The following is a 55,179-nucleotide window of genomic DNA, read 5'->3' as shown; positions in this document are numbered from 1 at the left end:
TACGGCACGCGCATGCTGGGCACCGCGCGGCCGCTGCCCACCATCCGCGCCGAAGGCAATGCGCGCTTTGCCTGGGTCGACAAATACCTGGCCGAATGGCAGCCCGACGCCCTCGTGGTCGGCGTGCCCTACCACCCCGACGGCGCGCCGCACGAGAACACCGCGCGCGCACAGCGCTTCGCGCGCCAGCTGCGCGGGCGCTACGGCCTGCCGGTGTTCGAGGTGGACGAGCGCTACAGCACCACCGAGGCGCTGTCGCAGGGCGCGAGGGATGCCGATGCCGCGTCGGCCTGCATCATCCTCGAGCAGCACCTGCGCGCGCTCGCGCAGCCCGGGGCGGCGCCATCTTGAGCCGGGTGCTGCGTGCGGTGGTCGGGGTGGGGCGCCTGGCGCGCCTGGGCCTGCATATATTGCGCGGGTTGTGGACGATCTACACCCGCTTCGGCGGCTGGGGCCATGGCGAGCGCAACCGCGCGATCGAGCAATGGGCCGCCCAGCTGCTGCGCTGCTGCGGCGTCGAGCTCAAGCTGCTGGGCCGGCCGCCGCAGGCGGGGCCGGCGCTGCTGGTAGCCAACCACTTGTCGTGGCTCGATATTCCGCTGATGCATGCCTGCCGGCATGTGCGCTTCGTCTCCAAGTCCGACGTCAGGCAGTGGCCGCTGGTGGGCACGCTGGCCAGCGCGGGCGGCACCCTGTACATCGAGCGCAGCTCACGGCGCGACGCGATGCGCACGGTGGAGCGCATGGCGCAGGCGCTGCGCGCGGGCGATCTGGTGGCGATCTTTCCCGAGGGCACGACCGGCGACGGGCGCAAGCTGCTGCCCTTCCATGCCAATTTGCTGCAGGCGGCGATCGATGCCGGTGCGCCCATCCAGCCGGTGGGCCTGTGCTTCTACGACCGGGCCAGCGGCGAGCCCAGCTACGCGCCCAGCTATGTCGGCGACGAGACGCTGCTGGGCTCCATCTGGCGCACGCTGACCGCGCCGCCGCTGGTCGCCCAGCTGCACTATGGCGAGCCCGAGCATGCCGACGGCCGCGACCGGCGCGCCTGGGGCCACCACCTGCACCGCCGCGTCGACAAGCTGTGGCGCAGCCGCTGAGGCCAATTTAGTTCAAAAGAACAACAGCTGCCTGGGCTGGGCGCGCACGCCCAGCTGCTCGCCCAGCGCATGCGCCTGCCCGCTCGCCACCTGCGCGTAGACGGTATGGCCCGAGGGCAGCTCCAGCGTGTACAAGGTATTGGCGCCGCGAAAAGCCTTGCGCAGCAGCCGCGCCTGCGTGGGCGCGGCGGCATCGCAGACCACGTCGCTGGCGCGCAGCAGCAGCTCGCAGCTGCCGGCGCGCGGCGCTGCCTCGCCGCCAGCGGCGGCCGGCGCATGCAGCGGGCCCAGCGGCGTCTGCACGGTATAGCCGCCCGGTCCGGGCACCACGGTGGCGGGCACGAAGGCGCCGTGGCCGATGAAGTCGGCCACGAAGCGCGAGGCCGGCCGCTGGTAGAGCGTGGCGGCATCGGCCCACTGGTGCAGCTGGCCGTCCTGCATCACGCCGATCGCATCGCCGATGGCAAAGGCCTCCAGCTGGTCGTGGGTGACGAAGAGCGCGGTGGCGCCGGCGGTCTTGAGAATGTCGCGCACCTCGAAGGCCAGGCGCTCGCGCAGCTCCACATCCAGGTTTGAGAACGGCTCGTCCAGCAGCATCAGCTGCGGGCGCGGCGCCAGCGCCCGGGCCAGCGCCACGCGCTGCTGCTGGCCGCCCGAGAGCTCGTGCGGGTAGCGCTCGCCGCTGTGGTCCAGGCCCACCAGCTCCAGCACCTCCTGCACCCGCCGGGCCTGCTCGGGCCGCGGCCAGTGGTGGATGCCGAAGGCCACGTTGCGCCCCACGCTGAGGTGGGGAAACAGCGCATAGTCCTGGAACACCATGCCGATGCGGCGCTTTTCCGCTGGCACCTGGCTGCGCTCGCTGCTCACCAGCTCGGACTGCAGCCGGATCTCGCCCCGCGTCACCGGCTCCAGCCCGGCGATGGCGCGCAGCAGCGTGGTCTTGCCGCAGCCCGAGGGGCCGATCAGCACGCCGATATCGCCCGCGGGCAGCTGCAGCGAGACGTCCTGGACGGCCGGACGGGGCCGGGCGGGGTAGCGGACTTCGAGCCGCGAAACTTCAAGAAACATGGAGCAGGGGGAAATGGATGGGCCGGGCGGCGGCGCCGCGCATGGTCGAAAAAACCTAAATGATATTCGTTATCAGTAAGCAAATACAATTCCAAGTCCTTTGCCTGGCTCCAGGCTGCTGTTCAACCGGTTTTCCACCCGCTGCCCGCCTGACCGTTTTGCGTACCTCCTCATCCCTTCGCCTTCGCGTGCTGCTCGGCGTGCTGGCCGCCTTCCTGGTGCTGCCGGTGCTGACCGTGTTCAGCGCCTGGCTGCCCTGGCAGCTGAACGACCATGACGCGCTGGCCATCGTGCGCGAAATGGCGGCCACCGTGCTGCCCGGCTACATGCGCACCACGCTGCTGCTTGGCGTGCTGGTGGCGGCGGGCGCGGCGCTGGTGGGCGCGCTGACCGCGGCGGCGGTCACGCTGTTCAGCTTTCGCGGGCGGGCGCTGCTGGAGTGGCTGCTGCTGCTGCCGCTGGCCATGCCGGCCTATGTGATCGCCTATGCCTATACCGACTTCCTGCAGTTCAGCGGCCCGCTGCAGACCTGGCTGCGCAGCAGCTTCGGCCTGCAAGGGCGGCTGCTGCCCGAGATCCGCTCGCTGGGCGGCGCGGTCATCGTCTTCGTGTTCGCGCTCTATCCCTATGTCTACCTGCTGGCGCGCACCGCCCTGAGCGAGCGCGCGGCGCACCTGATGGAGGCGGCCCGGCTCATGGGCGCGCCGCTGCACCGCCGCATCTGGGCGGTGGCCCTGCCCATGGCGCGGCCGGCGGTGGTGGCCGGCGTTGCCCTGGTGGCGATGGAGACGCTGGCGGACTTTGGCGTGTCCAGCTATTTCGGCATCACCACCTTCACCACCGGCATCTACAAGGCCTGGCTGTCGATGGAGAACCATGTGGCCGCGGCCCAGCTGGCCAGCATGCTGCTGGTGCTGGTGCTGCTGGTGCTGCAGCTGGAGCTGCGCGCCCAGCGCCGCATGCGCTTCGTCACCAACCATGTGCGCCGCGCGGGCGTGGCGGATGCGGCGCCGGTGCAGCTGCGCGGCCGCTGGTGCCTGCTGGCCTGGCTGGTGTGCCTGCTGCCGGTGCTGCTGGGCTTCGTGGCGCCGGTGCTGTTCATGCTGCGCCCGCTCGGCGCCGACTGGTCGGTGCTGCCCTGGGATCGCTTCCTGCAATGGGCCGCCAACAGTGTGCGCCTGGGCCTGATCTCGGCGCTGCTGGCCGTGCTGGTGTCGCTGCTGGTGGCCTATGCCCACCGCCGCAGCGCGGACCGCTTCACCCACTGGGTGGTGCAGCTGCTGGGCCTGGGCTATGCGATCCCGGGCGCGGTGATCGTCGTCGGCCTGCTGCTGCCGGTGGGCTGGGTGCAGCAGGCGCTGCCGCAGTGGGGCGTGCCGGCGCTGCTCACCACCACCATCGTCGGCCTGGTCTGGGCCTATATGGTGCGCTTTGGCGCGGTGGCCCTGCAGTCGGTGCAAAGCGGCTACACCCGCATACCCGCCAGCCTTGACGAATCCGCCCGCATGCTGGGCGCCGGCGGCCCGCGGCTGCTGCTGCGGGTGCACGGCCCGCTGCTGCGCCGCTCGGCGATCACCGCGGTGCTGCTGGTGCTGGTCGATGTGATGAAGGAGCTGCCCGCCACCATGGTGCTGCGGCCCTTCAACTCGGACACGCTGGCGGTGGTGGCCTACCAGCTGGCGCGCGACGAGCGGCTGAGCGAAGCGGCGCTGCCCTCGCTGGCCCTGGTGCTGGTGGGCCTGATCCCGGTGATCTTGCTCAGCCGCGAGCTCAATGATTCGCGCCAGCGCTAGGCGCTCGCGCTACCATCGCGGTTTTGAATTGCGAAAGCGAGCCGTCCATGTCCACGCCTGCCACCATCTACCACAATGCCCGCTGCAGCAATTCGCGCGGCGCGCTGGCGCTGCTGCGCGAGCACGGCATCGAGCCCGAGGTGGTGGACTACCTGGCCCATCCCCTGAATGTGGCGCAGCTGCAGGCGCTGGTGGCGCGGCTGGGCGTGCCGGTGCGCGACCTCATGCGCAGCAAGGAAGCGCTGTACGAGGAACTGGGGTTGGGCGCGCCGCACTGGACGGAGGCCCAGCTGCTGGAGCAGCTGGCCGCGCACCCGCAGCTGCTGAACCGCCCCATCGTGGTCACGCCCAAGGGCGCCCGGCTGTGCCGGCCGCCGCAGCTGGTGCTGGATTTGCTCTGAACCCGGCCCGCAAACGCCTACAATGGCGATTTCGGCTCCCTGTAGTTCAATGGATAGAACGAGTGCCTCCTAAGCGCTAGATACAGGTTCGATTCCTGTCGGGGGGACCACATTCAAGGTCGTGAAGGTTCGTAGCCTCGCGGCCTTTTTCTTTGCCTTGGCGGCAAATCCTTAGAATGGCTCCAGTGCTCACCTCATAGGATGCATGCATGGATGTCTTTTTGTGGATAGCCGGCGCGCTGCTGCGGGCCATTGCATTCGAGGCCATCTTCTTCTGGCCGGGATGGCTGGCGCTGCGTATCGTGACGCTGGGCTACTTTCCCCGTTACAGCAAAGGCGACATTCAGGACTACACCGACATTCAGATGATTGCGTTGGTGGGCTTCCTGGTGGTGATCTTGATCGTAGCTTTGATCGCCAAGTTCTCGCCGTGCTAGGCGCGTCCAGCCCGGGATGCTGCAAAACAGCACCGCCAGCGCTTGCTGCGCAGGCGCTGGCGGTTCTCTAGGGCCAGGCTCAGCTGAAGAGATTTTTCAGCCGCTCGGACCAAGACTGGTTGTTGGGCGTGTGCTTGGCGCCGCCTTTCTTCAGCGATTCGTCCAGCTCCTTGAGCAGCTTGCGCTGGTGCTCGGTGAGCTTGACCGGCGTCTCTACCGTGATGTGGCAGTACAGGTCGCCAGGGTAGCTGCTGCGCACGCCCTTGATGCCCTTGCCGCGCAGGCGGAACTGCTTGCCGGTCTGGGTGCCTTCGGGCAGGTCGATCGCGGCCTTGCCGCTGAGCGTGGGCACCTCGATCTCGCCGCCCAGCGCCGCGGTGATCATGCTCACCGGCACCTTGCAGTGCAGGTCGTCGCCGTCGCGCTCGAACACTTCGTGGTCGCGCACCCGGATCTCGATGTACAGGTCGCCCGGCGGGCCGCCGTTGACCCCGGGCTCGCCGTTGCCCGAGCTGCGGATGCGCATGCCGTCGTCGATGCCGGCGGGGATGTTCACCTCCAGCGTCTTCTGCGTCTTGATGCGGCCCTGGCCGTGGCACGAGGTGCAGGGCTCGGGGATGATCTTGCCGGTGCCCCGGCAGTGCGGGCAGGTCTGCTGCACCGCGAAGAAGCCCTGGCGCATCTGCACCGTGCCGCTGCCGTTGCAGGTGCCGCAGGTCTTGGGGCTGGTGCCGGGCTTGGCGCCGCTGCCGTGGCAAGTGTCGCATTCGTCCCACGAGGGGATCTTGATCTGCGCATGCTTGCCGTTGGCGGCTTCCTCCAGCGTGATGTCCATCGCGTAGCTCAGGTCGCTGCCGCGGTAGACCTGCGGCCCGCCGCCCCGGCGCCCGGCGTTGCCGAACATGTCGCCGAAGATGTCGCCAAAGGCTTCCGCGAAGCCGCCGAAGCCCTCGGCCCCAGCGCGCATGCTGGGGTCGACGCCGGCGTGGCCGTACTGGTCGTAGGCGGCGCGCTTCTGGCCGTCGGACAGCATCTCGTAGGCCTCCTTGACCTCCTTGAACTGTTCTTCGGCCTGCTTGGCCTTGTCCCCCTGGTTGCGGTCGGGGTGGAACTTCATCGCCAGCTTGCGATAGGCCTTCTTGATGTCGTCGTCCGAGGCGTTCTTGGCAACGCCGAGGACTTCGTAGTAATCACGTTTGGACATGGTGTAAGTGGTGGAGTGCCGTGGACAATGCGTGGCGGATAAAAGCCATGCCGGAGCACTGCGTCTGCAGGCTCCGGCATGGGGCGCTCAGGTCATTGCGCGTACCTGTGGCGGTGGGGAAGGACTTAGTCCTTCTTCACTTCCTTGACTTCGGCGTCCACCACATTGTCGTCGGCGGCCGCAGCGCCTGCGCCGGGGGCGGCTCCGCTGGCGGCGCCCGCCGCCTGCGCGGCCTGTGCGGCCTGTGCGTCGGCATAGACCTTCTCGCCGAGCTTCTGGCCAGCGGCCATCAGCGCGGTGGTCTTGGCTTCGATCGCGTCCTTGTCATCGCCCTTGAGGGCTTCTTCCAGTTCCTTGATCGCGGTCTCGATGGCGGTCTTCTCGCCGGCATCGAGCTTGTCGCCATGCTCGCCGAGGCTCTTTTGCACGCTGTGCGCCGCAGCTTCGCCCTGGTTGCGCGCCTGCACCAGTTCGAGCTTCTTCTTGTCGTCCGCCGCGTTCAGCTCGGCGTCCTTCACCATCTTCTGGATTTCGTCTTCCGACAGGCCCGAGCTGGCCTTGATGGTGATCTTGTTCTCCTTGCCGGTGCCCTTGTCCTTGGCGGAGACGTTCAGGATGCCGTTGGCGTCGATGTCGAAGGTCACCTCGATCTGCGGCACGCCGCGCGGGGCGGAGGGGATGCCTTCGAGGTTGAACTCGCCCAGCAGCTTGTTGGCGCTGGCGATGTCGCGCTCGCCCTGGAAGACCTTGATGGTCACCGCGGGCTGGTTGTCCTCGGCGGTGGAGTAGGTCTGGGCGAACTTGGTCGGGATGGTCGTGTTCTTGGCGATCATCTTGGTCATCACGCCGCCCAGGGTTTCGATGCCCAGCGACAGCGGGGTCACGTCCAGCAGCAGCACGTCGGAGCGCTCGCCGCCCAGCACCTGGCCCTGGATGGCCGCGCCCACGGCCACGGCTTCGTCAGGGTTCACGTCCTTGCGCGGGTCCTTGCCGAAGAATTCCTTGACCTTTTCCTGCACCTTGGGCATGCGGGACATGCCGCCCACCAGGATCACGTCGTCGATGTCGCTCACGCTGATGCCGGCATCCTTGATGGCGGTGCGGCAGGGGGCGATGGTGCGCTCGATCAGCTCTTCCACCAGGGCTTCCAGCTTGGCACGGGTGAGCTTGATGTTCAGGTGCTTGGGGCCGGTGGCGTCGGCAGTGATGTAGGGCAGGTTGATGTCGGTCTGGGCCGAGTTCGACAGCTCGATCTTGGCCTTTTCGGCGGCTTCCTTCAGGCGCTGCAGGGCCAGCACGTCCTTGGTCAGGTCGACGCCTTGCTCCTTCTTGAATTCGCCGATGATGTAGTCGATGATGCGCTGGTCGAAGTCCTCGCCGCCCAGGAAGGTGTCGCCGTTGGTGGCCAGCACCTCGAACTGCTTCTCGCCATCGACGTCGGCGATCTCGATGATGGACACGTCGAAGGTGCCGCCGCCCAGGTCATACACCGCGATCTTGTGGTCGCCCTTGCCGCCCTTGTCCAGGCCGAAGGCCAGCGCCGCGGCGGTGGGCTCGTTGATGATGCGCTTGACGTCCAGGCCGGCGATGCGGCCGGCGTCCTTGGTGGCCTGGCGCTGGCTGTCGTTGAAGTAGGCGGGCACGGTGATCACCGCCTCGGTCACGGGCTCGCCCAGGTAGTCCTCGGCGGTCTTCTTCATCTTGCGCAGCACTTCGGCGCTGATCTGGGGCGGGGCCAGCTTCTGGTCGCGCACCTTGACCCAGGCGTCGCCGTTGTCGGCCTTGATGATCTCGAAGGGCATCAGGTCGATGTCCTTTTGCACTTCCTTCTCGTCGAACTTGCGGCCGATCAGGCGCTTGGCGGCGTAGATGGTGTTCTTGGGGTTGGTGACGGCCTGGCGCTTGGCCGAGGCGCCGACGAGGATCTCGCCGTCGTCCTGGTAGGCGACGATCGACGGCGTGGTGCGCGCACCTTCGCTGTTCTCGATCACGCGGGTGGTGTTGCCTTCCATCACGGCCACGCAGCTGTTGGTCGTGCCCAGGTCAATGCCGATGATTTTTCCCATATTCTCTGCTCCGTATTCTGAAAAATTGGTGAATTAGCTTGGATGGTGGTTATCTGTGGCTGTTTTCGTGCGCTTCAAGACGGGAATTCGCAAAAAACGGCGGTATCCGGTGTCACTTGGGGGCCGCGACGGTCACCAGGGCCGGGCGCATCACGCGGTCGGCGATCAGGTAGCCCTTTTGCAGCGTGCCGACCACGGTGTTGGCCTCCTGGTCGGCGGGCACCATGCTGATGGCCTGGTGCTGGTGGGGGTCGAACTTGGCGCCGGCCGCGGGCGCGATGGCCACCACCTTGTTGCGCTCCAGCGCCGACAGCAGCTGGCGCAGCGTGGCCTCGGAGCCCTCGCGCAGCACCTGGTTGGAGGCGTCGGCCACGGCCAGGCCCGCCTCCAGGCTGTCCACCACCGGCAGCATGCTCTCGGCAAAGCTCTCCACGCCGAACTTGCGGGCCTTGCTCACTTCCTCGTCGGCGCGGCGGCGGGCATTCTCCACCTCGGCCTTGGCGCGCAGGTACTGGTCGGCCAGCTCGGCGTTCTTGCCCTGCAGCTCGGCCACCTGGGCCTGCAGCTGCGCCAGCTCGTACGCCTGGTTGGCGGCGGCAGCGGCTTCCAGCTCTTCGGGCGACATGGGGTTTTCGTTGGGGGAATGTGGTGGCAGGGTCATTGTTGTGCACTCGCTCCAAAAAACAGACTCCCTGATAGGTAGGAGCGGCCGGCGGCATTTCAAGACCCGCTTGCGTGTAATGGTTTTTGCCGTACTGGCGGTGTCTGGGCGTCGTTTGACGGCCCTGGGCGTTTGAAATATAATCGTGGGCTTTCCCTTGCCGCACCGGGCTTGCCTTGCATTCACTGCAGCAGACGGGCGGCTATTATCCACAAGGAGTTTGTGCATGCGTCACTACGAGATCGTGCTGCTGATCCACCCCGATCAGAGCGAACAGGTTCCAGCCATGCTGGAGCGCTACAAGGGCATGATTACCGCCGGCGGTGGCCAGATCCACCGTGTTGAAGACTGGGGCCGCCGTCAGTTGGCCTACATGATCAACAAGCTGGCCAAGGCCCACTACCTGTGCCTGAATATCGAAGCCGACCAGGCTGTGATGGCTGAACTGGAGCATGCCTTCAAGTTCAACGACGCCGTGCTGCGCCAGCTGACGGTGCAGCGCAAGAAGGCCGACACCGGTCCTTCCGCGATGATGAAGACCGTCGAGCGCGAAGAAGCCCGCAAGGCCAGCCAGGCCGAGCACGCTGCCGCCGACCGCTGATCACAACCGGTTGGAGGTGAAGAACCAGCTTGTCGTGACCGCCGGCCTCGCAGAGATACAAGCTTTGCGATACACGCCCGCCGGCCTTGCCGCCGTCGATGTGAAGCTGGAGCACCAGTCTTCGCAAGCCGAAATGGGGCAGCCACGACAGGTGAATCTGCTGATCAAGGCGGTGGCCTTCGGCCCGCTGGCCGAGCGCATCGCCCGCCAGGCCGTCGGAAGCATCTGGACGATCCAGGGCTTTCTGGCAACGCCGCGCAACAGCAAATCGGTGGTTCTGCACATCCAGGATATTCAACAAGATTCTTATTGAGAGGTCCGAAATGGCCACGTTCAAGAAATTCAACAAAGACAAGCGCCCCAAGCGCAACACCCAGTCGCTGCTGTTCAAGCGCAAGCGTTTCTGCCGCTTCACCGTGGCTGGCGTGGAAGAGATCGACTACAAGGATGTCGACACGCTGCGCGACTTCATCGCTGAAAACGGCAAGATCATCCCCGCACGCCTGACCGGCACGCGCGCCATCTACCAGCGCCAGCTGAACACCGCCATCAAGCGCGCACGCTTCCTGGCTCTGGTGCCGTACACCGACCAGCACAAGATCTAAGGAGCACGAACCATGCAAATCATTCTGCTCGACAAGGTTGTCAACCTGGGCAACCTGGGTGAGATCGTCAAGGTCAAGGACGGTTACGCTCGCAACTTCCTGATCCCCACGGGCCGTGCACGCCGCGCCACCGCCGCCGCCAAGGCCGAGTTCGAAGCCAAGCGCGCCGAACTGGAAAAGGCTGCCGCCGAGAAGCTGGCCGCTGCCCAGGCGCAAGGCGAGAAGCTGGCGGGCGCTACCGTCAAGCTGACGCAAAAGGCGGGCGTGGACGGCCGCCTGTTCGGCTCCGTGACCAACCACGACATCGCCGACGAACTCAACAAGATGGGCTTCGAAGTGGTCAAGTCGCAAGTGCGCCTGCCCAATGGCCCGATCAAGACCGTCAGCGACAACACCGTGGAAGTGGCTCTGCACACCGACGTGGTGGTGGAAGTCGGCGTGTCCGTCTACGGCGAGCACGTCTAAAGCCTCGAATGCCGGGCCATCTGTCCGGCTAGGGTATGAAAAGCCGCTGCAAAGCGGCTTTTTTATTGCGCTATTCTGCTTAGCTTTTTCACCACCGGTTTTTCAGGAACGTTATGTCCGATGCACTCGAAGGGTTCGTGAGCCCCGACCAGCAGGTTGCGCAGCTGCGCATTCCGCCGCATTCGATCGAGTCCGAATCCAGCGTGCTCGGTGGCCTGCTGCTCGACAACCAGGCCTGGGACCGCATGGGCGACGTGCTGGCCGAGGCGGACTTCTACCGCCACGAGCACCGGCTGATCTTCAGCGCCATCTCGGCGCTGGTCAATGCCAGCAAGCCGGCGGACGTGATCACCGTCTTCGAGCAGCTGCAGGCGGTGGGCAAGGCCGAGGAGGTGGGCGGCCTGGCCTACCTGAACCAGCTGGCCCAGTACGTGCCCAGCGCGAGCAACATCCGGCGCTATGCCGAGATCGTGCGCGAGCGCTCCATCCTGCGCAAGCTGGTGACGGCCAGCGACGAGATCGCGACCAACGCCTTCAACCCCCAGGGCAAGCCGGTGGAGCGGGTGCTGGACGAGGCCGAGCAGAAGATCTTCGCGATCGGCGAGGAAGGCTCGCGCATGAAGCAGGGCTTCCAGTCGCTGGAGTCGCTGGTGGTGGACCTGCTCGACCGCGTGCAGGAGATGGCCGACAACCCGGCCGACGTGACCGGCGTGCCCACCGGCTTCAGCGACCTGGACCGCATGACCAGTGGCCTGCAGGCGGGCGACCTGGTGGTGCTGGCGGCGCGCCCGTCGATGGGCAAGGCCCAGCCGTTGGACGCCCGGGTGCGCACGCGCTGCGGCTGGAAGGCCATGGGCGAGATCGAGGTGGGCGATGCGCTGGCATCGGTGGATGGGCGGCCTTCGATCGTGACCGGGGTGTTTCCCCAGGGCGTGAAGACGGTCTACCGGATCGCGTTTTCGGACGGCCGCTGGGCTGAATGCTGTGCGGAGCACCTGTGGCAGGTTCATTGTCGGCATTGGGCCGAGCCGCGGGTGCTCGAGACCCGGCAGTTGCAGGATTTGCTGGCCCGCAAGCGCTACCAGGGCCGGGTCTGGGTCGAGCCCGCCAGTGGAGATTTCGGCCACCAGGACCCTTTGCCCCTGGACCCCTGGATGCTCGGCGCGCTGCTGGGCGATGGCGGCCTGACCGGTAGCGGCAGCGTGCTCTTCTCCAGCATCTCCGAGCAGATGCTGGGCCTGATGCGCGCACGCTTGGGTCAGGGCATGGAGCTGGTGCATGCGAGCGGCTGCGATTGGCGCATCGTGCGCAGCGACCGCGCCCGCGTGAAGGGGCTGCAGGGCGCGCAGCCCAACCCAGTGCGCGTGGCGCTGGACAGCCTGGGCCTGTCGGGGCTGACCAGCGACAGGAAGTTCATCCCCCGGCTGTACCTGGAGGCCGCAAAGGCTGCCCGCCTGGACCTGCTGCGCGGCCTGCTGGACACCGACGGCTGGGTCGAGAGCTGGGGCAGCGTGCGCCTGTCCACCTCCAGCCGGCAGCTGGCGCAGGATGTGGCCGAGCTGGTGCGCTCGCTGGGCGGCTGGTGCTCCATCACGCAAAAGCAGCCCCATTTCACCAATGTGGCGGGCCTGCGCGTGCCTGGCCTGCCGGCCTATGTCTGCCATATCCACCATCCGCAGCCCAGGAGCTTGTTCCTGCTGTCGGACAAGCAGATGCGCGCCCCCGAGGCCTGGCGGCGCAAGAAGCGCCTGAATGTGATGGCCATCGAACCCGTGCGGGAGGCGGCCTGCCAATGCGTCGCGGTGAGCCATCCCTCCAGGCTCTACATTACCGACCACGACGTGGTTACCCACAATACCTCCTTCGCCGTGAACATCGCCGAGCATGTGGCGCTGAACGAAGGCTTGCCGGTGGCCATCTTCTCGATGGAAATGGGCGCGGCGCAGCTGGCGGTGCGTATCGTGGGCTCGATCGGCCGCGTCAACCAGGGCAATTTGCGCACCGGCAAGCTCAACGACGACGAATGGCCGCGCCTGACCGAGGCCATCGAGCGCCTGCGCACCGTGTCGCTGCACATCGACGAGACGCCGGGCCTCACGCCGTCGGAGCTGCGCGCCAACGCGCGGCGCCTGGCGCGCCAGTGCGGCAAGCTCGGCCTGATCGTGGTCGACTACCTGCAGCTGATGAGCGGCTCGGGATCGGCCAGCTCCGACAACCGCGCCACCGAGCTGGGCGAGATCTCGCGCGGCCTGAAGATGCTGGCCAAGGAGCTGCAATGCCCGGTGATCGCGCTGTCACAGCTCAACCGCTCGGTGGAGCAGCGCACCGACAAGCGGCCGATGATGTCCGACCTGCGCGAATCGGGCGCCATCGAGCAGGATGCGGACATCATCATGTTCATCTACCGCGACGACTACTACAACAAGGAGAGCAAGGAGCCGAACATTGCCGAGGTCATCATCGGCAAGCAGCGTAACGGCCCGACCGGCACGGTGAAGCTCTTCTTCCAGAAGAACCAGACCCGCTTCGAGAACCTCGCCATGGGCTATGGCGGTGACGAATACTAAAAATTCATAGCTGCTAGCGATTTTATATAAACGTTTTCAGATGGTTTTATATCTGAAAACGTTGACTGCAGGGCGCTAGCAGCTCTTATTTTTAAGGCCTTGCTGAAGCCATGGCGGCCGGGCCCTGCTCGCCTATCCAGGCCTCGAAGGCGCGCAGCGCCTGCGAAGGCTCGCCGTGCTGCGGGTAGGCGAACCAGTAGCTTTGCGTGCCGGGCAGGGTCTGGCGGTGGGCGCGCACCACCTGGCCCGCGTCGAGCGCGTTCTGTACCAGCGCCTGCGGCACCAGCCCCAGGCCCAGCCCGGCGGCCGCGGCGGCGATCACCATCGAGAACAGCTCGTACCTCGGGCCGCGCGAGGCCGGCACCGAATAGCTCCAGCCCGCCAGCGCGTACCAGTCGCGCCAGGCGTCGGGGCGGCTTTGCAGGCCGATGTGGGTCAGCTGGGCCCAGCTGGCTTCGTCGCCGAGATCGTGCCGCCTGGCAAAGGCGGCGCTGCACACGGGGATGCACTCGCCGTCCTGCGCAATGCGCCGGCCCCGGGTGTGGGGCCACAGGCGGTCGCCGGCGAAGATCGCGGCATCGAACTGGCTCTGCTCCAGCGCGAACGGGTCGGAGCGCACCGACAGGTGCAGCTGGATATCGGGGTGCCGCTCGGCAAAGCCCGGCAGGCGCGGGATCAGCCACTGCGTGGCAAAGCTGGAGACCACCGCCAGGTGCAGCGCGTAGCCCTGGCAGCGGCTGTTGGCGATCTCCTGCGTGTCGCGCTCCAGGCCGTTCAGGTGCAGGCGCACGCGCTGTGCATAGCGCTTGCCCGCATCGGTGAGCTGCACGCGGCGCTTGTGGCGTATGAACAGCGGCACGCCCAGGCGCTCTTCCAGCGCCGCCACATGGCGGCTGACCGCGCTGGCGGTGAGCGCCAGTTCGTCGGCCGCGCGCGAGAAGCTGCCGTGCCGCGCCGAGGCCTCGAAGGCCTGCAGCAGGCCGATACCGGGGATGGCGTTACGCATGGGTCGCCGTGGGGATGTTCGTAAAAGTCACCATATTGCGCAATCTTGGTATTTTGCGGTTCGGATTCCATCGCATAGCATAGCCGCAGCCATTCTGGGGAAAGCTGAGGAAAGAGCAATGTCGGACTCCCGTGCACGTTTGCAGCAGGTATTGGATGCCTTGGCCCTGAAGCTGGGCGGCTACGAAGGGCAGGACTGGCCCAGCCGCGCGCCGCGCGACGGCACGGTGCTCGCCACCGTGCGCGCGCACACGGTGGACGAGGCCCAGGCCGCCATCCAGCGCGCGCAGCAGGCCTTTCTGGCCTGGCGCGGCGTGCCGGCGCCGGTGCGCGGCGAGCTGGTGCGCCGCCTGGGCGAGCAGCTGCGCCGCCACAAGGCCGCGCTGGGCGCGCTGGTGTCGCTGGAGGCCGGCAAGATTGCCTCCGAGGGCCTGGGCGAGGTGCAGGAGATGATCGACATCTGCGACTTCGCGCTCGGCCTGTCGCGCCAGCTGCATGGGCTGACGATCGCCAGCGAGCGCCCCGGCCACCGCATGATGGAGACCTGGCACCCGATGGGCGTGGTGGGCATCATCTCGGCCTTCAATTTCCCGGTGGCGGTGTGGTCGTGGAATGCGGCGCTGGCGCTGGTGTGCGGCAATGCCATCGCCTGGAAGCCGTCCGAGAAAACGCCGCTCACCGCGATCGCCTGCCAGCACCTGCTGCAGCAGGCGATCGCGGCCTTCAATGCCGAGCGGCCCGGCACCGTGCCCGAGGGACTGAGCCAGCTCTTGATCGGCGGGCGCGGCGTGGGCGAGGCGCTGGCCGCCAGCCCGCAGGTCGCGGTGCTCAGCGCCACCGGCTCAAGCCGCATGGGGCGGCAGGTGGCGGTCAAGGTGGCCGAGCGCTTCGGCCGCTCTATCCTGGAGCTGGGCGGCAACAATGCGATGATCGTCACTCCCACGGCCGACCTGGAGCTGGCCGCGCGCGCCATCACCTTCGCGGCGGTGGGCACGGCCGGCCAGCGCTGCACCACGCTGCGCCGGCTGATCGTGCATGCCTCGGTGGCCGATGCGCTGCTGGCACGGCTGGAAAAGATTTACCAGAGCATCGCCATCGGCGATCCGCTGGCCGAAGGCACGCTGGTGGGCCCGCTGATCGACCGCGCCGCCTTCGAGGCCATGCAGCAGGCGCTGGCCCAGGCGCGCGCCGAGGGCGGCACGGTGCTGGGCGGCGAGCGCGTGCGCGAGGCGCTGGGCGCCGATGCCTGGTATGTGCGCCCGGCGCTGGTGCAGATGCCGGGCCAGACGCCGGTGGTGGCGCACGAGACCTTCGCGCCCATCCTCTACGTGTTGCGCTATGGCGGCCACAACGGTGGTGTCGACGAGGCCATCGCGCTGCAGAACGCGGTGCCGCAGGGGCTGTCGTCGGCCATCTTCACCGCCAGCCTGTCGGATGCGGAGCGCTTCATGTCGCCTGCGGGCAGCGATTGCGGCATCGCCAATGTCAATATCGGCACCTCGGGCGCGGAGATCGGCGGCGCCTTCGGCGGCGAGAAGGAAACCGGGGGCGGGCGCGAGTCCGGCTCCGACGCGTGGAAGGGCTATATGCGCCGCGCGACCAACACCATCAATTACAGCGGCGCGCTGCCGCTGGCGCAAGGCGTGCGCTTCGACGTTTGACAGGGAGACAAGGCGATGACGGAATCCGCTAACAACCAGGCCCGCAGCGGCGGCCAGCTGGTGGTGGACCAGCTGCGCTTGCACGGCGTGCAGCAGCTCTTCACCGTGCCGGGCGAGAGCTTTCTGGCGGTGCTCGATGCGCTGCACGACGCGCCCATCGAGGTGACCGTCTGCCGCCAGGAGGGCGGCGCCTGCATGATGGCCGAGGCCCAGGGCAAGCTCACGGGGCGGCCCGGCATCTGCTTCGTCACCCGCGGTCCGGGGGCGACCAATGCGTCGGCGGGCCTGCACATTGCCATGCAGGATTCGACGCCGATGATTCTGTTCGTGGGCCAGATCGAGCGCGCCGCGCGCGACCGCGAGGCCTTCCAGGAGCTGAACTACCGCGCGGTGTTCGGCCCCATGGTCAAGTGGGCGACCGAGATCGACGACGTGCGCCGCGTGCCCGAGATCATCGCCCGCGCCTTTGCGGTGGCCACCAGCGGCCGCCCCGGCCCGGTGGTGATCGCGCTGCCCGAAGACATGCTGCGCGAAACCTCAGGCGTGGCCGATGCGCGCCCCTACCAGCCCGCCAGCGCCGCCCCGGCGCCGGCCGATGTGCGGCAGGTGGTGCAGCGGCTGGCCGCGGCCGAGCGGCCCATCATCATCGCCGGCGGCTCGCGCTGGAGCGCGCAGGCCCAGGCCGACCTGGCGGCCGCGGCCGAGCGGCTGGGCGTGCCGGTGGCTTGTTCGTTCCGCCGGCAGATGCTGTTCCCGGCCAACCACCCCTGCTATGCGGGCGACGTGGGCCTGGGCATCAACCCCAGGCTGGCCGAGCGCATCCGCAATGCCGACCTGGTGCTGCTGCTGGGCGGGCGCCTGTCCGAGGTGCCGTCGCAGGGCTATACCCTGCTGGACATTCCCACGCCGAAGCAGCCACTGATCCATGTGCACCCCGACCCGGACGAGCTGGGCCGCGTCTACCAGGCCGAGCAGGCCGTGGTGGCCGCGCCCGATGCGTTCTGCGCCGCGCTGGCGCAGGCGGTGACACAGGCCGATGTGCCGGCGCCTTCCGCGACCCGCCAGGCCGGGCCGAAGGCGGCGCATGATGACTACCTGGCCTGGAGCGATCCGGCGCCGATCCGGGTGCCGGGCGCGCTGCAAATGGGCGCGGTGATGCAGCACCTGCGCGAGGTGCTGCCGGCGGATGCGGTGTTTTGCAACGGCGCGGGCAACTTCGCCACCTGGGTGCACCGCTTCTGGCCGTTCACGCACTATGGCACGCAGCTCGCGCCCACCAGCGGCAGCATGGGCTATGGCTTTCCGGCGGCGGTGGGCGGGCAGCGCCTGCGGCCGCAGCAGACCTTTGTCTGCTTTGCCGGCGACGGCGACTTCCTGATGCACGGCCAGGAGTTCGCCACCGCGGTGCAATACCGGCTGCCGGTGATCGTGGTGCTGATCGACAACGGCATGTACGGCACCATCCGCATGCACCAGGAGCGCGACTACCCCAACCGCGTGAGCGGCACCGAGCTGCACAACCCAGACTTCGTGGCCTATGCCAACGCCTTCGGCGGCAAGGGCGCGCTGGTGGCGCGGACCGAGGACTTTGCCCCCGCGCTGGCAGCGCTGCGCGCCTGGGCCGCCGAGCACCGGCTGCCGGTGCTGCTGCACTGCAAGCTCGACCCGCAGGCGATCACGCCCGCGCGCAGCCTGGACCAGATCCGCGGCACGGGTGCTTGACGAATTTCAAATAAAAAAAGCTGCCAGCGCTTATGTAGTAAGCGCTGGTAGCTATTGTTTTAGGAGTTTCTGGTTTACAGCACTTCGCTGGCAAAGTCGGCCAGGCGCGAGCGTTCGCCGCGCGCCAGCGTGACGTGGCCGCTGTGCGGCCAGCCCTTGAAGCGGTCCACCACATAGGTCAGGCCCGAGGAGCCTTCGGTCAGGTAGGGTGTGTCGATCTGCGCCAGGTTGCCCATGCAGATGATCTTGGAGCCGGGGCCGGCGCGGGTGATCAAGGTCTTCATCTGCTTGGGCGTCAGGTTCTGCGCCTCGTCGATGATGACGTACTTGTTCAAGAAGGTGCGGCCGCGCATGAAGTTCATGCTCTTGATCTTGATGCGGCTGCGGATCAGCTCGTTGGTCGCGGCGCGGCCCCACTCGCCGGCATTGCCGCCGTCGCCCTTGGCCAGGAATTCGAGGTTGTCGTCGAGCGCGCCCATCCACGGGCCCATCTTCTCTTCCTCGGTGCCGGGCAGAAAGCCGATGTCCTCGCCCACGCTCACGGTGGCGCGGGTCATGATGATCTCGGTGTAGCGGCGCTCGTCCAGCACCTGGGTCAGGCCGGCGGCCAGCGCCATCAGCGTCTTGCCGGTGCCGGCGGTGCCGGCCAGCGTGACGAAGTCCACGTCCGGGTCCATCAGCAGGTTGAGCGCGAAGTTCTGCTCGCGGTTGCGTGCCGTGACGCCCCAGACATTGTTCTTCTGGTGGCCGTAGTCCTTGAGCGTCTCCAGCACCGCGGTCTTGTCGCGGATCTCGATCACGCGCGCATGCAGGCTGTTCTCGCCTGGCGCCTCGTAGTAGACGAACTGGTTGATGTGCAGGTCTTGCGTGAACGGGCCGCTCAGCCGGTAGCGCGTGGCGGGGCCGGACTGCCAGCTCTCCACCTTCTTGCCCACCTTGCTCCAGAAGTCGGGCGGCAGCGCCAGCATGCCGCCGTACAGCATGTCGCCGTCTTCCAGGGTCTTGTCGTTCTGGTAGTCCTCGGCCTCCAGGCCCAGCGCGCGCGCCTTGACGCGCATGTTGATGTCCTTGGACACCAGCACCACCTGGCGCGTCGGATAGCGCGTGCGCAGCGCATCGACCACGCCGAGGATCTGGTTGTCGGCCTTGCCCTGCGGCAGGCTGCCCGGCAGCTCGTAGCTCAGCGGCTCGGTCTGGAAGAACAGGTGTCCGGTGGCGCCGCGCTGGCCGGTGGCATCAAGGCGTATGCCCTGGTCCAGCGCCGCCGAGGCCTGCGTGGCGACCAGCGCGTCCAGCGTGCGGCTGGCCTGGCGGCCATTGCGGGCCACCTCGGTCATGCCCTTCTTGTGGGCGTCCAGCTCCTCAAGCACGATCATCGGCAGGAAGATGTCGTGCTCCTCGAAGCGGAACAGGCTGGTCGGGTCATGCAGCAGCACATTGGTGTCGAGCACAAACAGCTTGGGCACGGTGGCATGGCCCCCGGCCTTGGGAGCCTTGGCGGGTGCGCTGGCCGAAGTGGCCTGCAGGGTGGACGGCGGCTGCGGTTGCGGCGCCGCGGCCTTGGCGCGCGGGCGGGTGCTGTTCCTGGGGGCGGCGGCCTTGGCCACCGGGGCCTTGGCGGCAGGGGTGGGCGCGGCGGCCACGCTGGCCGCCGCGGGCGGTACCTCGGCCACGCCTTCGTCGCTGGAGTCCAGCACTTTGGCCAGGTTGGCGGCCTTGGCCTTGGCAGCGGCCTTGTCGTAGCCGGCCGGAGACAGGCGGGCGGCGCGCTTGGTGGGGGCGGGAGGCAAGGGCATGAATTCGGGCCTTTACTTCGGTAGGGAAGACATCGGATGGAGCTGCGGCGGCACGGGAGCCCAGCAACACAAAAGGCTATCCTGCCCGCAAGATAGCCTTGGTTTTTGCTGGAAACACATGCTCGCCACGCTCAATCGCATGGTTTCATTATGCACACTCCAGGTCGCCGGAATGTCATCGGATTGCCATATGCCGGTCACCAAAACAAAAGCGCGCCGAAGCGCGCCTTGGGGTGGGCCGGCGAGGGCGCGGCCAGGCTTATGCGGCCTTCTTCTGCGCGGCCTTCATGGCCTTGACGGCCTTGAGCACGTCCTCGACGTGGCCCGGCACCTTGAGGCCGCGCCACTCCTGCTCCAGGATGCCTTCGGGGCTGACCAGGAAGGTGCTGCGCTCGATGCCCTTGACCTTCTTGCCGTACATGATCTTGTTCTTGACCACGCCGAACATGTGGCACATCTTTTCCTCGGTGTCGGCGATCAGCTCGAAGGGCAGCTCAAGCTTGGCCTTGAAGTCGTCGTGCGACTTCATGTTGTCGCGCGAGACGCCGAACACGGCGGCGCCCGCCTTGACGAAGTCGGCATACTTGTCACGAAACTGCATGGCCTCGGTCGTGCAGCCCGGGGTGTTGTCCTTCGGGTAGAAGTAGAGCACCACGATTTGTCCCTGGTGGGACAGGTTGGAGACTTTCACACCTCCGGTCGCCTGAGCCTCGAATTCGGGGAGGGTTTTGTTGACAACAACTGCCATAGCGCTTCATTTGCTCCAGAATGGTCGTGAACAGGCCGAAGGAGATGGGGAATATGTTATTGTTATGAGGGCCTTCGACCGCAGACCGCTATTTTAGCGCGAAACGCGATATTTATCTAACCCCCCTGATATGTCAAAACTATGGCGTAGGGGTTATAGGGCGGTCTCGAGTAATGCAGCCAGCAGCACCTTGCGGCCCTCGCCGGCCAGGATGTTGTAGGTGCGGCAGGCCGCCTGCGTGTCCATGGTCTCCAGGCCCAGGCGCCGGCCCATCAGCGGCGCCAGCCAGGCCGGCGGCGGAAAGCGCAGCCGCTGGCCGCTGCCGAAGATCACGGTCTCCACGCCGAATTCGGTCAGCAGCGCGAAATGCTCCGGCCCCAACGCTTCGAAACGGCTGCAATTCCAGTCGCGCAGCTCGCCGAGCGAGCTGAGCACGATGCTGTGCGTGAACTTCTCCTGGTCGACCGCGATCCAGCCTGGGCCGTAGGCGGTGATGGTCTTGGTGTCGGATTTGTCGGGTTGGAACTTCATGTCTTTGAGGGCGCTTGGCGGTGAATGCGGGCGCTTTCATGGGGCCGCGCGGGAACTGTGGTCAAATTATAGGTTTCACCCATTTTGAAACACTGGTTCCCGCCATGAAGTCGATCCACAAGTCTGCCAAGCTGAGCAACGTTCTCTACGATGTCCGGGGCCCCATCGTGGACGCGGCCAAGCAGATGGAGGACGAGGGGCAGAAGATCATCAAGCTGAACATCGGCAACATGGCGCCCTTCGGCTTCGATCCGCCGGAAGAGGTGGTGCAGGACATGGCCCGCAACCTGCCCGATTCCGCCGGCTATTCGGACAGCAAGGGCATCTTCGCCGCGCGCAAGGCGGTGATGCACTACACCCAGCAGCAGGGCATTGCCGGCGTGACGCTGGAGGACATCTACCTGGGCAACGGCGCCAGCGAGCTGATCGTGATGGCCACCAACGCGCTGCTCAACGATGGCGACGAGCTGCTGCTGCCCTCGCCGGACTATCCGCTGTGGACCGCGGCCACCAGCCTCTCGGGCGGCGTGCCGGTGCACTACGTGTGCGACGAGGCCAATGGCTGGATGCCCGATCTGGCCGACATGCGCGCCAAGATCACGCCGCGCACCCGCGGCATCGTGGTGATCAACCCCAACAACCCCACCGGCGCGCTGTACAGCGACGAGCTGCTGCGCGGCATCGTGCAGCTGGCGCGCGAGCACGAGCTGGTGCTGCTGGTGGACGAGGTGTACGACAAGGTGCTGTACGAAGGCGTGAAGCACACCGCGATGGCCTCGCTGTCCACCGATGTGCTGACGCTCACCTTCAACTCGCTGTCCAAGGCCTACCGCTCCTGTGGCTTTCGCGCCGGCTGGATGGTGGTGTCGGGCGACAAGGCGCGGGCGCGCGACTACATCGAGGGCCTGAACATGCTGGCCAACCTCAAGCTCGGCTCCAACGTGCCGGGCCAATGGGCCATCCAGACCGCGCTGGGCGGCTACCAGAGCATCAACGACCTGGTCAAGGAAGGCGGGCGCCTGCGCCGCCAGCGCGACCTGGCCTACGAGCTGATCACCAAGATCCCGGGCGTCAGCTGTGTCAAGCCGCAGGCGGCGCTGTACATGTTCCCGCGGCTCGACCCGGACATGTACCCGATCGCCGACGACCGCCAGTTTTTCATGGAAGTGCTGCGCGCCACGCGGGTGATGCTGGTGCAGGGCTCGGGCTTCAACTTCCCGGACAACCAGCATTTCCGCATCGTGTTCCTGCCGCACGAGGACGATCTGCGCGAGGCCATCAACCGCCTGGCCGGCTTCCTGGCCAACTACCGGCAGCGCCACGCCAGCAAGGCCGTGGCCTGATACTTGTTTTTTAATAGCTGATGGCGCCCATGGGTAGGGCGCTAAAGCCTTGTTTGACTGGTAATCTGATATGAAATCCCTCCAAGTCGGCCTGTTGGGCATCGGTACGGTAGGCAGCGGCGTTTTCAACGTGCTGCGTCGCAACCACGACGAGATCCGTCGCCGCGCGGGCCGCGACATTGCCGTCACCATGGTGGCTGACCTGGACGAGGCCCGCGCCCGCGCCGTGGTCGGCGACACGGTGCAGGTGGTGAACGATGCGCGCGCGCTGATCGCCAACCCCGACATCGATGTGGTGATCGAGCTGATCGGCGGCTACGGCATCGCCAAGCAGCTGGTGCTGGAGGCGATCGCCGCCGGCAAGCACGTGGTGACCGCCAACAAGGCGCTGCTGGCGGTGCACGGCACCGAGATCTTCAAGGCCGCCGCCGCCAAGGGCGTGATCGTGGCCTACGAGGCGGCCGTGGCCGGTGGCATCCCGATCATCAAGGCGCTGCGCGAGGGCCTGACCGCCAACCGCATCCAGTGGGTGGCCGGCATCATCAACGGCACGACCAACTTCATCCTGTCCGAGATGCGCGACAAGGGCCTGGACTTCGAGGTGGTGCTCAAGGAGGCGCAGCGCCTGGGCTATGCCGAGGCCGACCCCACCTTCGACATCGAGGGCGTGGATGCCGCGCACAAGGCCACGCTGATCAGCGCCATCGCCTTCGGCATTCCGGTGCAGTTCGACAAGGCCTATGTGGAAGGCATCACCCGCCTGGCGGCGGCCGACATCCGCTATGCCGAGCAGCTGGGCTACCGCATCAAGCTGCTGGGCATCGCCAAGCGCGGCGACAAGGGCATCGAGTTGCGCGTGCACCCCTCGCTGGTGCCGGCCAAGCGCCTGATCGCCAACGTGGAAGGCGCGATGAACGCGGTGGTGGTGCATGGCGATGCCGTGGGCACCACGCTGTACTACGGCAAGGGCGCGGGCTCCGAGCCCACCGCCAGCGCGGTGATCGCCGACCTGGTGGACATCGCCCGCCTGCAGGGCGCCGACGAGGCGCACCATGTGCCGCCGCTGGCCTTCCAGTCCAGCACGCTGGCCGAGGCAGCGGGCGAGCTGCCGATTCTGCCGATGTCCGAGATCGTCACCAGCTACTACCTGCGCCTGCGCGTGGCCGACGAGGCCGGCGTGCTGGCCAAGGTCACCGGCATCCTGGCGGGTGCCGGCATCAGCATCGATGCCCTGCTGCAGCGCGAGGCCGGCGATGTCGGCGGCGAAGGCTCGGCGCAGACCGACCTGATCATCCTCACCCACGATACCCGCGAAGGCGAGATGGACGCCGCGCTGGCGCAGATCCAGGGCCTGCCCTCGGTGCTGGCGCCGATCACCCGCATCCGCAAGGAAGGGCTGAGCTGACTCTGGCTAAAATTATGGTCAGAATTTCCTGAAAACGGAGGCCGCCATGTCCGCAGTCTGGCAAGTCCAGGAAGCGAAGAGCCGCTTCGGCGAAGTCATCGACAAGGCCCTTCACGAAGGGCCGCAAACCGTCACGCGCCACGGCAAGCCGGTGGTGCGCGTGGTGGCGGTGGTGCCTGAAAAGGCTGACGCGGCGCCGCGCGCCGATGATGGCTTTGTCGAGTTCCTGCTCAGCGCACCCAAGGTCGATGGCTTTGCCGAGCTAATTGAGCGCGGCAGCATCAAGCCACTCGGCCCCTTGGGCGAGTGAGCGCCATGGCTTGGCTGCTGGACACCTGCGTCGTTTCAGAGCTGACCAAGCCGGCGCCCAGCGCGGCGGTGCAGCAGTGGCTGCGCTCTCACAGCGGTGAATGCCTTCTGTGTGCGGTGACGATAGGGGAAATTCAGTTCGGCTTGGAGCGGCTGGCGCAGGGCAGCAGACGCAACCGCCTGCAACTGTGGTTCGATCAGCTTTGCAGCGACTTTGAAGGCAGGATCTTGCCAACCGACGAGGCAGTCTGGCGCACTTGGAGCCGTTTGCGCGCATTCTGCCAGGCCGTGGGTCGCCCGCAAGCCGATCTGGATCTGCTGATCGCTGCGACTGCCGTGACACACGGGCTTCCCTTGCTTACCCGCAACATCCGCCATTTTGAAGACACGGGCCTCACGCTCGCCAACCCCTGGGCCGATGTGCCCAAGGCATGAGAAAACCATGAACTACCTCTCCACCCGCGGCCACCCCGACCGCAAGCGCTTCTGTGACATCCTGCTCGAAGGCCTGGCCCCCGATGGCGGCCTGTACCTGCCCGAGAGCTATCCGCGGATCGGCGCGGCCCGCCTGGGCGAGCTGCGCGGCATCTATGCCAGCCAGGGCTATGCGGCGCTGGCCTTCGAGATCCTGTCGCTGTACATCGACGATATCCCGGCTGCCGAGCTGCGCGCGATCTGCGCCAAGACCTATACCCGGGCAGTCTTCGGCACCGAGGCGATCACCCCGGTGCGCCAGCTCGAAGGCGGCCTGCTGGTCGAGGCGCTGTCCAACGGCCCCACGCTGGCCTTCAAGGACATGGCCATGCAGCTGCTGGGCAACCTGTTCGAGTACGAGCTGGGGCGCCGCGGCGAGCAGCTCAACATCCTGGGCGCCACCAGCGGCGACACCGGCAGCGCCGCCGAGTACGCCATGCGCGGCAAGCAGGGCGTGCGCGTGTTCATGACCAGCCCGCACGGCCGCATGAGCCCGTTCCAGCAGGCCCAGATGTTCAGCCTGCAAGACGAGAACATCCACAACCTGGCGATCGAAGGCGTGTTCGACGACTGCCAGGACATCGTCAAGGCCGTCTCCAACGACCATGCCTTCAAGGCCAAGTACAAGATCGGCACCGTCAACTCGATCAACTGGGCCCGCCTGCTGGCCCAGGTCGTCTACTACTTCGCGGGCTACCTGCAGGCCACGAAGACCGATGCCGAGAAGGTCAGCTTCACCGTGCCCAGCGGCAACTTCGGCAACATCTGCGCCGGCCATGTGGCGCGCCAGATGGGGCTGCCGATCGACCAGCTGATCGTGGCCACCAACGAGAACGACGTGCTCGATGAGTTCTTCCGCACCGGCGTGTACCGCGTGCGCGGCGCGGCCCATACCTACGAAACCTCCAGTCCGTCGATGGACATCTCCAAGGCTAGCAATTTCGAGCGCTTCGTGTTCGACCTGGTGGGCCGCGATGCCGCCCGCACCAACGATTTGTTCGCCAACGGCGTGGGCCGCCAAGGGCTGTTCGACCTGAGCCAGGACCCGGCATTCAAGGATGCCGCCGCGCGCTACGGCTTTGCCAGCGGCAAGAGCAGCCATGCCGACCGCCTGGCCACCATCAAGGACACCTACCAGCGTTTCGGCCAGATGATCGACACCCACACCGCCGACGGCGTGAAGGTGGCGCGCGAGCACCTCAAGCCCGGCGTGCCGATGATCGTGCTGGAGACCGCGCTGCCCATCAAGTTCGCCGAAACCATCGAAGAGGCGCTGGGCCGCGCGCCCGATCGCCCGGTCCAGTTCGAAGGCATAGAATCGCTGCCCAAGCGCGTGACCGTGCTGCCTGCCGATGTGCAGCAGGTCAAGCAGTACATTGCCGCGCACTGCGATTGATTTGAAGTAAAAACGGCTGTAGCGCTTGCCAGTCAAGTGCTGGCAGCTCTCAATAAGGGAGCGAGACATGCATGTGGTGTGCTTTGCGGGCTATTCGGGCAGCGGCAAAACCACCCTGATCGAGCGGCTGATTCCGCTGCTGCGCCAGCGGGGGCTGCGGGTGTCGGTCATCAAGCACACGCACCACCGCTTCGATATCGATACCCCCGGCAAGGACACCTGGCGCCACCGCGAGGCCGGAGCGCTGGAGGTGCTGGCCGCATCCGACATGCGTACCGTGCTGATGCGCGAGAACCAGGCCCCGCGCGAGCCCGAGGTGCACCAGCTGGTCGCGCAGCTCGATGCGTCGGTGAACTGGGTGCTGGTCGAGGGCTTCAAGCATAGCGACCTGCCCAAGCTGGAGATCCGGCGCGGTGCGGCACTGTCGCATGACCGCCCGGCGCTGTACCCGCAGGATGCGGGCGTGCAGGCCGTGGTGACGGATCTCGATCTGGCGGTTTCCCTGCCGCTGCTGCCCATTGACGACCCGCAGGCCGTGCTGCGCTGGCTGCTGGAGCGGGCCGACGCATTTGCCTACACCCCGCCCGATGTCGCCTGAAAGGAAGATATGTCGAACCCTACCCGCCCACCGCTGAAGCCGCTGCAGCAGGCCTGGGAAGAGCTGCTGGCCTATGCCGTGCCGCTGGCGCAGCCCGAGCAGCTGCCCACCCACGAGGCCGACGGCCGCGTGCTGGCCGAATCCATCCGCGCCGAGATGCAGGTGCCGCCGCAGGACAACAGCGCCATGGACGGCTATGCGGTGCGCAGCAGCGACATCGCGCATCTCGGCGTGGCGCTGCCGGTGAGCCAGCGCATTGCCGCCGGCGACAACGGCCAGCCGCTGGCCGCGGGCACGGCGGCGCGCATTTTCACCGGCGCGCCCATCCCGCCCGGTGCCGATGCGGTGGTGATGCAGGAAGACACCACGGCCCGGCCCGATGGTTCGGTGGCCTTCAATGCCGCCGTGGCCGCGGGCCAGAATGTGCGCCGCTCGGGCGAGGACATCAGCCGCGGCGCCGAGATCCTGGCCGCCGGCACCCGCCTCACGCCGGCCGAGCTGGGCCAGGCGGCCAGCGTGGGCCGCGCGCAGCTGCTGGTGGCGCGCCGACCCCGGGTGGCCCTGCTGTCCACCGGCGACGAGCTCATCATGCCCGGCGAGGTGGCGCCGCAGCACATGCGCCCCGGCAGCATCTACAACAGCAACCGCTTTTTCCTGCGCACGCTGCTGGTGCGCCTGGGCTGCGAAGTGCATGACATGGGCAATGTGCCCGATTCGCGCGAGGCCACCGTGGCGGCGCTGCGCGAGGCGGGGGCCGGCTTCGATCTGGTGCTGACCAGCGGCGGCGTATCGGTGGGCGAGGAAGACCATATCAAGCCCGCGGTGCAGGCGCTGGGCCAGCTGCACCTGTGGCAGCTGGCCATCAAGCCCGGCAAGCCGTTTGCCTACGGCAGCGTGGGCAAGGCGCACTTCATCGGGCTGCCGGGCAATCCGGTATCGAGCTTCGTCACCTTCTTGCTGCTGGTGCGCCCGTTCGTGCTGCGGCTGCAAGGCGCGGCGCGGCTGGAGGCGCCGCGCGTGGCGATGCGTGCCGATTTCGAATGGGCGCGGCCCGACAAGCGTCAGGAGTTCCTGCGCGTGCGCCGCAATGCCGGCGATGGGCTCGACCTTTATCCGAACCAGAGCTCCGGCGTGCTGACCTCGGTGGTCTGGGGCGACGGCCTGATCGACAACCCCGGCGGTACCGCGATACGCTGCGGCGATACGGTGCGCTTCATTCCATTTGCGGAGCTGCTGGCATGACGACGGCAAACATCACCGTGCGCTATTTCGCCTCGATCCGCGAGGCGCTGGGCACCGGCAGTGAGGCGCTGGCCACCCAGGCCGCCACGCTGGGCGCGCTGCGCGACGAGCTGATCGCCCGCGGCGGCGCCTATGCCGACGCGCTGGCGCGCGGCAAGGCGGTGCGCGTGGCGCTGGACCAGGCCCTGTGCAGCGAAGACACGGCCCTGGCCGACCGGGCCGAGGTCGCGTTCTTCCCGCCGGTCACCGGCGGCTGAGCCTCCATCAATCCCCCCCGCGCGCTGACCCCGCCATGCGGATGGATGCGCGAAGCGCGGCGCAGCGCATAGTCATCTATGGGCAAGCCCTCGCTCCTGCGCCGCCGCCAGTGCGGCGATGTGCACGGCGCAGGCCTGGCTTGCGGCCTGCATCGGTGCGCGCAGCTGCGGCTGCATCAGGCCCTGCGCGGCCAGCAGGGCCTTGATCGGCGCCGGGTTGGGTTCGGCAAAACAGGCTTCGGCCACTGGCCGCAGCGTCTGCCACAGGCGGCGGGCGCCGGGCAGGTCGCCGGCGGCCACGCGCTGCATCATGGCGACGAAGCCCTGCGGCTGCCAGTGCGCGCTGGCGGCGATGGCGCCGTGGCCGCCCAGCGCCAGCGTGGCGAGGATGTGCGCGTCTTCGCCGGCCAGCACCTGCAGTCGGCCGTCGGCGATCAGGGCCTGGGTCTTGGCGGCATCGCCGCCGCAGTCCTTGATGGCGCGGATGTTCGGGTGCCCGGCCAGCGCCAGCAGCGTGGCCAGCTCTAGCGTGGTGGCGCTGCGGTAGGGAATGTCGTAGACGATCAGCGGATGGGCGCTGGCCTCGGCAATCGCCTCGAACCACTGCCGCAGCCCCTGCTGGCAGGGGCGGATGTAGTGCGGCGGCGCCACCAGCACGCCGGCCAGCGCGCGCGTCTTCCAGCTGCGCACGCGCTCCAGCACATGGCCCAGGTGGTAGCCCGACAGTCCCATCGCCACCTGCAGCCCGGGCGCGGCCGACCGCGCCGTTTGCAGCACGGCATCGAGCACCTCGTCCTGCTCGGCGTCGGACAGCGCCGCGGCCTCGCCGGTGGTGCCGCAGGCCACGATGCCGGCGATGCCGCTGCCGGCCAGCCGGGCCACCAGCGATTGCAGTGCCGCATGGTCGATGGCACCGTCGGCGCCGAAGGGCGTGACCAGCGGTATCCACAGGCCGGAGAAATCAGAAAGAGTCGCAACAGACATGGTTTTCCTTCAAACACAGTGATGACCGACCGATCCAGCCAGGACGGGCGCGGAGACAGGGCTGCGAGAAAGAAAAGGGGGAAGGTCTGTGCTTGCCGGCTGCCGGATTCCGTCGCTCATCTGGACGGAACCGCAGCTCCGGTCAGACGAGCTGGGATTTTTTGGCTTTGGCTGCCGCCGCGCACGCTGCTGCTGCGCGGGTGGCGCAGGGCTGCTGGCGGTGGAGAGCGGGCGAAAGCATGCGCGGCAGTATAGCGCAAGGCGCCGCTGGACGCATGCCATCAGGCCGGCCTGCTATGCCGGTCCATAGCAGCCGCTGCGTCCATCGGTGCGTGCGCGCCACATGGGCGGGCCGATGCGCCACAGCAGCAGCGCAAAGGCCAGGCACCAGCACAGGCTGGCCGCCACCAGCCAGGCCGTGCCGCCGGCCCAGGCCGCGGCGGCGCGCAGCGCAGCGGCGGCCAGCAGGAGCATGGCGGCCGCGGGCAGCCATGGCCCCTGATCGGGCGGCAGGCCGCAATGCGCGCGTGCGGCAATGGCGATCACTGCGAAGATGGCCAGGCCCATGGCGCCCATGGCCAGCAGGTGCCGCCCGGCACCCGGGCCGGCAGGGCCCCCGAGCTGCGACCAGCCGAGCAGGCCGTAGCCCAGCGCCATGCAGGCATATGCCGCATAGAGCATCAGCGGCCAGCGCTGCAGCAGCGCGCGGCCCACATGCCAATCGCCCATCAGGTGCAAGACCGCGGCGCAGGCGGCCAGCGCCAGCCAGCCGGCGAGGTGGCTGCCCGGCTGGGCGAACTCGGCCAGGGTGTACAGCGCGATGCACAGCGCCGCCAGGTGGCGTCGCGGCGGGCGCGCGACATAGGGCTCGACATGGGGCGCGGCGCCGGGCGGCAGCTGATCGATGGCGCGGTTGACGATGCGCATCGAGATGCGGCTCATGGCCGCCACGATGAGCAGCATCAGCACCCCCAGTGCCACATGCAGCCAGCGCAGGGGCGGTAGGCCGCGCAGCGCGTCGGCATAGAAGCCCGCGACACTGGTGGCCAGTGCGAGCAGCCCCCACCAGAACGCCATGTGGCGCCGGCCGGCCGGGGCCCACAGCGGCCGCGCCAGCAGCGCGGCCAGGCCCAGCAGCAGGCCGGTGTGCGCGGCCGCGGCGAGCCACAGGCCCGCGCTGCCGCTGACGGCCGAGCCCCAAAAGCCCAGCCGCCCCAGCAGCCACAGGCCTGTGAGCGCTCGCAGCTGCGCGGGCGTGGCGCCTGCGCAGCCGGTGAACTCCGGCACCGCGGTGAGCGCGAAACCCGCCACCGCCGCCAGGGCGAAGCCGAAGATCAGCTCGTGCGCATGCCACACCACCGGCCCGCCCGCTACCGGCGGCGGCGCGAGGCCCGCGCCCAGCATGGCGCCCCACAGCGCCGGCAGCACGATGGCCGAGGCCAGCGCGAGCAGGAAAAAGGGCCGCATGCCACAGGTCCATACGGGGTGCGGCTCGCGCGGGCGCGCAGGGCTCAGCATGGGGCTGCCTCGGGCAGGCCGAAGGCCGCGCGCACCGGCGGTTGCTGTAGCAGCTCGGCCGCGCAGCGCAACACCAGCGCTTCGCTGCGCGCCAGCGCAGCGCCCGGCGGCTCATAGCGCGCCACGATGCGCCCGGGCGCGGCGGCCATCACCAGCACGGTGTCGGCCAGGCGCATGGCTTCCATCGGGTCGTGGGTGATGAGCAGCACGGCCATGGGCCGCTCGGCCTGGCGCACGAGCAGCAGATGCTGCAGCTGGCTGCGCAGGCCTACGTCGAGGGCGGCGAAAGGCTCGTCCATCAGCAGCAGCGCGGGCTCGAGCGCCAGGGCCCGGGCCAGCGCGGCGCGGCTTTGCATGCCGCCCGAAAGCTCGGCCGGGAACTGCGCGAGCGCCGCCTGGGGCAGGCCCAGCGCCAGCGCCGTCCCGGTGGCGCGGCGATGGCGTTCGGCGCGGCCCAGGCTCTGCGCCTTCAGGCCCAGCGCAATATTGTCCAGCGTGCTCATCCAGGGCAGCAGGCGCGGCTGCTGGAACATCACCGCGGCCGGCGAGAGCGGCTGCTCGATGCTGCCCTGCCTGGGTGCGAGCAAGCCGGCGCACAGGTGCAGCAGCGTGGTCTTGCCGCAGCCGGATGGCCCGAGCAGTGCCACCATGCGGCCGGTGGGCAGCTCAAGGTCGATGCCCGCGAGCACCGGCGTGGGGCCGTAGGCGTGGTGCAGGCCGCGCACCCGCAGCGATACAGGCGGCGCATTCATGCGCCAGCCCCGCGCCAGCGCTCCAGCTCGCGCTTGATGGGCTCCAGCAGCGCGTATTCGAGCACCAGCAGGCTGCCCACCACCGCGCAGATCCAGGCCAGCGATGCGCTCGTGTCCAGCTGCGAGCGCGTCACCGCCAGCGCCGCGCCCACGCCGTCGCTGGTGGCCAGCAGCTCGGCCATCACCGCCACCTTCCATGACGAGCCGAGCGCGGTGATCCAGGCCGGGAACAGGTAGGCCGCCACATGCGGCAGGTACAGGTCTGCAAGGCGCATGCGCCAGGGCAGGCGGTAGGCGCGCGCCACGTCCCTGAGGTGGTGGTCCAGCGTGCGCGTGCCCTGCAGCGCGCCGATGAAGACCACCGGCAGGCAGGCCACGAACACGGTGAACACGGGGGTGCCGTCGCCCGCGCCGAACCACAGCATGGCCAGCACCAGCCAGGCGATGGGCGGCATGCCCAGCAGCAGCGTGACCCAGGGGCGGGCGAGCATCGAGGCGGTCATCGACAGGCCCGCGAGCAGGCCGAGCGCGCTGCCCGCGCCGCCCGCGAGCAGCAGGCCGCCGAGCGCGCGCCGCGCTGTCGTCGCCAGCTCGGGCCAGGCGGCGCCCGATGCCAGCAGGCCGCGCAGCGTGGCGAAGGTGGCCAGCGGGCCGGGCAGGATCAGCGGGCCGTAGAAGCCCGCGCCCAGCTCCCACAGCGCCGCCAGCAGCAGGCTCGCGGCCGCGCCCCAGCCGCTCCAGAGGTAGGCCGGCATGCCGCGCAGCAGGCGCCAGGCCAGCCGCATTTACTGCGCTCCCCGGGCTGGCGCGGCTATCTCGGTGAGCTGCAGCACCACCGGCTCGGCCTGGGTGCGCGCGAAATGCTGGTGGCCCGCGGGCTCGGAGAACACGCTGCCCGGCGGCAGGGGCTTGAGCGCTGCCTCGTCGAAGCGGTCGCCGAAGCCCAGCAGCAGCGTGCCGCTGACCACGGTGACGATGCGGTAGCCGCTGGCATGCCCATGCGGCGGCAGGTCGGTGCCGGGCGCGATGCGCACGCGCCGCGTGACGACGCGGTAGGCGGGGTCGGCATGCAGGTCCAGGCGCTGCGTGGTCTTGCCGTCCTGCCAGGAGAGCTGCTGCGGCGTGAGGGTGAAGGCCGCGCCGGCGGCCTGCGCCGTGGCGCCGGGCGGGATGGTGAGCAGGGCGGTGGCGGCGCAGAGCTGGATCAGGCGAAAGTTCAGGTGAGTATGGAGCATGGCAGTCCTTGCAGGTTGAGCCCGCCATGGCTGCGCGCGGGCGCCGCCTGGGGGATGGGGGAGTGGAAGAAGCCGGAGTCGGGCAGCCGGCCGCCAAGCAGCGCGGCATCGCGCCTGAGCAGCTGCTGAAAGAAGAAATCGATGTCGGCGCGGGCCTGCTGCGCCGGCACGGCTTCGAGCTGGCTGGCGGCGATGGCATCGGCCACCGCCTCGGGGCTCAGCAGCTCGATGCGCGCGGCCACCATGCGGCCGCACTCCTGCGGGTTGGCGCGGCACCAGGCGCTGGAGCGGGCATAGGCCTCGGCCACCGCGGCGAGCGCCGTGGGCTGCTCGCGCACGGGGCCCACGGCGGCGATGCCGGCCTGCGGGATGCGCGGCGCGCGCTGGAAGACGCGGCCCCATTCCTGCTGCAGGTCGGCACCGCGGTGCAGTTGCGGTGCGATGAAGCCGACGGGCAGCGACTGCGTCTTGCGCAGCGCCATCGACACCGCGGGCTCGGACAGCAGCGCATGGCGCACCCGGCGTGTGACGAGCAGCTGCATCGCCTCCATCGGGGTGGGCAGGTAGCGCAGCCGGAAGTCGCGCCGCGCGTCCAGGCCCTGCTGGGCGGCGAGCAGCTGCAGCATCAGATCGGGCATGTCGCCGCGGAAAGGCACGGCGATCTCTTCGCCGCGAAAGTCGGCCAGCGTGCGGCGCATGCCGTCGCGGCTGACGATCCACAGCGCACCCCAGGTGGCGATGTTGAGCAGCGTGAGGCCGGCGCCGCGGTTGTAGAGGTTGGCAGCCACGTTGCTCGGCATGGCCAGCACATCGGCCTTGCGGCCCAGGGCCAGCGCGCGCAGCTGGTCGGGATCGCGCCAGGAGGCAAATTCGGTGCGCCCGGCAATACCGGCCAGCGCCTGCGTCTCGGCCATGTGGATCAAGGGCGCCGAGACGATGGCGGGCGGGCCGGCGAGCACGAGGCGTGGCAAGGGCATGGCGCCGTGCGCCGCCGGTAGGGCGGCGGCGGCCATGCCGGCGCCCAGGGCGCGGATCACTGCCCGGCGATGCGCAAGCGGGGTGGGGGTTTGCATGTCTTCCGCCTTCAGAACTGGTAGCTCAGGCCCGCGGCGAGGCTGCGGCCCAGGCCCGGCAGGTAGCCCGGCTGCGCGGCCGTGGCCTGGTTGCGGATCGCGTAGCTGCTCGCATAGCGCCGGTTGCTCAGGTTGTCGGCCTGCAGGTAGGTGCTCCAGGGGCCGCGCTTGTATTCGAGCTTCAGGCCCAGCAGCGCATAGGCGTCCTGTTCGCTGCCGGCGGTGTTGGCATGGTCGGTGGGCGTGGCGCTGGGCATCCAGCGCAGGTTGGGGCCGAAACGCCAGACGCCCGGGCCGGCGGCCAGGCGCCACAGCAGCTCGGCATTGATCAGGTGGCGCGGCACGCCGGCGATGCGGTTGCCGGCATAGGCGCCTTGCTTGAAGCGGAAGTCGCTGTAGGTCCACGAGGCGCGCCAGTCGAGTGCGCCGGCGTGCGCTGCATCGCCCAGCGGCCAGCTGCCCGACAGGCCGGCCTCCACGCCCTGGTGGCGCGTGCCGCCGGCGTAGTTGAAGGTGCCGATGCGGATGCCGCTTTCGTCGGTGGTGCTCATGAGTTCGTCGGCCACCTGGCTGCGGTAGGCGGCCACGCTCCAGTGCAGCGCGCGTACACCCTCGCCCCAGCGGCCCTGGCCGCCGAGCTCGAAGGTGGTGGCGCGCTGCAGGCGTAGCGGCACCAGCGCGCTGCTGGCCGCGGCGGGGGCGTTGGGCGCCACGGTGGCCGAGACGATTTCCCAGAAGGTCGGCGCTTCCTGGCTGCGGCTCAGGTTGGCCCACCAGCGCGTGGCTGGCGCCGGTGTCCAGACCACGCCCAGCTTGGGCGTGGCGAAGGTCCAGCGCTGCTCGAGCGCGCGGCCGTCCAGGCGGCTGTCCGCATCGCGCGACTGGCGGCTCCAGCCGAGCTGGCCCGACAGCGCCCAGGCCTGCGCCAGGCGCCAGTCGGCACCCAGCTGCGCCTGCAGGTTGTCGGCGTTGAGGCCGTAGGCGCCGAAGCGCTGCATCGGGGCTCCGTTGGCCGGGCTGGTGGCATCCAGGCCGCGCTCCATGCGGCTGCGCGACCAGCCGAGTGCCGCGCGCCAGGCCAGCGATTCGCTGCTTTGCCCGCTGGCCTGCCATTGGGCGCCGGCGGTGCGGCTGTGGGTGATGGTGTAGCTGGTCTGGTTGTTGAACAGGTCGTGCGTGTCCTGCCAGTAGACGCCCAGCTCCTGGCGCAGCGCGTCGTCGCCCCAGCGCGAGCGGTTGGCCAGGCGCCACTGGCGGGCCTCGCGGCGCGGATCGCGCCGGTAGACGTTGAGCAGCTGGTCCTGCGGGGTATTGCCGTCGCCCATCACGCCGCGCGGATCGGAGCGCACCCGCTCCTTGGGCACGACGCTGGGGATCTCGAAGTCCAGGTCGGTCCAGGAGAAATAGCTGCGGTTCTCGAAGCCGTCCGGACCCTGGAAGCCGAAATTGGCGTGCAGCGCCTCGCGCCGCGAGGCCGAGTGGTGGCGCCAGCCGTCGAAGCGGTCGCCGCTGACGCTCAGGCGCGCATCCCACTGCGTGCCCTGCAGGCCGATGGCGCCCTGCAGCGCGCGGCGGCCGAAGCTGCCGGCTTCGGCCCGCACGCGGCCGCGCTCGTCGGCGCCGGTGAGCGACTGGAAGTCCAGCTCGCCGCCGAGGGTGGTCGCGCCGGGCGTGAGGGTGTTGGCGCCGCGGCGGGCGCTCACCAGGGCTGCGTTGCGCGGCTCCACCAGGCCGATGATGAACGAGCCGTCGGCTTCGTTGAGCGGCAGCCCGTCCTGCAGCAGCAGCACGCCGCGGTTGACCGGATTGCTCTGGATGCCCGAGCCGCGAATCGACAGCCGGGGCTGGTCGGTGGCGCCGAAAAAGTCCTGGATCACAATACCGGGCTGGTAGTCCAGCGCATCGCGCAGCGTGGCCAGCCGTGTCTCCTGCTGCGGCGTGGCGAGGTTGGTGCCGCCGGGCACGCGCGCCAGGCGCTCGCGCTCGGCCGGGACCGATGGGCGCAGCGGCGCGGCATCCGCCTGCGCGCCTTCGCCGGAGGCGCGCACGGTCACGGGCGGCAGCTCATGCGGCTTTTCGTCGGCGGCTTGCGCCAGGCTCCAGGGCAGGGCTGCAAGCGCATGGAGCAGCAGGGTGTGGCGCAGGCGGGGAAGTGACGGTTGCTGCATGGGAGTAAAAATGTTTAATAAGATTCATTCGTATTTGTGGAGCATGCTGCATGCGGAAGGGATCGCAAATGACTTTTGTCAAGCGGGTTGGCGAGCGGGCGGCGGTGCATGGGCTGCTCGCCGCCCATGCACTGGTTGACGGGCTGGCGCCGGCGCTGGCCGGCGAGCTGGCGCAGGCGGCTGCGCGGCGCGCACATGGCGATGGCGAGACGCTGTTCTTCGAGGGCGACAGGGCCAGGCACTGCCTGCTGGTGGAGCAAGGCGCGGTCGAAGTGCTGCGCTACGATGCGGCCGGAGAAGAGCGCATGCTGCATTGCTTCGGCCCGGGCCAGCTGGTGGCCGAGGCGGCCATGTTCATGCCGCATGGCCTGTACCCGATGACCGCGCGGGCCCGGGGCGCCACCGTGGTCTGGCGCATTCCGCGCGGCGCATGGCATGCGGCCTGCGAGCGCTACCCGCCACTGGCGCTGCGCCTGCTCGAATCCTTGAGCCTGCGGCTGTACCGGCGTGTGAACGAGGTGGATTGGCTCACGCGCAGCAATGCCCCGCAGCGGCTGGCGGCCTATCTGCTGGACCAGTCGGGCAGGCAGGGCGAAAGCCTGGAGCTGCCCACGACCCAGCACCATCTGGCGGCGCATCTGGGCATCCGCGCCGAAACCCTCAGCCGCATTCTGGCCGAGTGGCGCGGGCAGGGCTGGATCAGCGGTGGCCGGCGTTGCTGGCGTATCCTGCAGGCGGCGCGCCTGCGCGAGCTGGTCGCCTCGCTGTGAGTTGCGCTGGCGGGGCGGTCAGCCCTCTGCGCAGGGCAGGGCCGGCGCTTGCCAGCCCAGCAATTCGGCCAGCCTCAGCACGATCCAGCGTGCCTCGGCCGCGCCCACGCCGGAATCCGCGCCGGCCAGGCCCTGGTGGATGCTGAGCAGGATGGCCGGCTCGGACGGCGCGCTTTGCATGTACAGCGCCTGCGCCTGCTCCACCAGCGCGGTGGCCAGGTCTTCGCACAGCTCGTAGCGGGCCTGCAGCTCGCGCAGCGGCACGCGCAGGCGGCCGTGGCGCTCGGCATAGAGCGCGATGAAGGAGTCGGGAACGAAGAGCTGGCTATCGGAGGACACGGTATCGATTCAAAAGACAGGAGCTGCGGGGGCCGAGATTCGTCGGGCTCATGGTGTGAAGCGCTTCTCGAACCGGGCCAGATCCGATTCCAGCTCGAAGGTCACGACCTGGCCCATCTTCTTGTCCGACTCGCGGCAGGCGGCGAAGACGCTGGTCTTGCCCTGCAGGTCCATCGCCGGGATGTCGATGATCGCATAGGGATGTGGCACGAAGAGGTGGAACTCGAACACCACGCGGTGCTGGTTGCGTGGGTTGGGGTAGAGCAGGTAGCCGTGGGCGCTGAAGGTCTGGGTGGCCATGGTGGGAGTGGAGATAAGAGCTGCATAGTGTGCCGCAGACCGGGTCATACTAGGGCTTGTAGCGCTTTTTTTGACTTGCCATGTTCCATTCCCATATCGCCATCCAGACCGCCGACTTCGACGTGAGCCAGGAGCTGGCGGCGCTGCGCGCGGGCGATGCGCGCATCGGCGCGGTGTGCTGCTTCGTCGGCACGGTGCGCGACAGAAACAGTGCCCCCACGCTCGGCACAGGCGTGTCCTCGCTGCCCCCCGAGGGGGCACCCTTGCCTTGGGGCGGCCCGGCGGCGGCGGGGGGCGGCAGCACCGTGACCTCGATGGAGCTGGAGCACTACCCGGGCATGACGGAGAAGTCCATCGCCGGTATCGTGGAGCAGGCGCGCCAGCGCTTCGAGATATTCGGCGCCCGCGTGATCCACCGCGTGGGCCTGCTGGCGCCCGAGGCGCAGATCGTGCTGGTGGCGGTGTCGTCCGCGCACCGCGGGCAGAGCTTTCTGGCCTGCGAATACCTGATGGACTACCTCAAGACCCAGGCGCCGTTCTGGAAGAAGGAGCAGACGCCCGAAGGCGCCCGCTGGGTCGATGCCCGGGTGAGCGATGATGTGGCGCTGGCGCGCTGGGAGGAAAAAGCCGGGGGAGCAAGCAGTGGATGAGGTTGCGATCTACCAAAGCGATGGCGGGGAAATCACCGTTCAGCTCAAGCACGAAACGGTATGGCTGAGCCTTCTGCAAATAGCGGACCTGTTCGGGCGCGACAAATCCGTCATTTCGCGCCACCTGCGCAATGTATTCCATGAAGGCGAGTTGGAGCGTTCCGCAGTAGTTGCAAAAAATGCAACTACTGCGGCTGATGGCAAGACCTATCAAGTCGACCACTACAACCTGGACGCCATTCTTTCCGTGGGGTATCGGGTCAATTCCAAGCAAGGAACCCGCTTTCGCCAGTGGGCCACGTGCCTGCTACGCGAACATCTCACGCGCGGCTACACCATCAATCGCCAGCGGCTGCACAGCAACGCGGCAGAACTGCAGGCCGCGCTCGAACTGGTGCGCAAGGCGGCGCAAGCGCCAGAACTCAGTGCCGATACGGGCCGAGGGTTGGTCGATATCGTTACCCGCTACACCCACACCTTCTTGTGGTTGCAACGCTACGATGAAGGCCTGCTGGCCGAACCCTCCACTCAACCCGGAGGCCAGTTGCCCAGCGTGATAGAGGCACGCATGGCGTTGACCACCTGCGGGCCAGCCTGATGCAGCGCGGCGAGGCCACCGAGTTGTTTGCGCTGGAGCGCGGCGATGGCTTGCCAGCCCTGTTGGGTAACCTTGACCAGAGCGTGTTTGGCGAGCCCGCCTACCCTAGCATTGAGGCGAAAGCTGCCCATTTGCTGTATTTCGTCATCAAGAATCACCCTTTTGCCGATGGCAACAAGCGTAGCGGCGCTTTCCTGTTCGTCGATTTCTTGCATCGCAACGGGCGCTTGCTGGGCGCGGATGGACAGCCCGTCATCAACGACGTAGGCTTGGCCGCTCTCGCTTTGCTGGTGGCTGAGTCCGACCCTGCGCACAAGGATGTGCTCATCCGGCTCGTGATGCACATGCTGGCAAAGCCTGCCATCGACACGCACGCCCGTTGACTTGATTCAGCGCAACCGGCTGGTACCTCTGTGTATTGCTTGTGCGGCAGGGGCTCTTGAAAATGGGCGCTCGGCTGTCAAATAGAACGCAGTGACTCTGATAACAGGAGCGAAAGAAATCACCATGCGAATCGACAAACTCACCACCAAATTCCAGGAAGCGCTGGCCGATGCCCAGTCGCTGGCCCTGGGCAACGACAACGCCTATATCGAGCCGCTGCACGTGCTGACGGCCATGCTGCGCCAGAGCGACGGCCCCAATGCGCTGCTGCAGCGCGCCGGCGTCAATGTGAATGCGCTGGCGGCAGCCGCGGAAAACGCGGTCAAGCGCCTGCCCCAGGTGCAGGGGCAGGACCAGGTCACCGTGGGCCCCGAGCTGCAGCGCGTGCTGCAGGCCACCGAGAAGGAGGCCATCAAGCGTGGCGACCAGTTCTATGCCAGCGAGCTGTTCCTGCTGGCGCTGACCGACGACAAAGGCGAGGCTGGCCGCCTGGCCCGCGAGGCGGGGCTCTCCCGCAAGGCGCTGGAGGCCGCCATTGACGCGGTGCGCGGCGGCCAGACCATGGACAGCGCCGATGGCGAAAGCCAGCGCGAGGCGCTGAAGAAGTACACGCTGGACCTGACCGAGCGTGCCCGCCAGGGCAAGCTCGATCCGGTGATCGGCCGCGACGACGAGATCCGCCGCACCATCCAGGTGCTGCAGCGCCGCAGCAAGAACAACCCGGTGCTGATCGGCGAGCCCGGCGTGGGCAAGACCGCCATCGTCGAGGGCCTGGCCCAGCGCATCGTCGCCGGCGAGGTGCCCGACACCCTGCGCGACAAGAAGGTGCTGGTGCTGGACATGGCGGGCCTGCTGGCCGGCGCCAAGTACCGCGGCGACTTCGAGGAGCGCCTGAAGTCCGTGCTCAAGGAGGTGGCGCAGGACGACGGCCGCATCATCCTCTTCATCGACGAGATCCACACCATGGTGGGCGCCGGCAAGGCCGAGGGCGCCATGGATGCCGGCAACATGCTCAAGCCCGCGCTGTCGCGCGGCGAGCTGCACTGCATCGGCGCGACCACGCTCGACGAATACCGCAAGTACATCGAGAAGGATGCGGCGCTGGAGCGGCGCTTCCAGAAGGTGCTGGTCGACGAGCCCAGCGTGGAGGACACCATCGCCATCCTGCGCGGCCTGCAGGAGAAGTACGAGGCCCACCACGGCGTGGACATCACCGACCCGGCCATCGTGGCCGCGGCCGAGCTCAGCCACCGCTACATCACCGACCGCTTCCTGCCCGACAAGGCGATCGACCTGATCGACGAGGCCGCGGCCAAGATCAAGATCGAGATCGACTCCAAGCCCGAGGTCATGGACAAGCTGGAGCGCCGCATGATCCAGCTCAAGATCGAGCGCGAGGCGATGAAGAAGGAGACCGACGAAGCCTCGCAAAAGCGCCTGGCGCTGATCGAGGATGACCTGGCCAAGGTGGAGCGCGAATACGCCGACCTGGAGGAGATCTGGAAGGCCGAGAAGGCCAGCGCCCAGGGCTCCGAGCAGATCCGCAAGGACCTCGAACAGCTCAAGTTCCAGATCCAGGAAGCCACCCGCAAGGGCGACTTCAACAAGGTGGCCGAGCTGCAGTACGGCAAGCTGCCGGCGCTGGAAAAGCAGCTCAAGGAAGCCCAGGACAGCGAGAGCGAGCGCGAAAAGGCGCCGGGCAAGGGACACAAGCTGCTGCGCACCCAGGTCGGCGCCGAAGAGATCGCCGAGGTGGTGAGCCGTGCCACCGGCATTCCGGTGGCCAAGATGATGCAGGGCGAGAAAGACAAGCTGCTGCACATGGAAGGCCGGCTGCACGAGCGCGTGGTGGGGCAGGACGAGGCGATCTCCGCCGTCTCCAACGCGATCCGCCGCTCGCGCTCGGGCCTGTCCGATCCGAACCGGCCCACGGGTTCGTTCCTGTTCCTCGGCCCCACGGGCGTGGGCAAGACCGAGCTGTGCAAGGCGCTGGCGGGCTTTCTGTTCGACAGCGAGGAGCATCTGATCCGCATCGACATGAGCGAGTTCATGGAAAAGCACTCGGTGTCGCGGCTGATCGGCGCGCCCCCGGGCTATGTGGGCTACGACGAAGGCGGCTACCTGACCGAGGCCGTGCGCCGCAAGCCCTACAGCGTGATCCTGCTCGACGAGGTAGAGAAGGCCCACCCCGACGTGTTCAACGTGCTGCTGCAGGTGCTTGACGACGGCCGCCTGACCGACGGCCAGGGCCGTACCGTGGACTTCAAGAACACGGTGATCGTGATGACCAGCAACATCGGCTCGCAGCTGATCCAGGCGATGGTGGGCCAGCCCTACGACGAGGTGAAGGAGGCGGTCTGGGGGGAGCTGAAGAATTACTTCCGCCCCGAGTTCCTCAACCGCATCGACGAAACCGTGGTCTTCCATGGCCTGGATGCCAAGAACATCGAAGCCATCGCCCGCATCCAGCTGCGCCAGCTGGAGCAGCGCCTGGCCAAGATGGAGCTGCATCTGCAGGTGGGCGAGCCCGCGCTGGCCGAGCTGGCCAAGGTGGGCTTCGATCCGGTGTTTGGCGCGCGGCCGCTCAAGCGCGCCATCCAGCAGCGCATCGAGAACCCGCTGTCCCGGTTGCTGCTCGAAGGCAGGTACCCGCCCAAGAGCACGATCCCGGTCAGCGTCGATCCGGTGCGCGCGCCGGGCGAGTTCCACTTCGGCGACGCGGTGCAAACCGCTTAACCACGCAGGCCGCACAAGCATTGCGCTGCGCTATGCTTGTGTGGTCATACGCGTGACATGAAACCCGGGGCCGGTGCAGCCGGCTCCCTTGGAAAGGAAGTACTTTGAACGAATTGTTCGCTGGCATAGTGCGTTGGACCATCCGCTTGGTGGGCCTGGCAATGGGGCTGGTGTTTTTGGCCAGCCTTCTGGTGGTGGCCGCGCTGATGGCGCTGCTGTGGTGCGGGCGCCTGCTGTGGGCCAAGCTGACGGGGCGGCCGGTGGCGCCGTTTGCGTTTCGCACGTTTCCGCAAGCGGGCTGGACCACCGTGTACCGCAATACCGCCCGCTGGAGGGCGAGCGCCCCCGGCCATGCGCCTGCGGCCCATTCCGGCATGCGCGGCCCTGCCGCGGTGATGGCCGGCGATGTGACCGACGTGGAAGCCCGCGACATTCGTTGACACTTGGGCTCCTGCCCACGGATCGAACCCGGCCGCGGCCGGGTTTTTCTTTGGCTGCCGATGTGTGCTGGCTGTCAGGTGGGAGGGGGTACTAGGGTAAACGCCTAGCGCAAATCGGCGCGCTTGCAAAGTCTGGCGCGACTAGCCCCACAGCATGCTTGGGGACTACCCAAAACGTGTCAGGAGTGCGACAATCACAGGCTTTCGTGTGAACACCTCCGCAGCGTGTATTCTGCGCGCCGCTTACTCCATACGCCTTTTTTCAAAGCCATCGGCTCGTTCGTGGATGAACTGCCTGTGCCGCTTGCGTAGGGCGCCTTGGGGTAGGGGCTGTGGGCTTGCAAGGCTTGGCGTTGAGCATCCGCTGCGCAGCGCTTGCATGTCCGCAGGCCCGGGCGAGTCCGGCAAAGGACCGGCATGGGCGGCTGTCGTCGGCAGTGTACGACGTCTGGTGTGCGCATTTGGCTTCATTCATCGTTTTTTTTGATTTCGGTTTCTCATGTCGACGAACAACAGTATTCAAGTGCGTGCTGCAACGCTTCGTGATGCCAAGGCAATTGCCCAGATCCATGCCGCCGCGGCGGTGGAGTCCTACCGCGGTATTCTTCCCGATGACCAGCTGAAATCCCTGTCCACCGTCGAAAAGCGCCAGGCCTACTGGCGCGAGGCCATCGAGTACTGCGAGCCGCAGGTGCAGGTGGCCATTGAAAACGACAAGATCGTGGGCTTTGTGGGCTTCGACCGTTCGCGCGATGCCAAGACCCGCCCCACCACCGGCGAGATCTGGGCCATCTATGCGGCGCCCACCCATTGGAATACCGGCGTGGGCGTGGCCCTGTGGGATGCCGCGCGCGACGGCCTGGCCGAAGAGGGTTGCACCAGCGTGACCGCCTGGGTGCCGCTGCGCAACGAGCGCGCGCTGCGCTTCCATGAGCTGGCCGGCTTCAAGCGCGAAATGTCCACCGCCAAGACCGCCACCTTCGGGGCCGTCAAAATCGAGGAAATCCGCATGGCGCGCCCGCTGATGCACAAGGCCTGAGGCCCTTTGCCAAACCCATCCCGAAGGCCGTTGGATTGCGGCCTTTTGTTTTTTCCGGACACCGCATGACAGAAGTGCCCCCCATCGCCTGGACCGAGGCCGGCGCCCCGCGCAGCGCCCGCTGGCGCAGCGAGCGCGGCAGCGCGCCGCCCCGGCGCGTGGTGCCGGCCGACGATCGCATGACGGCCGATGCCGCCTACCGCCTGGCCTGCGAGGGCACGGCGCTGCTGTGGCGCGGCGACTACCACAATGCCCGCCAGCTGCTCAGCGCGCTGGCGCGCCGCCTGGACCGCACCGCGGCGCAGTCGGCCAAGAAGAAGGCGGCGGGCGGCCAGGGCCAGGCAGCTGCGCTGGGCACGCCGGCGATGGCGCAGCGCTTTCACCAGCATCGCCAGCTGCAGGCGCAGCGCGCGCGGGTGCTGTCGATGCTGCTGCTGGAGCTCGATGGCGGCTACCGCCTGGACCTGCGCCGCGCGCCCGAGGTGGCCGAGGCCTGCGCCCAGGCCTGGGGAGAGTCCGACGGCCAGCCCCAGCTCGTGTCGCTGCGCGAGCTGCAGGCGCTGGTGGGCGCCTACGAATGGCGCCGGCGCGGCGTGGAGATACCGGCGCTGGCACAGCCGCCGGGCGCCTATGCGCGCATCCACCCGCACTATGGCGTGTTCTCGCCGGTGCGCGGCGAGTATGTCGATCTGGTGGCCCAGGCCCTGGCGCAGCCGCTGCCCGCGGCGCTGCGCCAGCAGCCGCTGGCCTTCGATATCGGCACCGGCACCGGCGTGCTGGCGGTGCTGCTGGCGCGCAGCGGCGTGCGGCAGGTGGTGGCCACCGACATGGATGCGCGTGCGCTGGCCTGCGCGCAGGACAACCTGCAGCGCCTGGGCGTGGCGCGGCAGGTGCGGCTGCAAGAGGCGGATCTGTTCCCCGAAGGGCGCGCGGCGCTGCTGCTGTGCAACCCGCCCTGGGTGCCGGCCCGCGCCAGCGCGCCGGTGGAGCGGGCGGTGTACGACGAGGGCAGCGCGATGCTGCGCGGTTTCCTGGCCGGCGCTGCCGCGCACCTGCTGCCTGGCGGCGAGGCCTGGCTGGTGCTGTCCGACCTGGCCGAGCACCTGGGCCTGCGCAGCCGGGGCGAGCTGCTGGGCTGGTTCGCGGCGGCCGGGCTCAGGGTGGCGGGCCGGCTCGACATCCGCCCGCGCCACGGCAAGGCTTTCGAGCCCGGCGATCCGCTGCACGCGGCCCGCTCGGCCGAGCTGACCTCGCTGTGGCGGCTGGCCGCAGCGGCCTGAACATGCGCCTGCTGCTTGCCCCGATGGAGGGCCTGCTCGACTTCGTGCTGCGCGATGTGCTCACCGCCATCGGCGGCGCGGACCGCTGCGTGTCCGAGTTCATCCGCATCACCGGCAGCGTGCTGCCCGACAAGGTTTATTTGCGCACCATGCCCGAGCTGCTGCAGGGCAGCCGGACCGCGGCCGGCACGCCGGTGCGCGCGCAGCTGCTGGGCTCCGACCCGGCGAGCATGGCCGACAATGCAGCGAACCTGGCGCGGCTCGCGCCCGAGGGGATAGATCTGAACTTCGGCTGCCCGGCCAAGGTGGTCAACCGCCATGGCGGCGGCGCCTCGCTGCTGCGCGAGCCCGAGGCCATCCGCGCGGTGGTGGCCGCGGTGCGCCGGGCGGTGCCGGCGGGCATGCCGGTCAGCGCCAAGATGCGGCTGGGCTTCAACGACCGGGCGCTGATGCTGGACTGCGCGCTGGCCATGGCCGAGAGCGGCGCCGAGGAGCTGGTGGTGCATGGCCGCACCAAGCTCGACGGCTACCGCCCGCCCGCCTACTGGGACCAGATCGCCCGCGTGCGCGAGGCGGTGCGCATACCCGTGGTCGCCAATGGCGAGATCTGGACGGTGGCGGACGCGCTGCGCTGCCAGGCCGAATCGGGCTGTACCGATTTGATGCTGGGCCGCGGCATCGTGGCCGACCCGGGCCTGGCCTGGCGCATCCGCGCCGCGGTCGCCGAGCGCAATGGCCAGCCTGCACCGGCCGGCTGTCGCGCCCTGGCCTGGCCCGAGCTGCTGCCGGCGCTGCAGCGCTTTTGGGAGCTGGTCTGCGCCGGCCTGGAGCCGCGCCAGCGGGCCGGGCGCCTCAAGCAATGGCTGAACCTGCTGCGCCGCGCCTACCCCGAGGCCGAGGCGGCCTACCAGCACGTGCGGGTGATGACCGATCAGCGCGCCATCAGCGCGTGGTTGCTGGAGTTATCAAAAATATGAGCTGCTAGCGCTTGCTATATGGATATTTCAGATAGTTTTGTATTTGAAAACACCATGTAGCAAGCGCTGACAGCTACTATTTTATTCAAAGCAATTCATCGGGCGCGAACGGCCCGATCAGCCTGAGCAGCAGGCGCAGCGGCAGGCTGGTGTCGGGCTCGTGGGTCTGGTCGCTTTCGTCGCTTTGGGGCGGCGCCTTCCAGCGCAGCGCGCCGTCCTCCAGCACCACATGCCAGGCGCCCAGCGCCAGACCTTTCTCGATCTGCTCGGAGGTCTGCGCCGAGAGCTTGCGGCTGCGCACCAGCACCGCGATCTCGGTGTTTTGCAACTGCGAGCGCTGGTCCAGGTTCATCGAGCCGACGACGAGGATCTGTCCGTCCACCACCAGCAGCTTGGAATGCAGCATCAGCCGCGAGCCGGCCGTCGCCGTGGCGCCGCTGCCCACGCCGAGCGCGGCGCGCAGCGTGCTGCTGTCGCTGACCAGCTCGTACAGCTCCACCCCGCTGCGCAGCAGCGCCTCGCGGTAGCGGGCATAGCCCACGTGGGCCACCGGCGCATCGTTGGACGACAGCGAATTGGTGAGGATACGGATGCGCACGCCGCGCTCGCGCGCGGCCTGGAAGGCGGCCAGCATGTCGCTGCCCGGCACGAAGTAGGGCGAGACGATGAGCAGATCCTGGCGGGCATAGCCGATCAGGTGTACGAGGCCCTCGACCACCGAATCGCCGGCCGCTGCACCGCTGGCTGGCTTGCCTGCTGCGGCCAGCGCGCTGCGAGGCATGTTGATGCGGGCGAGTTGGGCGCTGGCCAGCGTGCCCTTGCTGGCGCTGAGCGGATCGGTCACGCCGTCGGAATCCACCGCCGGGATCTTGCTGGGCTGGTCGGCCAGCATCACCGCGCGGGCCCAGACCAGGGGCAGGGTGTCCAGCTCGGTGGCCCGCATGTCCCAGGCGCGGGCACGTTGCTCGGCGGAGGGGGGCTGGCGGCTGTCGGGGCGGGGCTCGCCATCGGGCGGGGTGGGGCGCGGGCCGCCAGACGGCGCGGCGCCATCGGCGCCGGTATCACCGGCCTCACCGGCCTCGCGCGCGGCGAAGGACTGGCGCATCGCATCCAGCTCCTGGCGCTCGATCAGCGACTGCACCGGGTAGGCGCGGGCATTGTTCCAGTAGCTGTCGAAGCTCCTGGACAGATCCTGCACGATGGGGCCGGCGGCCAGCAGGTCGGCATCGAGGAAGTTGGAATTCTCGGCATTGCCGAAATACGCGTCGCCCAGGTTGCGGCCACCCATCACGCCCACCAGGTTGTCGGCCAGGAAGAGCTTGTTGTGCATGCGCTGCTGGGCGCGCTGGAAGTCGGTGGCGGCGCTCCAGATGCGGCTCAGGCCCGAATCGCGGCTGCCCACCAGCGGGTTGAACATGCGCATCTCTATGCCCGGCACGAAGGCCAGCCGCATCACCTGCGCATTGCGCCCGGTGCTGTGGAAATCATCGAGCAGCACCCGCACCCGCACGCCGCGCCGCGCCGCGGCCACGATGCCCAGCAGCAGCCGCTCGGTGCTGGCATCGGCATGGATGGCGTAGTACTGCAGGTCCAGCGTCTGCTGCGCGGCCTCGACCAGCGCCAGCCGGCTGCCGTAGGCCGACTGCGGCCCGGTCAGCAGCGCAAAGCCCGAGGCCTCGTCGCCGGCCTGGTTCTCGCGCTGCTTGCGGCTGGCGACGAGCTGGCCCAGGGCGGTGCTGCCGGAGGGCTGCACGGCGGTGGACACGGGCCGCTGCACCTGTGTGGGCAGCCGGCTGGCGCAGCCGCCAAGCAGCAAGAGCATGAGCAGCAGCATGGCCCGGCCGGCTTGGCGCCAAGGGGGGAGGAAGCGGGGGGCGATCAGGGAATGGGCCATGGTTGCAGGCGAATAAAGAGGCGGGTCCGATGATTATTGTCAATCTTCCCCGGCCTGGCGTGGATTTGCCTAACCCCTGCGTGTGCGAAACAACAGCCACAGCAGATAGACCCCGCCCAGCAGGCCCGTCACCAACCCTATGGGCAGATGCAGGCGCACCGGCGCCCACTGGCTGAGCAGGTCGGCCGCCAGCAGCAGCACCGCCCCCATGGCCGCGCCCGTGAACAGGGGCACATCGGGCGACAGGCCCAGGCGCCGGGCCACCTGGGGAGCGGCCAGCGCGATGAAGGCGATGGGCCCCGCCGCCGCCGTGGCGATGGCGGTCAGGGCCACGGCGGCCATCACCATGATGAGCCGCGTGCGCGGCACGTGGACTCCCAGCTGGGTGGCGGCGTCGTCGCCCAGCTCCAGCAGGTTGATGCGGCGGGCGCACCACAGCACGACCGGCACGATGGCGACGAAGCCCAGCGCGGCCGGCACGACATGGGCCCAGGTCCGCGCGCTGAGCGAGCCGGCCAGCCAGCGCTGGGCCGAGACGGCCCGGTCCAGATCGCCCATGACCAGCAGGATGGTGTTCAGGCCCGAGAGCGTGGCCCCCACGCCTATGCCCACCAGCACCAGCCGGTAGCCCCCGGCCGCGCGCCGGCCGCCGGACAGCGCCAGCACGACCGCCGCCGTGGCCATGCCCGACAGCACGGCGGCCAGCGAGGTCCACAGCGGCCCGGCGTCGCCCAGCACGATCAGCGCAATCGCCCCGCTGGCCGCACCCGTGGTGAAGCCGATCACGTCCGGCGAGCCCAGCGCGTTGCGGGAGACGGACTGGAAAATGGCGCCGGCCATGCCCAGCGCCGCACCCACGAAGACCGCCGTGAGCACGCGCGGCAGCCGCACGCGCAGCACGATGCGCTCGGCGGCGGGGTGGGCGCCCGTGCCCAGCAGGCTGTCCAGCACTTCGGCCGGGCCCAGCGACAGGCTTCCCGTGCCCAGCAGCAGCACGCCCAGCACCAGGGCCAGCGCCACCAGCCCCATGCCCACGGCCAGCGGCCTGGGACGCCAGCGCAGCGCATACGGGCCCCAGCGCACTACCGAGGCTTTCAGGGATGTCTTCATAGCCTGCTCAAGCGGTATCTGCACGCCACCCAGACAAAGAACGGCCCGCCGAGCAGGCAGGCGACGATGCCCGCGGCCACTTCGGCGGGCGCCGCGACGACGCGGCCCAGCACATCGGCCCCCAGCAGCAGCACCGCCGCGTAGAGCGCGGACAGCGGCAGTATCCAGCGGTAGTCGGGACCGGACGAGAGGCGCGCAAGATGCGGGGCGACCAGTCCCACGAAGGCGATGGGGCCCACCGCCGCCGTGGCCGCTCCGGCCAGCAGCATGACCGCCAGGCAGGCCAGTTGCGCGGTGGCGCGCACATTCACGCCCAGCGCCTGGCCCACGTCATGGCCCAGCGCCATGGCGTTGAGCTGGCCCACGATGGCCCAGGCCGCCACCAGCCCCACGGCCACGGCGGCGGCCAGCACGGTGGCGCTGGCATAGCTGCTGCCCTCCAGGGAGCCGGCCGCCCAGTGCCGGAAGCCGTCAAAGACTTCGGGGGGCGCATTGAGCAGGATGATGCCCGCGCTGGAGGTGAGCATGACGGACAGCCCGGCCCCGGCCAGCACCAGGCGCACGGGCTGCGCGCCCGCGCCCCGCGATTGGCCGAACGCGAAGACGGCCGCGCCGGCCAGACCCGCGCCCGCAAAGGCGCACCAGACATACTGGGTCACGGTGGTCAGCCCGAAGGCCGTCATGCCGATGAGGACGGCCAGCGCCGCGCCGGCGTTGACGCCCAGCAGGCCCGGTTCGGCCAGCGGATTGCGGGTCACGGCCTGCATGAGCGCGCCGGCAACGCCCAGCGCCATGCCGGCCAGGATGGCGACCACGGTACGCGGCAGGCGCAGCAGGCTCACCACCAGGTGCCGGTCGTCGCCCAGGTCCGGTGCGCGCAGCGCCCTGAGGATGTCGCCCAGGGCAATGTCGCGCGAGCCCACGGTGATGCTGAGCACGGCGATCAGGCCCAGCGCCAGCAGGCCGCCGGCCAGGCCCAGGCGGCGCTTGCGAACCACCGCGCCTTGGACTGGTGCGCGCATGGCTCAGCGGAAATGGCTGGCCACGGCATCGACCATCTGCTGCCCGGAGTAGTAGTCGATGCGAAACGAACTCGGCCCCAGCGCATAGACGCGCCGGCCGGCCACGGCGGGCAGGTTGGCCAGCAGCGGGTCGTCCAGGAAGGCCTGGACATCGCCCTGCGAAGCGCCGAGCAGGAAGACGGAGTCGCCAGTGATGGCGGCCGAGAGGTTTTCTCGGGAGATGAATTCGAAGTCGGACGAGCGGGTGACCTGCGGGGCCAGCGCGGGCGGCAGGCCCTCCACCTTGAAGCCCAGCGCGGCCAGCAGCCGTGCGTGCGGGCTAGCGGCGCGGCCGATGGAGTAGCTGCCGGCCAGGTTGTAGGCGACGATGCTGACCGGCCTGGCGGGCGGCGTGATGGATGCGGCGGCCTGGGCAACGTAGGCATCGAAGCGGGCAATCGCTTCGGCCGCCTGCCTGGTGCGGCCGGTGATGCGGCCCAGCTCGGTAGCGATGTCCTGCCAGGACTGGCTGGAGTAGTCGACCACCACCATGGGCACGCCCTGCGCCTGCAGTTCGGCGCGGTGCTGGGCCACGCTGTCGGCCCCGGTGGCGGAGGCCACCAGCAAATCCGGATTCGCGCCTATGGCCGCCTCGATGTCGAATTGCAGGTTGCGGTAGAGCACCTGCACGCCGCGCTGGTCGGCAACGTGGGCCCATTGCGAGAAAAAGCCCTTGCCGTCGGTCAGCCGGCTGGGCGTGGTGGCGGCGCTGGCCACCACGGGCGCATCGATGGCCAGCAAAATGCCGGTCACGCTGGGCGATGTGGATACGATGCGCTGGGGCAGCACGGCCTGTGGTGTGGCGCTTTCCTCGCGGGCGGCGGTGCGTGGCGCGAGCGCCATCAGGGCCAGCACGGATGCCACGGCGACAGCGCCCAGGGCGGCAAGTTGGAGTCTGTTCATATCGGTTTGAGCGGGACGGGGCCGGGCGCCGCGGGGCGCCTTGGGGTATTCCTCATTGTAGAATGCGTTCCACAATGGCAGCGCTGAAGAACCTATTGCTTGTGGGGCATGAGTGCCGATGACGCATCGACTGAGTGCCGATGCCGTGACGCTGCGCTACGGCGAACGCACGATTTCTCAGGGCCTGTCCCTGGCCGTTCCCGATGGTTCCTTTGCCGTCATCGTGGGGCCCAACGCCTGCGGCAAGTCCACGCTGCTGCGCGCGCTGTCGCGGCTGCTGGCGCCAGTGGCGGGAGAGGTCATTCTGGATGGCAGGCATATCGCGCAATGGCCTGCCAAGGAGGTGGCGCGGCGCCTGGGCCTGCTGCCGCAAAGCGCCATGGCGCCCGAGGGCATCACGGTGGCGGACCTGGTGGCGCGCGGGCGCTATCCCCACCAGTCCTTCCTGAAGCAGTGGACGGATGCCGACGAGCAGGCCGTGGCCGAGGCCATGCAGGCCACCGATGTGGCGGCACTGTCGGGCCGCTTGCTGGATGAGCTCTCGGGCGGCCAGCGACAGCGCGTGTGGATTGCGATGGTGCTGGCGCAGCAGACGCCCATCCTGCTGCTGGACGAGCCCACGACCTTCCTGGACATTGCCCACCAGATCGAGCTGCTGGAGCTGCTGGCGGAGCTCAACCGCGCCGGCCGCACCGTGGTCGCGGTGCTGCACGACCTCAACCAGGCATGCCGCTACGCCTCGCACCTGATCGCCATGCGCGACGGGCGCATCGTTGCCCAGGGCGAGCCCGGGGCGATCTTTACCGAGCAGCTGGTGCAGGAGGTGTTCGGCCTGCCGGCGGTGATCATTCCCGATCCCGTGACCGGCACGCCCCTGGTGGTGCCCAGGGGGCGCAAGGGCGTGCCTGCCACGGCAGGGCCATGAGGCCCTACGGCTCGAATGCGCGGCCGCCCGTGGCCTGGTTGATCAGGCTGGCTTCGCGCAGCAGCGCGACCCGGTCTTCCGGCGACTTGAGCTGGCCCAGGTCGGAGACGGTGGTGACCGCGCAGACGATTTCATGCTGCGCGTCGAACACCGGCGCCGCCTGGCCCGTGACGTTGGACAGCAGGTGGCTGGTCAGCTCGCACCAGCAGCGCTCGCGCACTTCGTCGAGCACGGCCTTGGCGGGCGGCTTGCCACGGAAATGGGCGGGCTGCTGGCGGCGCGCGGCGTCGATGGTGGCCTTGGGCAGAAAGGCCTGGAACACCAGGCCGCAGGCCGTGTTGTCCAGGGGCAGGATGTCGCCCAGCGCCAGCGGGTTGATCGAAAAATAGGCGCTGCGGTACCAGCGCACCAGGGTGGGCCCGCGGTCGGTCCAGATGGCCACGCCGCCGCTGAGCGCGTGGCTGTGCGTCAGCGCCTTCATGCGCTGGGCCGCGATTTCCACCGCATCCACGCGCTTGAGCGCGCCGATGCCGATGCTCAGCGCCGCGCTGCCCAGGTCATAGAGGCCGCTGGCCGGGTCCTGTTTCGCCAGGCCTTCCTTGACCAGGCTTTGCAGGTAGCGGTGGGCCGTGGAGCCGCCCGTTCCCGTTCGCCGGGCCACCTCGCCCAGCGCCAGCTCGCTTTCGGCGTTGGCCAGGACCATGAGGAACCGGGTGGCGATGGAGACCGACTGGATGGTGCCGGAGCGCTTCTCGCCGGCGGTTGTCTGGGGTGTTGTTTTTTTCAAGGGCTGGACTTTCTTGCCTGTACCAGGCGCATCGCAGGTGGGCGCGCGGGCGCCGCCGCTGTTGATGATAGCGGCTTCGCCGGGCGGGAGCCGACATGCTTTGAGCGTTTTTCTTGCTTCCGCATACGGGAATGTATTCCTCATGGTGGAATTTTGTCGCGCCATGCTGTACCATGAAAAAACAAGAATCATTCTCACTAAAGGAAGATGCTGTGAAGCTGTATTTCCATCGCAGGCGCTCGTTTCGGGCGGGCGCTGTTGCACTCTCTACCCTGATGGCGCCGGCCGGCGCCTTTGCCCAGGGTGTGTCGGATTCCGGGGGGGAATCCGCCACGCTCGACGCGGTCGTGGTCAGCGGCGAAAAGGTCAGGCGTGAACTCAAGGACACGGCCTCCTCGGTATCGGTCAAGGCCGGCAAGGACCTGGCCAAGGAGGAGAGTGGCAACGCCTCGGTCCACGAGGTGCTGCACGATGTGCCCAACGTGGTCTACACCGACACGGTGGGCGCGCCCATCATCCGCGGGCAGGACACGCAGGGCCCCAACAACGGCCAGAACGTTTTCTGGGGCGGCACGGTGCCGCGCGCCACCATCAACCTGGACGGCCACTACCTCAACTACAACGAGATGTTCTTCGGCGCGACCTCGGTCTGGGACGTGGAGAGCATCGAGGTGTACCGCGGCCCGCAGACCACCTCGCAGGGCGCCAATGCGATCGCGGGCGCCATCGTCGTGAACACCAAGGACCCGAGCTTCAAGCCCGAGGCCGCCTACCAGCTGGAGGCGGGCAACTACCACTCGCGCCGTGCGTCCGTCGCCATCTCAGGCCCTGTGGGCGAGGAGCTGGCCGCGCGCCTGGCCGTGGACTACTCGGGGCGCGACACCTTCATCGACTACCACAATCCGCAGTTCCAGCGGGGCCAGGCCGACCAGGATTTCCGCGCGCTGAACGCACGCCTCAAACTGCTGTGGCTGCCCAGCCGCATCCCCGGCCTGGAGGCCAAGCTCACCTATTCGCACAACGACAGCAACCGCCCCAGCCAGGAGGCCGCCTCCGAGCCGTTCAGCGCCCTGCAGCACTGGACGACGACCATGCCCAGCTGGAAGCAGAAGACCGACACCGGCATTCTTGACCTGAGCTACGAGCTGGGCAACGGCGTGCGCCTGGTCAACCAGACCCAGTACTCGCGCTCATCGGTGCAGCGCTACACCGGCATTCCCGGCGAGGGCGATGCCGATATCCGCCAGAACAATGTCTCCAACGAGTTCCGCGCCCTGGTGGGCAACGACAAGGACCGCCTGAGCGGCTTCGGCGGCGTCTACTACGCCCGCACCGGCACGGACGAGAGCCTGCTGCTGCGCGGCCTGTCCGCCTTCGATGACACGAAGAAGAACCTGGGCGTCTTCGGCGAGCTGAACTGGCGCCTGGCCGAGCGCTGGACCCTGAGCAGCGGCCTGCGCTACCAGCGCGACGAGGTGGTGCGCGACGGCACCTCGGTGCTGGCCCCCACCGCCCTCGACTACACGAAAACCTTCTCGGCGCTGCTGCCCAAGCTGTCGCTGGCCTATGCCGCCACGCCGCGCTGGACGGTGGGCGGCCTGGTCAGCCGCGGCTACAACCCGGGCGGGGTGTCGCTGAACCTCACCAGCCGGCAATGGGCCTACTTCAAGAAGGAATCGGTCTGGAACTACGAACTCTTCAGCCGCGCCAGCCTGCTCGGTGACAGGCTGATGCTCAACACCAACCTGTTCTACATGGACATGCGGGATGCGCAGTACAACATCCCCGTGGTCATCTCCCCGGGCGTGGCCCAGTCCTACACCATCAATGCCGAGAAGGCCCATGCCTACGGCTTCGAGCTGGGCGCCGACTACCGCGCGCTGGACAACCTGCGGATCAAGGCCGGCGCCGGCGTGCTGCGCACCCGCATCGAGGAGATAAGCAGCAACCCCGGCTACGAGCACAACCGCTTCGCCCGCTCGCCGGGCTACACGCTGAGCCTGGGCGTGAGCTGGGACGTCACCCCCCGCTTCAACGTTTCGGGCCAGGTGCGCCACCTGGACGGCTACTACTCCGATACCGCCAATACCCGCGCCTACGTGGTCGGCTCCAACACCCTCGCCGACCTGCGCATGAGCTATGCGTACAGCGCGCATGTGCAGCTGTACGGCTATATCAAGAACGTCTTCGACCGGCGTTCGCCCACCTACCTGCAGCAAAACCGCGGCATCGGCGGCATCGAGGCCAGCATGACCGCGCCGCGCATGATAGGCGTGGGCGTGCGCGGAACGTTCTGAGAGAGGAAAGACACCCCACATGACACCCCGCAAACCCCTGCACATCGGCCTTTCGCTGGCCCCCACCTGGCTGAGCGGAGACGCATGGCGCAGGCCCGGCAGCAACATCGAAGGGCTGTACTCCAGCGACTTCGCGCTGGACCTGGCCCGGCGCGCCGAGGCCGCGCAGCTGGACTTCGTCTTCCGCCCCGACGTGAGCTTTCTGCCCATGGAGGTGCTGGAGACGGGCGCGGGCTTCGCCAGCCTGGACCCCACAGTGCTGATGGCCGCGCTGGCGCGCGAGACCTCGCGCATCGGCCTGGTGACCACGGTCTCGACCACGTTTTTCCCGCCCTATGCGGTGGCGCGCCAGCTCCAGTCGCTGCACTGGATCAGCAACGGGCGCGCCGGCTGGAACATCGTCACGGCCCTGCAGGGCCACGAGAACTTCGGCCTGAAGGCCATGCCCGATGCCGACGAACGCTATGCGCGGGCCGCGGAATATACCGAGGTGGTGCGCCGGCTGTGGGCCAGCTTTCCCAACGAGGCCTTGAAGATCGACCGGGACAGCGGCCGCTATGCCGATGCCTCGCTGGTGCACCCCATAGACCATGAGGGCCCGCACCTGAAGGTGCGCGGCCCGCTGAACCTGCCGGCTTTCGGCGGCCCGCGCATTCCGCTGGTGCAGGCGGGCGCGTCCAGCACCGGGCGGGACTTCGCGGCATCGGTGGCGGACATCGTCTTCGCCCCCACGCCCGACCTGGACGCGGCGCTGGAGCTGCGCCGCGACCTGTCCCGGCGCGCCCAGCGCCATGGCCGCCAGGCGCAGGATGTGCGCCTGCTGCCCGGCCTGAGCCTGTACCTGGCCGACACCCGCGAGCAGGCCCGGGAGATGTTCCAGCAGACGCACGGCCGGGTGGACAGGGGCCGCAAGCTGGCATCGATCAAGGCCTTGGTCGGCCTGGACCTGACGGACTGGCCCGCAGACCGGCCGATCACCGCGGCCGACCTGCCGCCGCCCGTGGCGACCCCGTCCAGCCGCACGCATGCGGGCCTGCTCAGGCGCCTGATGGGGCGCGAGTCGTTGCGCATCGACGAACTGCTGCAGCGCCCTGAAATCCTCTCGGCCGCGCACTGGCAGGTGGTCGGCACGGTGGACGATGCCGTCGCGCAGATCACCGAGTGGAGCGCCGCCGGCGCCATTGACGGCTTCCTGGCCGCGCCCGGCGGCTCCGTCGAGTCGCTGCATTGCGTGCTGGAGCAACTGGTGCCGCGCCTGGTGGAGGCCGGCCTGTTCCGCTCCCGCTACACGGGCAGCACCTTCATGGAGCATCTCGAAGAGTCGCGCCAGGAACCTGCGCAGCGCTGAGCGCGCGGTGCCGCCGGGGTCAGCGGCCACACGCAGCGAGCAAGCGTGGGGGGCCTTTTTTGCCGCCGGGCCGCCCCAAGGCAAAAAGCGCCCCCTCGGGAGGCAGCGGCCACACGCAGTGGGCAAGCGTGGGGGCCCTTTTTTGCCGCCGGGCCG

At 68.4% G+C, this 55,179-nt stretch carries 54 protein-coding genes and 1 tRNA gene (1 of these 55 only partly in view); 33 read left to right on the top strand and 22 right to left on the bottom strand.

All coding sequences use genetic code 11. The features are described from left to right. Together ruvX and ACODRX_RS18860 are read left to right on the top strand one after the other, a co-directional pair. Positions 1-351: the 3' portion of a Holliday junction resolvase RuvX gene (gene ruvX, locus ACODRX_RS18865; protein ID WP_488873076.1), read on the top strand. 81 nt of this gene lie to the left of the window's left edge; 351 of the gene's 432 nt are visible here — the last part of the coding sequence; the start codon falls outside the window, past its left edge; it ends in the stop codon at positions 349-351. Continuing rightward, entirely contained in the window at positions 348-1,100 is a 753-nt protein-coding gene (locus tag ACODRX_RS18860; protein WP_488873075.1) for a lysophospholipid acyltransferase family protein, read from the top strand. Before ruvX ends, ACODRX_RS18860 begins: the two co-directional genes overlap by 4 nt. A gap of 12 nt (positions 1,101-1,112) precedes the next feature. Here the strand turns inward: ACODRX_RS18860 and ACODRX_RS18855 are convergent, their stop codons facing one another. Beyond that, a complete protein-coding gene (locus tag ACODRX_RS18855; RefSeq protein WP_488873074.1) occupies positions 1,113-2,168 on the bottom strand; it encodes an ABC transporter ATP-binding protein in 1,056 nt (351 codons plus the stop codon). Positions 2,169-2,326: 158 nt separating this feature from the next. Between ACODRX_RS18855 and ACODRX_RS18850 the strand changes: the two genes are divergently transcribed. The 4 genes from ACODRX_RS18850 (at position 2,327) to ACODRX_RS18835 (ending at position 4,799) form a co-directional block, all read left to right on the top strand. Continuing rightward, positions 2,327-3,961, top strand: a complete 1,635-nt coding sequence (locus tag ACODRX_RS18850; RefSeq protein WP_488873073.1) for an ABC transporter permease — start codon at positions 2,327-2,329, stop codon at positions 3,959-3,961. A gap of 47 nt (positions 3,962-4,008) precedes the next feature. Beyond that, complete coding sequence (arsC, locus tag ACODRX_RS18845) at positions 4,009-4,362, top strand: arsenate reductase (glutaredoxin) (RefSeq protein ID WP_488873072.1); 354 nt, start codon at positions 4,009-4,011, stop codon at positions 4,360-4,362. Positions 4,363-4,397: 35 nt separating this feature from the next. Continuing rightward, positions 4,398-4,472: transfer RNA gene (locus ACODRX_RS18840), tRNA-Arg, on the top strand. 99 nt (positions 4,473-4,571) lie between these two features. Then, complete coding sequence (locus ACODRX_RS18835) at positions 4,572-4,799, top strand: hypothetical protein (protein ID WP_488873071.1); 228 nt, start codon at positions 4,572-4,574, stop codon at positions 4,797-4,799. A 79-nt stretch (positions 4,800-4,878) separates the two neighbouring features. On the opposite strand, the gene dnaJ is transcribed toward ACODRX_RS18835, so the two are convergent. The 3 genes from dnaJ to grpE form a co-directional block, all read right to left on the bottom strand. Continuing rightward, a complete protein-coding gene (dnaJ, locus tag ACODRX_RS18830) occupies positions 4,879-6,003 on the bottom strand; it encodes a molecular chaperone DnaJ (RefSeq protein ID WP_488873070.1) in 1,125 nt (374 codons plus the stop codon). Between the two features lie 125 nt (positions 6,004-6,128). Further along, positions 6,129-8,069: a molecular chaperone DnaK gene (gene dnaK, locus ACODRX_RS18825; RefSeq protein ID WP_488873069.1), complete on the bottom strand. Its 1,941-nt coding sequence runs from the start codon at positions 8,067-8,069 to the stop codon at positions 6,129-6,131. A gap of 112 nt (positions 8,070-8,181) precedes the next feature. After that, positions 8,182-8,730 carry a nucleotide exchange factor GrpE gene (grpE, locus tag ACODRX_RS18820; protein WP_488873068.1) on the bottom strand — a complete coding sequence of 183 codons (549 nt, stop codon included), beginning with the start codon at positions 8,728-8,730 and terminating at the stop codon, positions 8,182-8,184. 226 nt (positions 8,731-8,956) lie between these two features. Here grpE and rpsF point away from each other — a divergent pair, with 226 nt between their 5' ends. The 5 genes from rpsF (at position 8,957) to dnaB (ending at position 12,968) form a co-directional block, all read left to right on the top strand. Continuing rightward, positions 8,957-9,331 (top strand): 30S ribosomal protein S6, encoded by a 375-nt coding sequence (gene rpsF / locus ACODRX_RS18815; RefSeq protein ID WP_488873067.1) that lies wholly within the window; start codon positions 8,957-8,959, stop codon positions 9,329-9,331. Between the two features lie 16 nt (positions 9,332-9,347). Next, positions 9,348-9,644, top strand: coding sequence for a primosomal replication protein N (priB, locus tag ACODRX_RS18810; RefSeq protein ID WP_488873066.1), 297 nt, complete (start codon positions 9,348-9,350; stop codon positions 9,642-9,644). Between the two features lie 10 nt (positions 9,645-9,654). After that, positions 9,655-9,936: a 30S ribosomal protein S18 gene (gene rpsR, locus ACODRX_RS18805; RefSeq protein WP_460480004.1), complete on the top strand. Its 282-nt coding sequence runs from the start codon at positions 9,655-9,657 to the stop codon at positions 9,934-9,936. Positions 9,937-9,948: 12 nt separating this feature from the next. Beyond that, on the top strand, positions 9,949-10,401 hold the full coding sequence (rplI, locus tag ACODRX_RS18800; protein WP_488873065.1) for a 50S ribosomal protein L9: 453 nt from the start codon (positions 9,949-9,951) through the stop codon (positions 10,399-10,401). 113 nt (positions 10,402-10,514) lie between these two features. Next, complete coding sequence (gene dnaB, locus ACODRX_RS18795; RefSeq protein WP_488873064.1) at positions 10,515-12,968, top strand: replicative DNA helicase; 2,454 nt, start codon at positions 10,515-10,517, stop codon at positions 12,966-12,968. A gap of 91 nt (positions 12,969-13,059) precedes the next feature. On the opposite strand, the gene ACODRX_RS18790 is transcribed toward dnaB, so the two are convergent. Further along, positions 13,060-13,974 (bottom strand): LysR substrate-binding domain-containing protein, encoded by a 915-nt coding sequence (locus ACODRX_RS18790; RefSeq protein ID WP_488873063.1) that lies wholly within the window; start codon positions 13,972-13,974, stop codon positions 13,060-13,062. Positions 13,975-14,092: 118 nt separating this feature from the next. Between ACODRX_RS18790 and amaB the strand changes: the two genes are divergently transcribed. Both amaB and ACODRX_RS18780 read left to right on the top strand, forming a co-directional pair. Further along, positions 14,093-15,634 (top strand): L-piperidine-6-carboxylate dehydrogenase, encoded by a 1,542-nt coding sequence (gene amaB / locus ACODRX_RS18785; RefSeq protein WP_488873062.1) that lies wholly within the window; start codon positions 14,093-14,095, stop codon positions 15,632-15,634. Positions 15,635-15,649: 15 nt separating this feature from the next. Next, complete coding sequence (locus tag ACODRX_RS18780; protein ID WP_488873061.1) at positions 15,650-17,356, top strand: thiamine pyrophosphate-binding protein; 1,707 nt, start codon at positions 15,650-15,652, stop codon at positions 17,354-17,356. 74 nt (positions 17,357-17,430) lie between these two features. Here the strand turns inward: ACODRX_RS18780 and ACODRX_RS18775 are convergent, their stop codons facing one another. The 3 genes from ACODRX_RS18775 to ACODRX_RS18765 form a co-directional block, all read right to left on the bottom strand. Continuing rightward, positions 17,431-19,152 carry a PhoH family protein gene (locus ACODRX_RS18775; protein ID WP_488873060.1) on the bottom strand — a complete coding sequence of 574 codons (1,722 nt, stop codon included), beginning with the start codon at positions 19,150-19,152 and terminating at the stop codon, positions 17,431-17,433. Between the two features lie 259 nt (positions 19,153-19,411). Next, positions 19,412-19,900 (bottom strand): peroxiredoxin, encoded by a 489-nt coding sequence (locus ACODRX_RS18770; RefSeq protein WP_488873059.1) that lies wholly within the window; start codon positions 19,898-19,900, stop codon positions 19,412-19,414. A 153-nt stretch (positions 19,901-20,053) separates the two neighbouring features. Then, positions 20,054-20,431, bottom strand: a complete 378-nt coding sequence (locus tag ACODRX_RS18765; RefSeq protein ID WP_488873058.1) for an Mth938-like domain-containing protein — start codon at positions 20,429-20,431, stop codon at positions 20,054-20,056. A gap of 104 nt (positions 20,432-20,535) precedes the next feature. Between ACODRX_RS18765 and ACODRX_RS18760 the strand changes: the two genes are divergently transcribed. The 8 genes from ACODRX_RS18760 (at position 20,536) to moaD (ending at position 27,455) form a co-directional block, all read left to right on the top strand. Further along, complete coding sequence (locus tag ACODRX_RS18760; protein ID WP_488873057.1) at positions 20,536-21,774, top strand: pyridoxal phosphate-dependent aminotransferase; 1,239 nt, start codon at positions 20,536-20,538, stop codon at positions 21,772-21,774. 70 nt (positions 21,775-21,844) lie between these two features. Next, on the top strand, positions 21,845-23,179 hold the full coding sequence (locus ACODRX_RS18755) for a homoserine dehydrogenase (RefSeq protein ID WP_488873056.1): 1,335 nt from the start codon (positions 21,845-21,847) through the stop codon (positions 23,177-23,179). 46 nt (positions 23,180-23,225) lie between these two features. Beyond that, positions 23,226-23,489 (top strand): type II toxin-antitoxin system prevent-host-death family antitoxin, encoded by a 264-nt coding sequence (locus ACODRX_RS18750; protein ID WP_488873055.1) that lies wholly within the window; start codon positions 23,226-23,228, stop codon positions 23,487-23,489. 5 nt (positions 23,490-23,494) lie between these two features. Further along, the gene (locus ACODRX_RS18745) at positions 23,495-23,923 is read left to right on the top strand and encodes a type II toxin-antitoxin system VapC family toxin (protein WP_488873054.1); all 429 of its coding nucleotides are present in this window, start codon (positions 23,495-23,497) and stop codon (positions 23,921-23,923) included. A 7-nt stretch (positions 23,924-23,930) separates the two neighbouring features. Beyond that, on the top strand, positions 23,931-25,358 hold the full coding sequence (thrC, locus tag ACODRX_RS18740) for a threonine synthase (protein ID WP_488873053.1): 1,428 nt from the start codon (positions 23,931-23,933) through the stop codon (positions 25,356-25,358). A 67-nt stretch (positions 25,359-25,425) separates the two neighbouring features. Next, positions 25,426-25,956 (top strand): molybdopterin-guanine dinucleotide biosynthesis protein B, encoded by a 531-nt coding sequence (mobB, locus tag ACODRX_RS18735; RefSeq protein WP_488873052.1) that lies wholly within the window; start codon positions 25,426-25,428, stop codon positions 25,954-25,956. A 9-nt stretch (positions 25,957-25,965) separates the two neighbouring features. Then, a complete protein-coding gene (locus tag ACODRX_RS18730) occupies positions 25,966-27,198 on the top strand; it encodes a molybdopterin molybdotransferase MoeA (RefSeq protein ID WP_488873051.1) in 1,233 nt (410 codons plus the stop codon). Beyond that, positions 27,195-27,455 carry a molybdopterin converting factor subunit 1 gene (gene moaD / locus ACODRX_RS18725; RefSeq protein WP_488873050.1) on the top strand — a complete coding sequence of 87 codons (261 nt, stop codon included), beginning with the start codon at positions 27,195-27,197 and terminating at the stop codon, positions 27,453-27,455. Before ACODRX_RS18730 ends, moaD begins: the two co-directional genes overlap by 4 nt. 72 nt (positions 27,456-27,527) lie before the next feature. Here moaD and dapA read toward each other — a convergent pair whose 3' ends face one another. The 7 genes from dapA to ACODRX_RS18690 form a co-directional block, all read right to left on the bottom strand. After that, positions 27,528-28,439: a 4-hydroxy-tetrahydrodipicolinate synthase gene (gene dapA, locus ACODRX_RS18720; protein ID WP_488873049.1), complete on the bottom strand. Its 912-nt coding sequence runs from the start codon at positions 28,437-28,439 to the stop codon at positions 27,528-27,530. Between the two features lie 294 nt (positions 28,440-28,733). Further along, positions 28,734-29,957, bottom strand: coding sequence for an NnrS family protein (locus tag ACODRX_RS18715; protein WP_488873048.1), 1,224 nt, complete (start codon positions 29,955-29,957; stop codon positions 28,734-28,736). Next, the gene (locus tag ACODRX_RS18710) at positions 29,951-30,709 is read right to left on the bottom strand and encodes an ABC transporter ATP-binding protein (RefSeq protein ID WP_488873047.1); all 759 of its coding nucleotides are present in this window, start codon (positions 30,707-30,709) and stop codon (positions 29,951-29,953) included. The genes ACODRX_RS18715 and ACODRX_RS18710 overlap by 7 nt, the downstream gene beginning before the upstream one ends. Further along, the gene (locus tag ACODRX_RS18705) at positions 30,706-31,494 is read right to left on the bottom strand and encodes an ABC transporter permease (RefSeq protein WP_488873046.1); all 789 of its coding nucleotides are present in this window, start codon (positions 31,492-31,494) and stop codon (positions 30,706-30,708) included. Before ACODRX_RS18705 ends, ACODRX_RS18710 begins: the two co-directional genes overlap by 4 nt. Further along, positions 31,495-31,944: a cupin domain-containing protein gene (locus tag ACODRX_RS18700; RefSeq protein ID WP_488873045.1), complete on the bottom strand. Its 450-nt coding sequence runs from the start codon at positions 31,942-31,944 to the stop codon at positions 31,495-31,497. Beyond that, positions 31,926-33,017 (bottom strand): ABC transporter substrate-binding protein, encoded by a 1,092-nt coding sequence (locus tag ACODRX_RS18695; protein ID WP_488873044.1) that lies wholly within the window; start codon positions 33,015-33,017, stop codon positions 31,926-31,928. The genes ACODRX_RS18700 and ACODRX_RS18695 overlap by 19 nt, the downstream gene beginning before the upstream one ends. Before the next feature lie 11 nt (positions 33,018-33,028). Further along, entirely contained in the window at positions 33,029-35,185 is a 2,157-nt protein-coding gene (locus tag ACODRX_RS18690; RefSeq protein ID WP_488873043.1) for a TonB-dependent receptor family protein, read from the bottom strand. A 68-nt stretch (positions 35,186-35,253) separates the two neighbouring features. Here ACODRX_RS18690 and ACODRX_RS18685 point away from each other — a divergent pair, with 68 nt between their 5' ends. Beyond that, a complete protein-coding gene (locus ACODRX_RS18685) occupies positions 35,254-35,955 on the top strand; it encodes a Crp/Fnr family transcriptional regulator (RefSeq protein ID WP_488873042.1) in 702 nt (233 codons plus the stop codon). An 18-nt stretch (positions 35,956-35,973) separates the two neighbouring features. Here ACODRX_RS18685 and ACODRX_RS18680 read toward each other — a convergent pair whose 3' ends face one another. After that, the gene (locus ACODRX_RS18680) at positions 35,974-36,294 is read right to left on the bottom strand and encodes a hypothetical protein (RefSeq protein ID WP_488873041.1); all 321 of its coding nucleotides are present in this window, start codon (positions 36,292-36,294) and stop codon (positions 35,974-35,976) included. 48 nt (positions 36,295-36,342) lie between these two features. Further along, complete coding sequence (locus ACODRX_RS18675; RefSeq protein ID WP_488873040.1) at positions 36,343-36,594, bottom strand: hypothetical protein; 252 nt, start codon at positions 36,592-36,594, stop codon at positions 36,343-36,345. A gap of 80 nt (positions 36,595-36,674) precedes the next feature. Here ACODRX_RS18675 and ACODRX_RS18670 point away from each other — a divergent pair, with 80 nt between their 5' ends. The 8 genes from ACODRX_RS18670 (at position 36,675) to ACODRX_RS18635 (ending at position 44,698) form a co-directional block, all read left to right on the top strand. Next, positions 36,675-37,244, top strand: coding sequence for a molybdenum cofactor biosynthesis protein MoaE (locus tag ACODRX_RS18670; protein ID WP_488873039.1), 570 nt, complete (start codon positions 36,675-36,677; stop codon positions 37,242-37,244). Continuing rightward, entirely contained in the window at positions 37,237-37,842 is a 606-nt protein-coding gene (locus ACODRX_RS18665) for a virulence RhuM family protein (protein WP_488873038.1), read from the top strand. Before ACODRX_RS18670 ends, ACODRX_RS18665 begins: the two co-directional genes overlap by 8 nt. Beyond that, positions 37,842-38,225 (top strand): type II toxin-antitoxin system death-on-curing family toxin, encoded by a 384-nt coding sequence (locus ACODRX_RS18660; protein ID WP_488873037.1) that lies wholly within the window; start codon positions 37,842-37,844, stop codon positions 38,223-38,225. Before ACODRX_RS18665 ends, ACODRX_RS18660 begins: the two co-directional genes overlap by 1 nt. A gap of 124 nt (positions 38,226-38,349) precedes the next feature. Further along, positions 38,350-40,962, top strand: coding sequence for an ATP-dependent chaperone ClpB (gene clpB / locus ACODRX_RS18655; RefSeq protein WP_488873036.1), 2,613 nt, complete (start codon positions 38,350-38,352; stop codon positions 40,960-40,962). Between the two features lie 104 nt (positions 40,963-41,066). Continuing rightward, the gene (locus tag ACODRX_RS18650) at positions 41,067-41,402 is read left to right on the top strand and encodes a hypothetical protein (protein WP_488873035.1); all 336 of its coding nucleotides are present in this window, start codon (positions 41,067-41,069) and stop codon (positions 41,400-41,402) included. Positions 41,403-41,901: 499 nt separating this feature from the next. Continuing rightward, on the top strand, positions 41,902-42,441 hold the full coding sequence (locus ACODRX_RS18645) for a GNAT family N-acetyltransferase (protein WP_488873034.1): 540 nt from the start codon (positions 41,902-41,904) through the stop codon (positions 42,439-42,441). Between the two features lie 65 nt (positions 42,442-42,506). Next, the gene (locus tag ACODRX_RS18640) at positions 42,507-43,721 is read left to right on the top strand and encodes a methyltransferase (RefSeq protein WP_488873033.1); all 1,215 of its coding nucleotides are present in this window, start codon (positions 42,507-42,509) and stop codon (positions 43,719-43,721) included. Between the two features lie 2 nt (positions 43,722-43,723). Further along, complete coding sequence (locus tag ACODRX_RS18635) at positions 43,724-44,698, top strand: tRNA dihydrouridine synthase (protein WP_488873032.1); 975 nt, start codon at positions 43,724-43,726, stop codon at positions 44,696-44,698. Between the two features lie 85 nt (positions 44,699-44,783). Here ACODRX_RS18635 and ACODRX_RS18630 read toward each other — a convergent pair whose 3' ends face one another. The 4 genes from ACODRX_RS18630 to fepB all read right to left on the bottom strand — a co-directional run bounded on the left by ACODRX_RS18630 (position 44,784) and on the right by fepB (position 49,666). Then, entirely contained in the window at positions 44,784-46,532 is a 1,749-nt protein-coding gene (locus ACODRX_RS18630) for a phospholipase D family protein (RefSeq protein ID WP_488873031.1), read from the bottom strand. Between the two features lie 129 nt (positions 46,533-46,661). Further along, entirely contained in the window at positions 46,662-47,702 is a 1,041-nt protein-coding gene (locus ACODRX_RS18625; protein WP_488873030.1) for a FecCD family ABC transporter permease, read from the bottom strand. After that, the gene (locus tag ACODRX_RS18620) at positions 47,699-48,724 is read right to left on the bottom strand and encodes a FecCD family ABC transporter permease (RefSeq protein WP_488873029.1); all 1,026 of its coding nucleotides are present in this window, start codon (positions 48,722-48,724) and stop codon (positions 47,699-47,701) included. Before ACODRX_RS18620 ends, ACODRX_RS18625 begins: the two co-directional genes overlap by 4 nt. A gap of 3 nt (positions 48,725-48,727) precedes the next feature. Then, entirely contained in the window at positions 48,728-49,666 is a 939-nt protein-coding gene (fepB, locus tag ACODRX_RS18615) for a Fe2+-enterobactin ABC transporter substrate-binding protein (protein WP_488873028.1), read from the bottom strand. Between the two features lie 118 nt (positions 49,667-49,784). Between fepB and ACODRX_RS18610 the strand changes: the two genes are divergently transcribed. Further along, positions 49,785-50,591 carry an ABC transporter ATP-binding protein gene (locus tag ACODRX_RS18610; protein ID WP_488873027.1) on the top strand — a complete coding sequence of 269 codons (807 nt, stop codon included), beginning with the start codon at positions 49,785-49,787 and terminating at the stop codon, positions 50,589-50,591. A 4-nt stretch (positions 50,592-50,595) separates the two neighbouring features. Here the strand turns inward: ACODRX_RS18610 and ACODRX_RS18605 are convergent, their stop codons facing one another. Next, complete coding sequence (locus ACODRX_RS18605; protein WP_488873026.1) at positions 50,596-51,378, bottom strand: IclR family transcriptional regulator; 783 nt, start codon at positions 51,376-51,378, stop codon at positions 50,596-50,598. A gap of 212 nt (positions 51,379-51,590) precedes the next feature. Here ACODRX_RS18605 and ACODRX_RS18600 point away from each other — a divergent pair, with 212 nt between their 5' ends. Together ACODRX_RS18600 and ACODRX_RS18595 are read left to right on the top strand one after the other, a co-directional pair. Beyond that, on the top strand, positions 51,591-53,675 hold the full coding sequence (locus ACODRX_RS18600) for a TonB-dependent receptor (RefSeq protein ID WP_488873025.1): 2,085 nt from the start codon (positions 51,591-51,593) through the stop codon (positions 53,673-53,675). A gap of 19 nt (positions 53,676-53,694) precedes the next feature. Next, positions 53,695-55,023 carry an NtaA/DmoA family FMN-dependent monooxygenase gene (locus ACODRX_RS18595; protein WP_488873024.1) on the top strand — a complete coding sequence of 443 codons (1,329 nt, stop codon included), beginning with the start codon at positions 53,695-53,697 and terminating at the stop codon, positions 55,021-55,023. The last annotated feature ends 156 nt before the right edge of the window (positions 55,024-55,179 follow it).

It is taken from the genome of Comamonas sp. FG99 (assembly GCF_057808605.1).
Note: the sequence above shows the minus strand (reverse complement) of the source record. Positions and strands in the feature narration are given on the sequence as shown.

Excerpts from the sequence above, each read along its gene's own strand:
- ACODRX_RS18855 (WP_488873074.1), bottom strand. The coding sequence starts at position 2,168 with ATGTTTCTTGAAGTTTCGCGGCTCGAAGTCCGCTACCCCGCCCGGCCC.
- arsC (WP_488873072.1), top strand. The coding sequence starts at position 4,009 with ATGTCCACGCCTGCCACCATCTACCACAATGCCCGCTGCAGCAATTCG.
- ACODRX_RS18835 (WP_488873071.1), top strand. The coding sequence starts at position 4,572 with ATGGATGTCTTTTTGTGGATAGCCGGCGCGCTGCTGCGGGCCATTGCA.
- dnaJ (WP_488873070.1), bottom strand. The coding sequence starts at position 6,003 with ATGTCCAAACGTGATTACTACGAAGTCCTCGGCGTTGCCAAGAACGCC.
- dnaK (WP_488873069.1), bottom strand. The coding sequence starts at position 8,069 with ATGGGAAAAATCATCGGCATTGACCTGGGCACGACCAACAGCTGCGTG.
- grpE (WP_488873068.1), bottom strand. The coding sequence starts at position 8,730 with ATGACCCTGCCACCACATTCCCCCAACGAAAACCCCATGTCGCCCGAA.
- rpsF (WP_488873067.1), top strand. The coding sequence starts at position 8,957 with ATGCGTCACTACGAGATCGTGCTGCTGATCCACCCCGATCAGAGCGAA.
- rpsR (WP_460480004.1), top strand. The coding sequence starts at position 9,655 with ATGGCCACGTTCAAGAAATTCAACAAAGACAAGCGCCCCAAGCGCAAC.
- rplI (WP_488873065.1), top strand. The coding sequence starts at position 9,949 with ATGCAAATCATTCTGCTCGACAAGGTTGTCAACCTGGGCAACCTGGGT.
- dnaB (WP_488873064.1), top strand. The coding sequence starts at position 10,515 with ATGTCCGATGCACTCGAAGGGTTCGTGAGCCCCGACCAGCAGGTTGCG.
- ACODRX_RS18790 (WP_488873063.1), bottom strand. The coding sequence starts at position 13,974 with ATGCGTAACGCCATCCCCGGTATCGGCCTGCTGCAGGCCTTCGAGGCC.
- amaB (WP_488873062.1), top strand. The coding sequence starts at position 14,093 with ATGTCGGACTCCCGTGCACGTTTGCAGCAGGTATTGGATGCCTTGGCC.
- ACODRX_RS18780 (WP_488873061.1), top strand. The coding sequence starts at position 15,650 with ATGACGGAATCCGCTAACAACCAGGCCCGCAGCGGCGGCCAGCTGGTG.
- ACODRX_RS18775 (WP_488873060.1), bottom strand. The coding sequence starts at position 19,152 with ATGCCCTTGCCTCCCGCCCCCACCAAGCGCGCCGCCCGCCTGTCTCCG.
- ACODRX_RS18770 (WP_488873059.1), bottom strand. The coding sequence starts at position 19,900 with ATGGCAGTTGTTGTCAACAAAACCCTCCCCGAATTCGAGGCTCAGGCG.
- ACODRX_RS18765 (WP_488873058.1), bottom strand. The coding sequence starts at position 20,431 with ATGAAGTTCCAACCCGACAAATCCGACACCAAGACCATCACCGCCTAC.
- ACODRX_RS18760 (WP_488873057.1), top strand. The coding sequence starts at position 20,536 with ATGAAGTCGATCCACAAGTCTGCCAAGCTGAGCAACGTTCTCTACGAT.
- ACODRX_RS18755 (WP_488873056.1), top strand. The coding sequence starts at position 21,845 with ATGAAATCCCTCCAAGTCGGCCTGTTGGGCATCGGTACGGTAGGCAGC.
- ACODRX_RS18750 (WP_488873055.1), top strand. The coding sequence starts at position 23,226 with ATGTCCGCAGTCTGGCAAGTCCAGGAAGCGAAGAGCCGCTTCGGCGAA.
- ACODRX_RS18745 (WP_488873054.1), top strand. The coding sequence starts at position 23,495 with ATGGCTTGGCTGCTGGACACCTGCGTCGTTTCAGAGCTGACCAAGCCG.
- thrC (WP_488873053.1), top strand. The coding sequence starts at position 23,931 with ATGAACTACCTCTCCACCCGCGGCCACCCCGACCGCAAGCGCTTCTGT.
- mobB (WP_488873052.1), top strand. The coding sequence starts at position 25,426 with ATGCATGTGGTGTGCTTTGCGGGCTATTCGGGCAGCGGCAAAACCACC.
- ACODRX_RS18730 (WP_488873051.1), top strand. The coding sequence starts at position 25,966 with ATGTCGAACCCTACCCGCCCACCGCTGAAGCCGCTGCAGCAGGCCTGG.
- moaD (WP_488873050.1), top strand. The coding sequence starts at position 27,195 with ATGACGACGGCAAACATCACCGTGCGCTATTTCGCCTCGATCCGCGAG.
- dapA (WP_488873049.1), bottom strand. The coding sequence starts at position 28,439 with ATGTCTGTTGCGACTCTTTCTGATTTCTCCGGCCTGTGGATACCGCTG.
- ACODRX_RS18715 (WP_488873048.1), bottom strand. The coding sequence starts at position 29,957 with ATGCTGAGCCCTGCGCGCCCGCGCGAGCCGCACCCCGTATGGACCTGT.
- ACODRX_RS18710 (WP_488873047.1), bottom strand. The coding sequence starts at position 30,709 with ATGAATGCGCCGCCTGTATCGCTGCGGGTGCGCGGCCTGCACCACGCC.
- ACODRX_RS18705 (WP_488873046.1), bottom strand. The coding sequence starts at position 31,494 with ATGCGGCTGGCCTGGCGCCTGCTGCGCGGCATGCCGGCCTACCTCTGG.
- ACODRX_RS18700 (WP_488873045.1), bottom strand. The coding sequence starts at position 31,944 with ATGCTCCATACTCACCTGAACTTTCGCCTGATCCAGCTCTGCGCCGCC.
- ACODRX_RS18695 (WP_488873044.1), bottom strand. The coding sequence starts at position 33,017 with ATGCAAACCCCCACCCCGCTTGCGCATCGCCGGGCAGTGATCCGCGCC.
- ACODRX_RS18690 (WP_488873043.1), bottom strand. The coding sequence starts at position 35,185 with ATGCAGCAACCGTCACTTCCCCGCCTGCGCCACACCCTGCTGCTCCAT.
- ACODRX_RS18685 (WP_488873042.1), top strand. The coding sequence starts at position 35,254 with ATGACTTTTGTCAAGCGGGTTGGCGAGCGGGCGGCGGTGCATGGGCTG.
- ACODRX_RS18675 (WP_488873040.1), bottom strand. The coding sequence starts at position 36,594 with ATGGCCACCCAGACCTTCAGCGCCCACGGCTACCTGCTCTACCCCAAC.
- ACODRX_RS18670 (WP_488873039.1), top strand. The coding sequence starts at position 36,675 with ATGTTCCATTCCCATATCGCCATCCAGACCGCCGACTTCGACGTGAGC.
- ACODRX_RS18660 (WP_488873037.1), top strand. The coding sequence starts at position 37,842 with ATGCAGCGCGGCGAGGCCACCGAGTTGTTTGCGCTGGAGCGCGGCGAT.
- clpB (WP_488873036.1), top strand. The coding sequence starts at position 38,350 with ATGCGAATCGACAAACTCACCACCAAATTCCAGGAAGCGCTGGCCGAT.
- ACODRX_RS18645 (WP_488873034.1), top strand. The coding sequence starts at position 41,902 with ATGTCGACGAACAACAGTATTCAAGTGCGTGCTGCAACGCTTCGTGAT.
- ACODRX_RS18640 (WP_488873033.1), top strand. The coding sequence starts at position 42,507 with ATGACAGAAGTGCCCCCCATCGCCTGGACCGAGGCCGGCGCCCCGCGC.
- ACODRX_RS18635 (WP_488873032.1), top strand. The coding sequence starts at position 43,724 with ATGCGCCTGCTGCTTGCCCCGATGGAGGGCCTGCTCGACTTCGTGCTG.
- ACODRX_RS18630 (WP_488873031.1), bottom strand. The coding sequence starts at position 46,532 with ATGCTGCTGCTCATGCTCTTGCTGCTTGGCGGCTGCGCCAGCCGGCTG.
- ACODRX_RS18625 (WP_488873030.1), bottom strand. The coding sequence starts at position 47,702 with ATGAAGACATCCCTGAAAGCCTCGGTAGTGCGCTGGGGCCCGTATGCG.
- ACODRX_RS18620 (WP_488873029.1), bottom strand. The coding sequence starts at position 48,724 with ATGCGCGCACCAGTCCAAGGCGCGGTGGTTCGCAAGCGCCGCCTGGGC.
- fepB (WP_488873028.1), bottom strand. The coding sequence starts at position 49,666 with ATGAACAGACTCCAACTTGCCGCCCTGGGCGCTGTCGCCGTGGCATCC.
- ACODRX_RS18610 (WP_488873027.1), top strand. The coding sequence starts at position 49,785 with ATGACGCATCGACTGAGTGCCGATGCCGTGACGCTGCGCTACGGCGAA.
- ACODRX_RS18595 (WP_488873024.1), top strand. The coding sequence starts at position 53,695 with ATGACACCCCGCAAACCCCTGCACATCGGCCTTTCGCTGGCCCCCACC.